The sequence below is a fragment of the Photobacterium sp. CCB-ST2H9 genome (assembly GCF_023151555.2).
GTDB lineage: Bacteria > Pseudomonadota > Gammaproteobacteria > Enterobacterales > Vibrionaceae > Photobacterium.
On record NZ_CP100425.1, the window covers coordinates 2,361,999 to 2,418,368 of the forward strand.

Sequence of the window (56,370 nt, forward strand, 5' to 3'; positions counted from 1 at the left end):
GCACGCGGTTCCACATCCGGACGCGCCATCCCCAGTGCATCAAAATCGGTGTACATTTCACCAATCAGACGCTCTGTCAGAGAGTCACAGCTTTCACCGTTCTCAGCAGCGCGTTTGATGATTTTGTCGTCAATATCTGTGATGTTACGGACAAAAGTCAGGTCATAACCGCTGTAACGCAGATAGCGCGACACCACGTCGAATGCGACAAAAGTTCGACCGTGGCCGATGTGACACAAATCGTAAATGGTAACCCCGCAGACGTACATGCCGACTTTGCCTGGCACGATGGGTTTAAATTCCTCTTTTTGTCTTGTCAGTGAGTTATAGATCTTTAACATGTCTGATAATTACTCATTTTTGGGGTTACGATTTAAAGGGCTAATTACACCTTTAATGACCTTTGAAGGCAAGGGAAATTGCGGTATCAGCCTGATATTCGCGACCGATTTTACCTCTCCGAACCCTCTTCTATAGTTAAAGGATTACGCCTGTCCATTCCGGGCAGATTGATAGCAAACTTGTATTGACGCTTAGCCTTAGTTCGTTAGAATTCAGGGTTTAAAAGCAATACACTCCAGTAAAGGATAAGCTCATGGTAACGCTTCACACCACATTTGGTGATATTAAAATTCAGCTAGACACAGAAAAAGCACCAGAGACCAGTGCGAACTTCCTGCAGTACTGCCGTGACGGTTTCTATCAAGGCACGCTGTTTCACCGTGTGATTGACGGCTTCATGATCCAGGGCGGCGGCATGGCTTCCGGCATGGTAGAAAAAGAAACCCGTGCGCCAATCAAGAATGAAGCGAATAACGGCCTGAGCAACAAAACTGGCACGATTGCAATGGCACGTACCATGGAACCACACTCTGCCAGCTCTCAGTTTTTCATCAACGTTAACGACAACAACTTCCTGGACTTCAAATCTGAAACGCCAGACGGTTGGGGTTACTGCGTATTCGGTGAAGTGGTTGAAGGTATGGACGTCGTCAACAAGATTAAATCTGTGGCGACAGGCAACTGGGGTTACGTACACCAGGATGTTCCTGTAGAAGAAGTTGTGATCAACTCTGTCACCATCGAAGAATAATCATCTGTCAGTGGCCGGATTCCTCCGGCCACTTTCTCCGGACGCTATGACCACTTGCTTTATTGCAGATTTGCACCTGAGTGCGGATCGACCTGACATCACCGATTGTTTCCTGCGCTTTATGTCTGAAGAAGCCACCCAATGCGAGGCGCTGTATGTGCTGGGTGATTTGTTCGAGATGTGGATTGGCGATGATGACGACAATACGTTTCACCGACAGATTAAAGGGGCGTTCAAAGCGCTGACCGAATCTGGCGTTCCCTGCTATTTTATTCATGGCAACCGGGACTTTCTGATCGGTTCACAATTCAGCCGGGAAACCGGAGTCACTTTGCTGCCTGAACACACCGTGATTGATCTCTACGGCACGCCGACCCTCATACTGCATGGCGATACCCTGTGTACGCTGGATGAAAATTATCAGCGCTATCGCAAAAAGGTTCATAACCCTTTCATTCAGTGGCTGTTCTTGCGGTTACCCCTATCCTGGCGACAGTCCATTGGCCGTAAAATGCGTTCTAACAGCAGTCAGACCAATCAGATGAAAGCGAATTCAATCATGGATGTCACACCTCAAGCCGTGATTGACCTGATGAAAGAGAAAAAAGTCACCCGTATGATTCACGGGCATACCCACCGCCCGGCGGTTCATCAGATAAACACGGATAATCTGCAAGCCACAAGAACCGTTTTGGGAGACTGGTATGATCAAGGCTCTGTACTGCGTTGTTCGCCAAAGAGTTGCCAGCTCGAAACCCGCCAATTCCCGGATGCCTGAAAGGGATAAAAAATCTTCAAAAAGTATTCATCAGGGTTATCTCTCGTCGTTTTCACTTTCGCTCACGACCAGATTTGAGTATTATTTTTACTTATCCACATTTTCTTTTGGGCTAAAGATCACAAGCCGCGTAATTTCTCCGCCAAAGGTCACAACCGGTAGAAAATTCTACTGCTAATGTTACGCAACGGTGATAATTATAAGTAATCGAATGGACTAACTCAGTCATGCGGACTATTCACCAACGAGAAACTCAGGCTATGCAAGCCCTCGCCGACAGAACGATAACCATCAACAGTACTGATATCATGTATTCATATCTAGCGAGACAGCCCGTATTAGACCGAGATAAAACGACCATCGGCTATGAATTACTGTTCAGGGACGGGCCGAGAAACTGTTTTCCCAATGTTCCTCCGGAAGAAGCAACTAACCGCCTCTTGCTGGATAACTTTTTCTCAAACGGTTCGAACGATGTATGCAGCGGCAAACTCGCTTTTGTAAACTTCCCTGAAAAAAGCCTGTTACAAGGTACACCACTGCTCTTCCCGTCCCACAGCTTCGTCATTGAAGTCCTGGAAGACTGCACGCCTTCAGAGCAACTCCTGGAAAAGGTCAAGGACCTGTTTCAGAGAGGTTATCTGATTGCCTTGGATGATTTTAATCCGAGCGTGGAATGGAACCGATTTCTGCCGTATGTACATATTGTCAAATTCGACCTGCAACTGACACCGATCGAAAAAGCACGCTTTTTTATCCGCCGTCATAAAGACAAACCCATTCAGTTCCTGGCTGAAAAAGTCGAAACCTACGCAGAATTCAAAGAAGCGAAAGCAGCGGGTTTTCATCTGTTTCAGGGCTACTTTTTCAGTAAACCTGAGATGATGCAGCAAAAAACCCTGAGTCCGTCAGCACTGACAACGCTGCGCCTTTATCAGCAGATTTGCCAGGATGATGTCGACTTTGACGCCGCTGAAGAAGTCATCGCAACCGACTTGTCTCTCTCTTACAAACTGCTTCGGCATGTGAATGCGATCACTTCAAATCGTGCAGTCCCGATATCATCTTTCAAACAGGCACTGATTTATCTGGGACAGGAAAGGCTGCGCCGTTTCATCAGTTTTGTAGCGACATCTCATGTCACCAAAGACAAGCCGCCATCACTGTATTGCCTCTCTCTGCAGCGGGCACACCTGTGTGAACTGCTGGCAGCCGACGTTTCTCCGCAGCTGAACTGCAACCGGGCTTTCCTCACGGGATTGTTTTCAATGCTGGATTCTCTTTTGGATCAGCCAATGGATGTCCTGATTCCAATGCTACCATTAGATATCACAATCCAGGATGCACTGATCAGCCGAAACGGTGATCTGGGCCATCTGCTCTCGCTGGTTTGTGCCTACGACTATGCCGACTGGGAGCAGGTGGATGCAATGTGCCGCAGACTGGGACTGAATACCGAAAGCGTTGCGAAGCGCTATCTGGAGTCCGTTGAATGGGTCACCCAAATTGAAGAACTGCAATAACCAATGAAAGAGACAACACTTTGCCCTTGCGGCAGCCATCGTCCACTCACAGACTGCTGTGCGCCTGTCCATCAGAATCCTTCAGCCGCACATCATCCGGAACAGCTGATGCGCGCCCGTTACAGTGCACATGTGCTCGGGCTGGTCGATTTCGTCGTCGCCACTTACCACCCCAGCTGTAAAGCTGAACAGTACCGTGATGCAATTGCTGAATCGGTTCACAGTGAGTGGCTGAGACTTGAAGTCTGCGACAGTCAAATCGCCAGTGAGACTGAGGGTTATGTTGAGTTCAAGGCCTTCTATCAGGAACAGGGCGAAAAGCACTGTCTGCACGAAAAATCCCGTTTTTTACGTGAAATGGTCGGTAACAGTCAACAATGGTTCTATATTGACGGCGAATATCCGGAAAATGCAGCCCCGGTCAAAGTGGGGCGTAATGATCCCTGCCCGTGCGGAAGCGGTAAGAAATTTAAGAAATGCTGTATGTAAACTGATGACTACCGGAAAACCAGCTATCAATAAATTTTGAAAATGTACTAATTAACTGTTGCAAATTCCCAATACCTTGGTTAGTGTGAAGACAAGCCCGCAATTAATAATGATTTAAATAGAGTACATAGTTATGCGTATCCCAATGGTTAATCTACACCATCATCACCATCATCCTGACTAGTCTTTCAGGAGGATACGCCTCATCTGGAAGACGACAAGTTCGCCTCTTCCAGCGGTCGCTACGACAAAGCAGCATTCAGACCCCCGGAAGAGAAATCTTCCGGGGGTTTTTCGTTTAAGCACCGAATTTTAAAGATAAATCAAATCTACAGGGAATATCATGATGCAAACACAACGACTACGTATCGCCATTCAGAAAAAAGGACGCCTGAGCACAGAATGTAAAGAACTGCTGAAACGCTGCGGTGTAAAATTCAATCTGATTGGTGAGCGTCTGGTAGTTCACAGTGAAAACATGCCAATCGACCTGCTGCTAGTACGTGATGATGATATTCCCGGACTGATTATGGACGGTGTTGTTGATCTGGGTTTCATTGGGGAGAATGAGCTGGAAGAAGTCAGCCTTGAACGCGCCGCGCAGGGAGAGCCCAGCCACTACGTGAAATTACGCCGGCTGGATTTTGGCGGATGCCGTCTTTCCATCGCCATTGATAAAGACGAAGTGTACAACGGACCTCAGGATCTTCAGGGTAAACGCATTGCAACCACCTATCCTCAACTGGTGAAACGCTACATGACTGAACAAGGCGTATCGTTCAGCACCTGTATGCTCAATGGCTCTGTAGAAGTGGCACCGCGTGCCGGTCTCGCCGATGCTATCTGTGACCTGGTGTCTACCGGTGCTACGCTGGAAGCAAACGGCCTGAAAGAGGTAGAGGTCATTTTGCAGTCCAAAGCGGTCCTGATCCAACGCAGCGGCGATTTCAGTGCAGACAAACAAGCGCTGATTGACCGTCTGCTGACCCGGATGCAAGGGGTCATTCAGGCCAAAGAATCCAAATACATTATGCTGCACGCACCGACAGAATGTCTGGAGCAAATCACTGCGCTGTTACCGGGTGCAGAAGACCCGACAGTCATGCCTCTGTCACACGATAAAAGCCGGGTTGCTGTTCACCTGGTCAGCTCAGAAAACCTGTTCTGGGAAACCATGGAACAGCTGAAAACACTGGGCGCCAGCTCAATTCTCGTCCTGCCCATTGAGAAGATGATGGAGTAATCCCATGAAGACGGTTGTATGGCAATCTCTGAGTGAAACTCAACGTGAATCGTTATTGCAACGCCCGGCCATCACGGCAGGCGAAAATATTTCAACCATTGTTGCCGGTGTCATCTCAGATGTGCGCAAACGCGGTGATGATGCGCTGCTGGAACTGACAGAGAAGTTCGATAAAGTCCGTCCCGATTCAATCAAAGTGAGCGGAGATGAGATCCAGGCTGCAGCAGATCGTTTAACCGATGACATGAAACAAGCGCTTCAGCAGGCCTATGCCAATATTGCCTGTTTCCACAAAGCGCAAAAAACCAAGCCGCTGCAGGTTGAAACCCAGCCGGGTGTGATCTGCGAGCAGGTGACACGTCCGATTCATGCGGTGGGTCTGTATATTCCGGGTGGCAGTGCGCCACTGCCATCGACTGTACTGATGCTGGGCGTGCCAGCCCAAATAGCCGGTTGCCGTCGTGTGGTTCTGTGTTCTCCCCCACCGATTGCCGATGAGATTCTCTACGTCGCACAACTGTGCGGGATAACAGATGTATATAATGTTGGCGGCGCACAAGCGATTGCGGCCATGGCATTCGGAACAGAAACCGTCTCTAAGGTCGACAAGATTTTCGGGCCCGGGAATGCCTTTGTGACCGAAGCGAAACGCCAGGTCAGTAATGACTTTTATGGTGCCGCCATTGATATGCCTGCCGGTCCGTCTGAAGTCATGGTGATCGCTGACAGCACAGCAGACCCGGATTTCATCGCTGCTGATCTGCTGAGTCAGGCCGAGCACGGGCCGGATTCTCAGGTGGTGCTCGTCACGCCGGATCCAAGCATTGCCGACCGGGTCGCAGATGCCATCGGTCAGCAGCTGCAAAGTCTGTCCCGGGCTGATATTGCCCGTCAGGCCTTAGGGTCAAGTCTGACTATCATTGCAGACAGCATGACGCAATGCGTGTCGATATCGAATCATTACGGCCCTGAACACCTGATCGTGCAGACCCGGAATCCACGCGATCTGGTTACACTGCTCGATAATGCCGGTTCAATTTTCCTGGGCCACTGGTCACCGGAATCGGTCGGCGACTATGCCTCCGGTACCAACCATGTCCTGCCGACTTACGGCTACACCAAAACTTACTCCAGCCTAGGGCTGGCCGATTTTACCAAACGGATGACCGTGCAGGAACTCAGTGCCGATGGCCTGTTAGGACTGGCACCGACCGTTGAGACCATGGCAACCGCGGAAGGTCTGGATGCGCACCGCCGCGCAGTCAGTATCCGGGTAGAAAAACTGAAACTATCTTCCACCAGCGCTTCGACGCTGAAAGAGGCTTAATATGAACCCTGAATTACTGGCTCGTAAAACCGTCCGCGATCTCACCCCCTATCAGTCTGCCCGTCGTCTGGGAGGCAATGGTGATATCTGGCTCAATGCCAACGAGTCTCCATTCGTCAATGAATACAGCATTCAGTGTGATCGCCTGAACCGCTACAGTACCTGTCAGCCGGATGCGCTGATTCAGGCCTACGCCGATTATGCCGGTGTCGATAAATCTCAGGTGCTGACCTCCCGTGGCGCCGATGAAGGCATTGAACTGCTGGTCCGGACCTTCTGTGAGCCAAAGCAGGACAGCATTCTGTATTGCCCGCCGACTTACGGGATGTACAGCATCAGTGCTGAAACCTTTGATGTCGGTGTCAGACAGGTGCCTCTGACCAGCGACTGGCAGCTTGATCTGACAGGAATTCGGGAGAACCTGGATAACGTCAAACTGGTCTTTGTCTGCAGTCCGAACAATCCGACCGGCAACCTGATCCGCCGTGAAGACATCATCGAGCTGCTGAGCATGACTCAGGACAAAGCCCTGGTCGTGATGGACGAAGCCTATATCGATTTCTGTCCGGAAGCCTCCACGGTCGATCTGCTGGCACAATTTCCGAATCTGGTCATCCTGCGCACGCTATCAAAAGCATTTGCGCTGGCAGGTCTGCGCTGCGGTTTTACGCTGGCAAATCCCGCTGTCATTGACATGCTGCTGAAAGTGATCGCTCCCTACCCTGTACCTGTACCCGTTGCTGAAATCGCCATACAGGCGCTGTCTCCGGCCGGTCTGGCCAAGACCAAGTTTCAGGTTCTGGATCTGAGCGCCAACCGCGCTTATCTGCAAGCGGGTCTGAGTATGCTGCCGGGGGTCACAGTTTACGACGGTTACGGCAATTATCTGCTGGTGCGTTTCCCTGACGGCAATGCTCTGTTTCAGGCCCTGTGGGATAACGGCATTATTCTGCGACGCTCCCCGATTGAAAATTGTATCCGGATCAGCATCGGCAACCGTGATGAGTGTGAGAAAACCCTCGCCTTTATCCGTACCCAGCTGGGCAAGAATTTATAAATTGGAAGGATCCCATTGTGAGCAAGGAAAAAATTCTTTTTATTGACCGTGACGGCACACTGATTGTTGAGCCGCCGGAAGATTTCCAGGTCGACCGTCTGGACAAACTGGAACTGGAACCTTTCGTCATCCCTGCCCTGTTAAAGCTGCAGGATGCAGGCTACAAACTGGTGATGGTCACCAATCAGGACGGTCTGGGAACCGACAGTTACCCGCAGGCCGACTTTGACGCACCGCATCAAATGATGATGGCGATCTTCGAATCTCAGGGCGTCCGCTTTGATGACGTGCTGATCTGCCCACACTTTGAACATGACAATTGCAGCTGCCGCAAACCAAAACTGGGGCTGGTGAAAGACTACCTGCAGCAAGGCAGAGTCGAGTTTGCAACCTCCGCCGTCATCGGAGACCGGCAGACCGATCTGCAACTGGCCGAAAACATGGCCATCCGCGGCATTCAGTACAAGCGCGGTGAAATGGACTGGCAACAGATAGTGACCGATCTGACCACCCGGCCACGGATTGCTGAAGTTACCCGGAAGACGAAAGAAACTGACATCAAGGTAAAAGTGAACCTGGATCAGACTGGCGGAAATGTAATTCAGACCGGCATGGGTTTCTTCGACCACATGCTGGATCAGATCGCCACTCACGGCGGTTTTCAGCTGCAGTTGACGGTTGACGGCGACCTGCACATTGACGATCACCACAGTGTGGAAGACACCGCACTGGCCTTGGGTCAGGCGCTGAAGGAAGCGCTGGGTGACAAACGCGGCATTGGCCGGTTTGGTTTCAGTCTGCCGATGGACGAATGTCTGGCGCAATGTGCACTGGATTTGTCTGGCCGTCCTTATCTGAAATTTGATGCCAAATTCAGCCGTGAGCAAGTCGGTGACCTGTCGACAGAAATGGTCTCGCACTTCTTCCGTTCGCTGACCGATACTCTGGCCTGCACGCTGCACCTGTCTTCGACCGGTGATAACGATCACCACATTGTCGAAAGCCTGTTTAAGGCCTTTGGCCGCACCCTGCGTCAGGCAATCAAAGTTGAAGGAAACGAGCTGCCAAGCAGTAAAGGGGTCTTGTAATGACACAGTCCACACAGAAAGTCGTCATCATCGATACAGGCTGTGCCAATGTTTCTTCTGTCCGGTTTGCCATTGAACGTCTCGGTTATGCCGTGACTGTCAGTCGGGATCCTGAAACCGTTCTGGCAGCCGACAAACTCTTCCTGCCGGGTGTCGGCACGGCCAGTGAAGCAATGAAAAACCTGGCGGAGCGCGATTTAATCTCTCTGGTCAGCAAAGTCGACAAACCACTGCTGGGGATTTGTCTTGGCATGCAACTTCTCGGCGAATACTCGGAAGAGCAAGGCCAGAATGGAACTGAAAAAGTGCCTTGTCTGAATTTATGCCCGGCCCCGGTCGTCAAAATGCAGACCGGTGACTTACCGCTGCCACATATGGGCTGGAATACCATCACGCCGGAGGAAGGCCACCCGCTGTTCAAAAACATTCCGGCCGGGACTTATTTTTATTTCGTGCACAGCTACGCCATGCCGGATTTTCATACCGAACAGGGCCGCACCATTGCCGGTTGTGAATACGGACAGCCATTTACCGCCGCTGTTCAGAGCGGCAATTATTACGGGGTGCAGTTCCACCCTGAGCGTTCCGGGAAAGCCGGTGCACAATTAATTCAGAATTTTCTCGAAATGTAGGACGACAAGGACTGGTTATGATTATTCCCGCACTCGATTTAATAGATGGTCAGGTCGTCCGCCTGTTTCAGGGCGATTATGGTCAGGTGACCGAATATAAAGTCAATCCTGCTGAGCAATTTGCACTGTACCACCAAGCCGGTGCTGACTGGTTGCATTTGGTTGATCTGACAGGCGCCAAAGATACCTCTGCCCGCCAGCTCGGTTTAATCCGGACACTGCTGGCCGGCACCCCGGCTAAGATTCAGATTGGCGGCGGTGTGCGTACCGAACAGGACGTGGCCGATTTACTCGATGCCGGCGCGCAACGTGTGGTTGTGGGTTCCACCGCTGTCAAAACGCCCGAGACAGTAAAAAGCTGGATGGAAACCTACGGTCCGGAACGCATCGTACTGGCACTGGATATCAACATTGATGACAACGGCCAGCGGAAAGTTGCGGTTTCCGGCTGGCAGGAAGACTCCGGGGTGACCATTGAAGCCCTGATCGAAGATTTTCGCACCGTCGGACTGAAACACGTCCTCTGTACCGATATTTCACGCGACGGTACCCTCGCAGGCTCAAATGTCGACCTGTACCGTGATTTATGCGCGCAATACCCGGACGTACAATTCCAGTCTTCGGGCGGTATCGGTTCTCTGGATGATATTGCTGCACTGAAAGGCACCGGCGTAGCAGGTGTGATTGTCGGTCGCGCCCTGCTGGACGGCAAATTTACTGCAGAACAGGCTTTTGCCTGCTGGAACGATTAAGGAGCCCGACATGTTAGCGAAACGCATTATTCCCTGCCTGGATGTTCGTGATGGTCAGGTGGTCAAAGGGGTTCAGTTCCGCAACCACGAGATTATCGGAGACATCGTCCCGCTGGCGAAACGCTATGCTGAAGAAGGAGCTGATGAACTGGTCTTCTACGATATCACCGCTTCCAGCGATGGCCGTGTCGTTGATAAAAGCTGGGTGGAACGTGTCGCCGAAGTCATTGATATTCCGTTCTGTGTCGCTGGCGGTATCAAATCTGCCGATGATGCCCGTCAGATCCTGCAGTTTGGCGCGGATAAAATTTCAATTAACTCACCGGCGCTGGCCAATCCGGTACTCATTACTGAGCTGGCAGATAAGTTTGGTGTGCAGTGTATTGTCGTTGGGATCGATTCTTACTTTGATGCGGACACCGGCAAATACCAGGTTTATCAGTTCACGGGAGATGAGTCCCGGACTCAGGTCACCCAGTGGGAAACCGCAGACTGGATTCAGGAAGTCCAGCAACGCGGGGCCGGTGAAATTGTGCTGAATATGATGAACCAGGATGGTGTTCGTCAGGGCTATGACCTGACACAGCTGAATCTGGTCCGCGATATCTGTCATGTACCGCTGATTGCTTCCGGTGGTGCGGGTACCATGGAACACTTTGCCGATGCCTTCAATATTGCCGGAGTCGACGGTGCACTGGCTGCATCTGTATTCCACAAACAAATCATCAATATCGGCGAACTGAAGCAATACCTTCAACAACAACAGGTGGAGATCCGACTATGAGCCTGAGCAGTGAAATTAATTGGGAAAAGGTCGATGGTCTGGTGCCCGCCGTGGTTCAGGACTGTCGCAGTGGTCAGGTACTGATGCTTGGCTTTATGAATGATGAAGCTTTAAATAAAACGCTGGACACCCGCCAGGTAACTTTCTGGTCCCGCAGTAAGCAACGTCTTTGGACCAAAGGTGAAACCTCAGGAAATGTGCTGCAACTCAAGCAAATTCAGCTCGACTGCGATAAAGACACCCTGCTGGTCAGTGCCGAGCCGATTGGCCCCACCTGCCACCTGGGCACAACAACCTGCTTCGATCAGGGCAGTACTGACGACGGTGAAAATGCCAGTATGCCCGATCTGGTGTTTCTTCACCGACTGGAGCAAGTGCTGGCAGCCCGTAAAGGCGCCGATCCCGAGTCTTCCTACACCGCCAGCCTCTATGCCCGTGGCACCAAGCGGATTTCGCAGAAGGTGGGTGAAGAAGGCGTTGAAGTCGCGCTTGCGGCAACGTCGGGTGACAAGGCGGAAGTGATTTCTGAGTCTGCTGATCTCTTGTATCACCTGATTGTCCTGTTGCAGGATCAGGGATTGAGTCTGGCAGACGTTGTCGCCAAATTGCAGGAAAGACACAAGGGCTGAATCCGCCCCCGATACGGAAAAAGGAAGCCTGAGCTTCCTTTTTTATTTTTATACGGTTTCAGTGGCCTCTCGGGCTTCTTCAATCGCTTCTTTATAGTGTTTCCGGCAAACCGAAACATAGCGATCGTTCCCGCCGATTTCAACCTGATCACCATCGGCAATGGCTTTGCCTGAGGCATCGTGGCGAATCACCATATTCGCTTTGCGGCCACAATGGCAGACAGTTTTCAGTTCCACCAGTTTGTCAGACCATGCCAGCAGATACTGACTGCCTTCAAACAGTTCGCCCCGGAAATCAGTGCGCAGCCCATAGCAAAGCACAGGGATATCAAGCTTATCGACAACTTCAGTCAGCTGTAAAACCTGAGTTTTGGTCAGAAACTGGCACTCATCGATCAACACGCAGTCTACACGAGACGCGTGATTCATCAGAGAAAGCTTATCCCACAGATTATCTTCCGGACCGTACAATTCTGCATCTTCCGACAAACCGATACGGGAACTGACTTTCCCCTTCCCAAACCGGTCATCAATTGCCGCTGTAAAGATGACAGGCGACATCCCCCGCTCACGGTAGTTAAATGACGACTGCAATAATGTCGTCGATTTCCCGGCATTCATGGCCGAGTAATAAAAATACATTTGCGCCATCAGGCTTTCCGCTCAACTCTGAATAACGGCTGATGCTACCGAAGAAGATTCTCAATTGGAAGCAAATCGGTGCCATTCATGTCTTTCCCCGTCAATACGTTCATGAATCAAGCATGACAGTCGACTCAGGCTGACCGGACACAAAAAAAACCGGTCAAGTGCAGCACTTGACCGGCTTGAAGCGCATACAGGCAGATCAGCTTACCTGGCCAGCTCCTGAGTGCCTTTTAAAGGACGCTTGGCAATCCAGCCAAGGCATACACAAACCAGCAGGAAGCTGACGGTCGCAGCCATGAAGGACACCCCCAGTGAGTCTGTCAGACCTAAGACGGTAAAGCCCACGGCTGTCACCAGAGCGACGGACAAAGCATAAGGCAATTGCGTCGACACATGATCCATGTGATTACAACGTGCACCTGTTGACGACAAAATCGTGGTGTCAGAAATTGGCGAGCAGTGGTCACCGAAAACAGAACCCGCCAGCACCGCACTCAGCATTGGCAGAATCAGACTGATTTCTGTCGCAGCGGCCAGATCACCCGCGATTGGCAGCATAATTCCGAAAGTGCCCCAAGACGTTCCGGTAGAAAACGCCATCAGACCTGACAGTAAAAACAGAATAACCGGCAACCACACCGGAGCAATATTTCCCTGAACCATCGTCGACAGGAATTTACCCGTGGCCATATCACTGATCACACTGCCAATCGTCCAGGCAAAGAACAGAATCAGAATTGCGCCGAACATTGATTTCGCGCCAATCCATAAAGCATGAACAATTTGCTTAACCGGAATTGCCTGACGCCCGACAGCAATCAAGGCAGAAAGTAATCCCAGCAAACCACCGTAACAAAGTGATGCACCAACATCTGTTGATTCAAACGCACCCAGAACAGAGAAAGGTTTTCCGTCTGCCTGTAAACTCTGGTTACCGGTAAAAATCATGAAGAATAAGGTTGCTGCAACCAGCACAAGAATAGGAACAATGAGATCACTTACTTTCCCATTTTCACTTTCTTCAATTTCTAATTCATCATTCAGATCTTTGGCTTCGGCATGAATTTCATCATGATCAAACCCAAGCGCATGACTGGCTTGCACTTCATGTTTTTTCATCAGGCCAACATCCAATTGGAACCAGGCCACAACGAATACCATTAACAGTGCAAATACTGCGTAAAAGTTCATAGGCGCCAGTTGAATAAACGCACTCAGTGCAGAATATTCTGTAACACCATGTGAAACCAAAATACCACCAACAACTGTAATGATATATGCCCCCCAACTTGAGGCTGGCATCAGTACGCACATAGGTGCGGCAGTCGAGTCCAGAATATAAGCCAGCTTAGAACGGGAAACATAAAAACGATCCGTTACCGGTCTGGAAATTGACCCGACAGCAAGACTGTTAAAATAATCATCGACAAAAATAAACACGCCAAGAAAAGCGGCTAAAAGTTTTGCACCGCGTTTACTTTTGATTTTTGTTTGAGCCCAATGTGCAAATGCACGCGTACCACCAGACAATGTCAGCAGCGCAGTGGTCATTCCTAATAAAAGCAGAAAAGCAACAATACTCATATTCCAGGTATTGATACCGCCATCTTCAATAAAGAGGCCTTTTACTTTACCGCCAACATAAGACAAGGTATTCGCGGCACTAAAGTCTGTCAGTAATAGCGCACCCATCAGGATACCAATGCCTAAAGACAACAGAACGCGCCGGGTCAGAATTGCCAGACTCAATGCCACAAGGGGCGGTAAGACTGAAATGGAAGATTGGGAAAAATCTACAAGGTTCATGATCTCTACTACAACCGATCTTGGTTGGAGATCTACTGCTGAACACGGCTTTACCGTGATGGGAAGCAAAATAGGAAGGCGGGTTTCACCTCTCCGGACCCCACAGTAGCGCTCCATAGTTAAATGTAAATTACTATGGCAGTGTTGTCCCTATTTGGCGACAACCCCAGCAAGGTGCTTTGACAGTTCAACCTTACTTCGGCACTGGCTCCTTTCACTGACGTTCTTCGGGGTCACCTCCCGCCAGTTACTAATAGACAATGCACCTCTACCCTTAGTCAAGGAACCGCGTATTCTACTTTTTGTTATCTGATTTGCAACCTATAAAGTACAAGATTAACTCATACTGATGAATAAGCGCTTACTAATTTACTGTATTTACTTACATTTACAGCGAGGATTACGATGTTGAATATGAAATTACTCACATTCAAACGCATTAAGAAAATTAGAACTATCTCAATTTATTAACAAGCAAAAATTTGATTTCTTCGCATCAGATGACGATTAATCATTATGACACGGATAAAAAACCATCGAATTAACTCAGTAAAACTGAGATTTTATTTGGCAGACAGGTTTAAAAAGTATTACTATTGCTGATATAAACTTTCTCACTAATTATTAGTATAACGACAATAGGAAATTTAAAATGTCTGATGCAATGAAAGCGCTATTAAACCTTCGTAGTCTTCGTGCACTTGCTCGTGAATATTCACTGGAGCAACTGAAAGAAGCTCTGGAGAAACTTCAGACCGTTGTCACCGAACGTGAAGAGTCTGATGCAGAAGAAATCGCGAAAGAAAAAGAGCGCGAAGACAAACTGAACCAATACCGTGAAATGCTGCTGGCTGACGGTATTGACCCAGAAGAACTGATGGCAAGCTTGGGTAAAACTAAAACCAAGCGTGCTGCTCGTCCGCCAAAATACAAATTCATCGATGAAAACGGCGAAGAGAAAACCTGGACTGGCCAAGGCCGTACTCCTTCAGCACTGAAAAAGGCGCTGGATGAAGGTAAATCTCTGGACGACTTTAAGATCTAATCTGATTCGATTTGATCAAAAAGCCCGGCAACTTTAGCCGGGCTTTTTCTTTTTCCAACATCAATTTAGAGCAATCACTTAAATAATGGCTATGCCATTAGTGAATACTGTCTGCTAGTGTACTCACAGCCAGCGCAAAGTAATGCGAGCGATTCCATTTCAGTAATGTCTGATAATTGCCATAAATCAAATAAGCACGACCATGATTATCATCCGGTTGAACTAACCAGGCATCTACATCAACTTTAGGCAATGCTGAGCCATTTAAACGACGCACACCCAATGCCTGCCATTCAGACAACGTTTTCCGCTTCTGAGGTTCCACCCCTTTCAGATCATCGCTCAGGCCATCAGGAACCTTCACCTGACGTCCCCAGGTATATTTATCATCCCAGCCAGATTTACTGAGATAATTTGCAGCCGAAGCGAAGACATCCGCTTCCGTTTTCCAGATATCTGCCTTACCGTCTCCATTTCCATCCACGGCAAAAGTCAGATAAGAAGTCGGCATAAACTGTGGTTGTCCCATCGCCCCTGCCCAGGAACCTTTCATTTCACTCACAGTAATATGTCCGTCCTGAAGAATGCTCAGTGCAGCCATAATCTGCTCACGGAAAAAAGCTTCCCGCCGGCCTTCATATGCCAGGGTAGTTAAAGCTTCAATCACGCTGTAACTTCCGGTCAGCTTGCCAAAATTACTCTCCACTCCCCACAAAGCAACAATGAACCGAGGCTGTACGCCATACTGACGCCCAACACGCTCCAGTGCCTTCCTGTGCTGGTGGTAATACTTATTTGCCTGGGCAATTTTCCATTGCGGAACCGCTTTCGGCAAATACTCATCCAGAGTGAGTTTTTTCTCCGGCTGGTTTTTATCGGCTGTAACCGCACGCTCAATAAATGTCACATTGGCAAATGCAGATTCCAGAATCGATTCATCAATTCCCTTCGCTCGCGCTTCCTGCTTTAACCCGGTTACATAATTGTCAAAACTTTCATCCGCCGCAGCCATAGGCGATGAAAGGCCAAGTCCTAAGGCCACCAGGGCCGCTAACCATTGCTTCCGCATATCCATTTTTTCACCGTCAGGTATTATTCAGTGCTTTTTTTGCTTTGTATTCTTCAAGAAGATTAGTCACTGGTGGTGGTATTTGCAGGTAATAACCCTGCGTTGACAGCGACTCCCTCACCTTCCTGATATCAGCCAGGGCCAGTTTTCTGTCTTCACTCAGTTTGAGTACCATCACGAACTGAGGCGTGCCAAAGGTGCTCAGTAACGCTTCCGGGACTTCTGAAAAATCATCTTTCTTGTTGATGTATAGATAAGTGTTGTCTTTTTTAGGACTTTTATAGATTGCACAAAACATAAGCAGACCTGCTGGTTACCCTTCACCACTATCTGACCACGACAAACGGAAATCATTCCTGAACGGAGGACATTCTGCCCAGTGCTGTCACCATCATGGTCATCATTTAAACTTTATACCGAACTCTGACAAGGAGAACTTGCTGAGACCTGCCGGGGAATATAACATGCTATAACCTATGTGATAACGTACCTGAGCGCGAAATTCTCCGCGCAAGAAGAATAAGCCATGGCAAAAACGGCAGAATTGAAAGGGGGCAGCTATACGCTCTCATCACTACACTTGGCTGACAGCGGTTTAGATCAGGCGATCAGTTTTCTTAAGGATAAAGTAGAGCAGGCTCCGGCATTCTTTGCTCACGCCCCGCTGGTGATTGATATCAGCAAAACCAGTCAGGAGCTTGACTTCGGGCAGTTGCGACAAGGCATTCTGGATGCAGGGATGATCCCGGTAGGCATCAGTGGTTGCAAGCCGTCACATTTACAGGCTCAGGCAAAATCCGCAGGTTTTGCCATCATGAATGCCGCCAGACAGGCAAAAGCCAGCAGCCCTGTCATGGAACCCACAAAAGTGATTCGCTCCCCGGTTCGTTCAGGGCAGCAAATTTATGCTAAAAATTGCGATCTGGTCGTATTGAATCATGTCAGCGCTGGTGCTGAAATTATTGCTGACGGCTGCATCCATATTTACGGGTGCTTGCGTGGCCGGGCAATTGCCGGAGCCAGTGGGGAGACGAACGCTCAGATTTTCTGCCATAATCTACAGTCGGAATTAATATCCATTGCAGGCAATTACTGGCTGAGCGATAAGATTCAAGAATCTCACTGGGGATCGAGTGTCGTTATCTCTTTGATAGACAACAATTTAAATATAGCGCATCTGGCTGTATAACTTTAAAAAGGAATAAAACAGATGGCACGAATTATCGTGGTGACCTCAGGTAAAGGCGGGGTCGGAAAAACGACCTCCAGTGCGGCCATTGCGTCCGGCCTTGCTCTGAAAGGCAAAAAAACAGCCGTCATCGATTTTGATATTGGTCTGCGAAATCTTGATCTGATTATGGGCTGTGAACGTCGGGTCGTGTTTGATTTTGTAAATGTTATCAATGGCGAAGCAAAACTGAATCAGGCGCTGATCAAAGATAAGCGCGTGGACAACTTGTACGTGCTTCCGGCATCGCAAACCCGTGACAAAGATGCATTAAGTAAAGAAGGCGTCGAAAAAGTTCTGAATGAAATGGATGAAATGGGTTTTGAATTCATTATCTGCGATTCTCCTGCAGGTATTGAAACCGGTGCATTAATGGCGCTGTACTTTGCAGATGAAGCCATTGTTACCACAAACCCTGAAGTAGCTTCCGTCCGGGATTCAGACCGTATTCTGGGAATTCTGGACTCCAAATCGCGTCGCGCTGAAAATAACGAAACACCAGTGAAACAACACCTGCTGCTGACCCGTTATAACCCATCCCGGGTAACTCAGGGTGATATGCTCAGTGTTGCTGACGTCGAAGAGATCCTGCACATTCCTTTGCTGGGTGTCGTACCGGAAAGCCAGTCTGTTCTGAATGCTTCAAACAAAGGCGAACCGGTCATTTTTGATGTTGATTCTGATGCGGGTCAGGCTTATCAGGATACAATTGAACGTTTGCTGGGCAAAGAACGCCCGTTCCGGTTCATTGAGGAAGAGAAAAAAGGCTTCCTGAAACGAATATTTGGAGGCTAACCACACTATGGCTTTGCTAGAGTTCTTCCGCCCCAAAAAACAATCAACCGCGAGTGTGGCGAAAGAAAGGCTGCAGATCATTGTTGCTGAACGTCGCTCCGCCTCTATGGGCAGCCCGAGTTACCTGCCACAGCTTAAGCAGGATATTCTGGACGTCATCCGCCGTTATGTTGATGTCACGCCGGAACATGTCACGGTCCACCTCGATCAGAAAGAGGAAGACCTGTCCGTTCTGGAATTGAATGTGACTTTGCCAGACGAGAAATAAAAAAATCCCCGGTTTCAACGCCGGGGATTTTTTCATGAAACTTTTCAGTTTTCAGCCTGTTTTGCTGGTGACCAAAGGTAAAACACGAGGGGCAAAGTGTTCCCGGCGCCAGGTGGATAACATTTCAGGCAATGCATCTTCCGGACATCCTTTCTTCCAGGCCCAGCTCAGCAACTGATTGATTTGTTTCTTCGATGCAAGAAACTCCTGCGCCAATCCTGTTTGTTCAGAGACCGCAACCACTTCATCTTTAATGCGTTTTACCATCTGTTTATAGCCCGGCAGATCAACCAAACGCGTTAAACGTTCCGGATAATCAAGCTCACTCATCTGCTCCACTTCCCTCACCAGAGCAATCAGCCGGTTTCCGTGTCGCTGAATTTCACGCTCGTCAAAGCCCTCTCTGGACATCACCGCTTTAGACGTGATTTCAAAACGCGCCACTTTCCACAGATTCAGTTCTTTGAGCACAAAGTTCAACGCAAGATCCCGCTTTCTGGCTTCCTGAAGCCGCCAGGCTGCCACTTTTTGCAAGATAGCCAATTGCTTCGGAGACAGCTGCCAGGCATTCTTGATGTCTTTATACACCTGATCCGGCGATACAGTACGGCTTCGTTTCACCAGCATGGTATCGCATTCTTGCTGAAGTGCTTCCATCCAGCCTTTCTCTTCCACTCCCGCCAAGAGCTTCTGATAAAGCGGCAGCAGGTAGTACACATCTGCCGCCGCATAATCGAGCTGCTTATCTGTCAGAGGACGCGCCAGCCAATTGGTTCTGGCTTCCCCTTTCTCCAGTTCAATCCCCAGATATTCCTGGACCAGCGCGCCAAAACCGGTCGACAGTCCATGTCCGAGAAACGCAGCCATAATCTGCGTATCCAGCATCGGAGTCGGCATACAACCCGCAGCAGACTGAAACACTTCCAGATCCTCACCGCAGGCATGGAGTACTTTAATCACCCCGGGGTTCTTCAGCAGCGCCCAAAGTGGCGACAGGTCTGTCAGAGCCAGCGGATCGATCAGGGATAACTGCTCGCCATCATACAGCTGAATCAGCCCCAGCTGGGCAAACAGGGTTCGGGTGCGAACAAACTCAGTATCCAGCATCACAGCAGGATACTGACTTGCCTGCTGGCAGACTTCTGCCAGTCTGTCGTTCGTTGTTATGATTTCAAATTTCAAAGCTCACCTTTTTACAGAGACTAAGCTCACATTGCCCAGTCTTGCATATCAATGCACAGAGCGGAAAAACAAAGTGCCGGCTAAACAGCCGGCACTAACGCAAAATCAGTGTATCTTAAAATCGGCGTTTATGCTTGTGCCGCCTCTTTCTGGGCTTGATCCGACTCTTCGCGCAACGCACGTCGTAAAATCTTACCCACATTGGTTTTCGGCAGCTCATCGCGGAATTCAACCACTTTGGGTACCTTATAACCAGTCAGATACTGGCGGCAGTGTGCCAGCAGCTCATCCTTCGTCAAGCTCGGATCGCGCTTCACGACACAGATCTTCACAACTTCACCGGCAGCACCATTCGGTTGGCCAATCGCGGCAACTTCCAGCACTTTCCCATGAAGCGCAACGACATCCTCGATTTCATTCGGGTAAACATTGAAACCCGAAACCAGAATCATATCTTTCTTCCGGTCTACGATATGCAGGAAACCATCTTCATCAAAGCGGACCACATCACCCGTCGACAACCAGCCATCCTCAGACAGGACTTCACGAGTTGCTTCCGGACGCTGCCAGTAACCTTTCATAACCTGCGGACCTTTCACCTGCAGTTCGCCGGTCTGATCCATGCCCAGCACGTTACCTTCTTCATCCACAATACGGATATCAGTCGACGACACCGGTAAACCAATCGATCCGTTATATTCGGTCAGATCATGCGGGTAAGCAGCCACCAGAGGAGAGCATTCCGTCAGGCCATAGCCTTCCAGCAAATAGTTTTTGGTGGTTGCCAGCCATTTTTCTGCAACGGCTCGCTGAACAGCCATACCGCCACCCACCGACAGACGCAATCGGCTGAAGTCCAGTTCGTGGAAATCTTCATTACCAAGTAACGCATTAAACAGGGTGTTTACCCCGGTCATCGCTGTAAATGGGTAACGTTTCAGCTCTTTGACAAAAGTTGGAATATCTCTCGGATTGGTGATCAGCAGGTTCTGACCGCCCATCTCGATAAACAGCAGACAGTTCACCGTCAGCGCAAACACGTGATACAGCGGCAGCGCCGTAACCACAAACTCACGACCTTCATGCAGAATCGGTCCGTATGCAGCTTTGGCCTGGAAGACGTTAGCCATCATGTTTCGGTGGGTCAGTATTGCCCCTTTCGCGACACCGGTTGTCCCTCCCGTATACTGAAGGAACGCCATGTCATTGCCTTCAATGAACGGCTTCACATACTGCATACGGCGTCCCTTTTTCAGGGCATGATTGAGTGACGTTGCATGTGGCAGATGATACTTCGGCACCATCTTTTTGATGTATTTCACCACAAAGTTCACCAGGGTACGCTTCGGATGCGACAGCTGATCACCTAAGCTGGTCAGAATGACATGCTCAACGCCCGTATTCCCGACGATTTTTTCCAGCGTGTGTGCAAAATTGGACACAATGACAATGGCTTTCGCACCAGAATCGTTCAGCTGATGCTCCAGCTCACGAGGGGTGTACAGCGGATTGACGTTCACCACCACACAGCCGGCCCGAAGAATACCGAACAGCGCAATCGGGTACTGAAGCAGGTTGGGCATCATGACTGCCACACGATCACCTTTTTTCAGTTTCAGATCGTTTTGCAGATATGCCGCAAAAGCCCGGCTGCGTTCTTCCAGTTTCCTGAAAGTCATCACCTGGCCCATGTTGATAAAGGCCGTTTGGTCGGAATATTTCTGGACAGACTGTTCAAAAAGTTCAACCAATGAAGTGTAAGCATCTGGGTTGATTTCAGCCGGTACATCATCCGGATAGCGGTTAAGCCAAACCTTATCCACCATGCACTCTCCTTATATTTTTCTGGGCTTTAAACGCCATAATATTGCTGTAGCGAAAATTCAAACACTTGTTCTATACAAGCATTACAGCACAATTAACATTGAATTAACACAACTGATTAGACCAGCTTTTTGATTTTTGAAGTAAACAGCAAAATCTGTTCACAGACTTGCCGGGGGCTTTCCAGATGGCAGTGATGGCCACCGGGAACTGTTATCTGAGCGGCCTGTGGAACCCAGGAAAGCCCTGCATCAGGCTCTTTCAGATAAGTGAACCCACGCTCACCAAGTACGGACAAGACCGGGCACGCAATACCGGACATCAGTGTTTTCGCTTGCGTTTCTGTCATCCTGATCAGTGAGTCACAACGTAACTTGTCGTCATGCCGCCAGTACCAGTGATCCCCATCCCGATAAGTTGCACGCTGAACCAATGGTCGCAGTTGCTCTGCATCCAATCCATTAATCCGGCAACGAACAGTCAATGCGGCCTGAAATGAGTCGAGCTTAAGTCTTTTCGAGACTCTTTGCCTGCGTTTCATCCGGCTTTCAATTCCCTGACGTAACCTGTCAGCAGCTAATTCAGCGTTTTCACAAAGCGGAGCGAGCCCTTCAATTAACACTAAACCAGCCAGAGTTTCAGGAAATGCTCCTGCGTAGGCCGCCGCCACCAGTGCTCCCAGCGAGTGCCCGACTAAAATCACAGATTGTCCGGCTAATGCCTGTCTGATCTGTGCCAGATCGTCAACATAATCCATGAAATAGTAGTAATTGTCCGTCCCCCTGTGCTCAGACAAGCCATGTCCCGGCCAGTCAACCGAGACCAGATGGAAAGCTTCGCTCAAGGGTTTGAATAAGGGTGTAAAACTGGCCGCGTTGTCATGCCAGCCATGCAGAAAGACCAAAGTCGGTCGCTGATCTGACAATTCAGCAGCGGAGACAACCTTCCCCTGTGCCAGTGCTTCTCGGCAAGGAGGAAAAGATGTCAGGATCGCCAGCTCGGATTCTGCCAGCGGCAATCGGCACTCATACATCATATGAAGATTCAATCATCAGGTACGATAGAAAACAGATTTGTTCAGGGGCTGACCCGATACCGGATATCAGCACTGTCCGGCCTCAGACCGTAGTGAATATACTGACAACGAATGCCCAGACACCGGTAGTAGGTGTTCACATCGTCAATGCGAACCTGCTCTTCGATACGCCAGACTTGCTGCCCTTTGGCAAAGACAACAGGATAGGTGTAATCATACTGGCCGATTTTCCCCATTTCGCTGCCACGAAGCTGACCGGCGACAGTCACCAGCTTTCCTTCCGCGTACTCAATCGGATCGGCAAATCCGTCAATATATGCAATAAAACGGCCTTGAGGTTTTGCCGTCAGATCCGGGCGGCCGGAGGTGTCAATTGGTAAACTGGCCACTTCCAGACGGGTGCGTTTCGCCTCATTTACAACAGAAGCAATCACACCGCCCAGACGCACTTCACGCCCCTGCACCCCCTGAGGGTCTTCAATCACCATCGTCAGATCGGTAATCGGTTTAGCTGTTGTTGTTTGTAAACTGTCGGGCAACTGACTGCAACCACTCAGAGCCAGTAAGGCAAACGCCAGGATTGTCTTTTTCACCACGGATCCTTTTCAAAAAGAAAAACAGGGAACTGCTTTGCGATTGCGACTGATCAAATAAAAAGATCGACGCCCAGCAACCGGGAGAACTCTTCCCGTTTAGACTGATGCAATACATCCAGATAAGCAGAAAGGGCCTGCTTATTTCTCCCTTGCGGGCTGTCATACTGAACCTGACTGTGGGCTTCCTCAATCAGAGCAGGATCTTTGATCGTTTCCGCCACGGCTCTGGCCACCACAGTCGGCTGAGCAACCGGCGCAGCGGACTGTTCAGCTTTCTGCCGTTTGTCGGTTCTTCTGGCCCGTTGCGGGGCCTGTGTCGATGCCGGTAAACGAGGTATGGTGACCATAAAGACAATGAATCCTGATCAGAGGCCGTTATTCGCGGCCCGGTAGTTTTTTCCAGGTCACTTCATCCCGCAGGTAGACAGGGCTGGCATGTTCAGCGTCGACCACTTCACCACGCTGCAAAGCAAATTGTGCCAGCCAGGCCATATCCTGAGCTTCCGGATAAAGGACTGTGCTGGCTTGTTTTTCGACAGCCAATCCATTTAATTGTTCCTGATAGGTTTGCCACCCGGTTCCAGCGGTAAACCAGTTCACTTCTGGCAGAGTAACCAAGCGTTCAGCAGCCATTTCTGGCGGAAAAACCGCTTCTTCACCCAGCACAGACCAGTCGCCGTTTTGCTGACGCTGATACTGACCCCAGTAAATTTCGCCCATTCGTGCATCAATCGCAGCCAGAACATGATCTGCCTGATGCAGGCGATAAGCTCCCTGAGACATTGCAGCCAGCGTTGAAATACCAATCATAGGCAGCTCAGCGCCAAACGCGAGTCCCTGCGCAATACCAATTCCGATGCGCACACCGGTGAAACTGCCGGGACCACGGCCAAACGCCAGCGCATCCAACTGATTGAGTCGCAGGCCGGCTTCGGCCAGTACTTCATCAACCATAGGCAAAATTTTGGTTGTATGCTCACGCGGTGCAAACTCACAGCGTGCAATCACATCGCTCCCTGTCAAAAGAGCTACGGAACAATTTTCGGTCGCGGTATCAACAGCTAAGATCTTAGTGCTCATTCAAGCCTCTGAATGCTGGCTGTCTGAAACATCCTGCGCGTTGTGCAGGCCAGACAGGAACTGCCCGACGCCTTCAACATCCCGGGTTCGCGGAATCGGCGGCAGACTTCGTAAAAACACAGCGCCATACGGGCGCGTCACCAATCGGTTATCACAGATCACCAGCACACCTTTGTCCTGCTGGTCCCGGATCAAACGGCCAACCCCCTGTTTCAGGGTGATCACCGCATCCGGGATCTGAACCTGTGCGAAAGGATCGCCACCGCGCAGGCGGCAATCCTCAATCCGTGCCTTCAGTAATGGATCATCCGGCGCGGTAAACGGTAATTTGTCGATAATAACACAGCTCAGCGCCTGCCCTCTAACATCAATGCCTTCCCAGAAAGCACCTGTTGCAATAAGCAGCGCATTTCCCAATTCCAGATATTCTGCCAGCAGTTTTTGCTTACTCGTTTCCCCCTGAACCAGTACAGGCAAGTCCAGAGACTCCCGAAAACCTTCGGCCAGTTCCCGGACCATCTGATGCGACGTACACAGGAAAAAACACCGCCCCCGATTGGCTTCAATCACCGGAGACATCAGCTGCACCAGCTTCGCGGCCATGCCATGACTATTCGGTTCAGGAAGAAACCGCGGCACACACAAGAGTGCCTGCTGCTGGTAATCAAACGGACTGGGTAAAGACATCTGCGCGGCTGGCTGCAAACCGAGACGGTGACTGAAATGGCCGAAGTCGTCATCAACTGCCAGCGTGGCTGAGGTAAAAATCCAGGCGCCTTTTTGCTGTTCTATCTGCTCATGAAACTTTTCTGCGACCGACAGCGGCGTAATATGCAAACTAAAATGACGCGGCGTACATTCATACCAATAGGAATAACCGGTGATAGATGTGTCACAAAGCCGCACTAAACGGGCCTTAAACAACGTCGTACGCTCAAAAGCTGCATCCAGTAATTCGCTTCGCCCCAAAGCCAGTTTGAGCACGTCATGCGCCAATTCCAGCGCATCGTTTAAACGGGTCAGTTCACGCTGAATGGCCGGGCTGTTCACCGCATCACGCCAGTTGCCGCGATAGCCGGGCTCACCGAGCACCAAACGTAAATCTGAAGCAGCCTGACTGAGCCGGTCAGCGGTTTTTTCCAGCTGGCGCATGTCCCGCGCCTCGGTCCGGTAACCAATGGTAATATCTTTCGACAAATCCTGGATTTGCCGGCTGGACAGACTCTGCCCGAAATACTGGCTGGCGATATCCGGGATTTGGTGCGCCTCGTCAAAAATGAAGACATCAGCTTCGGGGATCAGCTCGCCAAATCCGGTTTCTTTGATGGCCAGATCCGCCAGAAACAAGTGATGGTTCACCACCACCACATCAGCATCCATGGCTTTCCGGCGTGCTTTCACCACAAAACAGTCTTCATAGGAAGGACATTCCCGCCCCAGGCAGTTGTCATTGGTTGATGTGATGGTCGGAATAACCGGACTGTCTTCAGGAATGGAATCACATTCACTGATATCGCCGGTTTTCGTGGCGGACGACCAGCTTCGAATCGTCACGAGCTGACTGAGCATTCCCGGATCAACATGACCACCGTGACTTTCCGTAATCTGGCGGCTGAGCCGGTCCAGACATAGGTAGTTTGAACGTCCTTTCAGCAGAGCAACTTTACCGGTAAAACCCAGTGCCTGCGTCATCAGGGGTAAATCACGATGAAACAACTGTTCCTGAAGGTTTTTGGAACCGGTGCTGATAATGGTTTTATGCCCTTTGACCAGCGCAGGCACCAGATAGGCGAATGTTTTTCCCGTTCCCGTGCCCGCTTCGACCACCAGCTGCTGCTGATGCCTGATTGCTTTTTCAACCGCTTCTGCCATATCAATCTGCGGCTGTCGTGCCTGAAATCCCGGAATGGCCTTTTCCAGTGCACCACCCGGTTGAAAAAATTTCGCAATCATAGAAGTCAGTCTATTGGTTATTTATCCAGTATCTTTCCGCCGATTATGCCAAGAAAGCGGGGGGACAGCCAGCGGCAGTCATCCTCAAAAATTGTTGAGTGAGATCACAAAAGTTTTGACGCCGAAATCAATCCCATGTAAACAATAGGGTCTGTCAGCCTTTCCATACCCGGAACGCTGACACAAAAACCTAAAACAACATTCATTGATATGCTCGCAACATTAAGGACACCATGGAAAAGAAAATCCTGCTGACCGATTGCCCGGATGCCATGGGATTGATTTCTAAAATCACCAACATCTGTTACAAACATCAACTCAACATCGTTCATAACAAAGAATTTGTGGATCACAGCCACCGCCAGTTCTTTATGCGAACTGAACTGGAAGGGATCTTTAACGATGAAACCTTTCTGCTTGATTTAGACCGTGCACTGCCTGAAGGCAGCCACCGTCGTCTGGTCAGTTCAGCGCGTAAGAAAATCGTGATTATGGTGACCAAAGAAGCCCACTGTCTGGGTGATATTCTGGTCAAAGCCTATGATGGCACGCTGGATGTCGAGATTGCGGCTGTGGTCGGGAACTACGACAAACTGGGCGAACTGGTCGAAAAGTTCGGCATTCCGTTCCATCACGTTTGCCATGAAGGTCTGAGCCGTGAAGAGCATGAAGCGAAACTGCTGGACTGCATCGGCCAGTATGCCCCGGACTACGTTGTGCTGGCAAAGTACATGCGGATTCTGACGGCAAACTTCGTAGCTCAATATCCGCACCGGATCATCAATATTCACCACAGTTTCCTTCCGGCATTTATCGGGGCTCAGCCGTATAAGCAAGCCTACGAGCGCGGCGTGAAGATCATTGGGGCTACTGCACACTTCGTCACGAACGATTTAGACGAAGGACCTATCATCACCCAGAATGTCATTCCGGTTGATCACAACTACAGCGCGGAAGACATGGCCCGTTCCGGCCGTGATGTTGAAAAATCTGTTCTGAGCAAGGCACTGAGCCTCGTTCTGGAAGACAAAGTGTTCGTTTACGGCAACCGGACTGTCGTCCTTTAATACCGAGCAGATATCCAACAAAAAAGGGCAAACCAGTGAATGGTCTGCCCTTTTTTATATCTTCTTTTTTATCTCAACTTTCGCTGGCAATCACTGCCTTGAGCGAACACGGATGCAGCTTAATACACACCCCGTCTTTCTTGAATGCAATCGTCGGATTCGCCAGGCGCTCTTTCTCGCCGGCCGGAGAGCTGGCTTTCACTTTAATACCAGCAGCCTCAATCTTTTGCCAGTCCAGCGCAGGAAAACGTGTCTCCAGAACTGATTTCAGTTCATCTGTTGTCGTTGCCTGACAAGGCACCACAAACTCCACATGCTCCCAACCCTGTACCGGATACACTTTGTCACCCGGGTATGGCAATTCCAAAGCTTCAATCTTCCAGTGACCTGCCACTAATGGCTGGGTAAAGCCAATCACAACAATGGGACGGCCATTGATCACATTCGTCGACCATTCTTCACCGTAGGCCAGCCAGGCCTGATGTAATTGAGAAGCCAGCGACGCATCATTCACCCGCAGTGCAACGTGATCTGCCTGACAAGCAGATAAGTCGAGTCCTAACTGTTCCGAAAGTGCGGTGATTTTCGCCATAAATTCAGGCAGCTGTGCCAGCATTTGTTCCGGATGTAGGTTTGCCTGCTTTAAATCCTGCATGTGATTTCTCCTCGCAATTTATAGGCGCTCATTATCCACAGAATCTTTTTCAGCAAAAGCCTTCCGCATCCAGCCGCCTGTGCGGCACCCAGCGAAGAAAAAAAACAGTCCTGAACGCTTTTCACCTTGCCAAACGCCCCGCATTTATTGGTATTATTACAGCTAACTGATTTTCGTATCCATACAGCCGTTTTTACAGCCAGCAAGCTCCCGTCAGCGCTACCCGGATTACCTTTTATTCAGACATCAGACGCAGTAAACGCTTTCATCTGGTGCCGTTGCTGACCACGCGATAAACGAGTCATGCCGCTGGGCTGTAGTCCGTACGATATTGAATACCCAAGAGTTTTGCCCGTCTGGCAGGCTCCAGACCGATTGAAAGGATAGACGTGTGAACATTCAAGCACTCATTAACGATAAAGTTTCCCAGGCGCTGGAAGCAGCGGGCGCGCCAGCAGGCAGTCCTGCGGCCGTTCGTCAATCAGCCAAAGTACAGTTCGGTGATTACCAGGCCAATGGTGTGATGGGTGTTGCCAAAAAACTGGGAACCAACCCGCGCGAGTTTGCACAAAAAGTTATCGATAACCTCGATCTGGGCGACATGGCTGAGAAAGTAGAAATCGCCGGTCCGGGTTTCATCAACATCTTCCTGAACAAAACCTGGCTTGCCGAGCGTGCTGAAGCCGCACTTGCGGACGAGCGTCTGGGCGTTGCAAAACAAGCGGCCCAGAATATCGTGGTGGACTACTCTGCTCCGAACGTCGCCAAGGAAATGCACGTAGGTCACCTGCGCTCAACCATCATCGGTGATGCCGTGGTCCGTACACTGTCATTTCTGGGTCACAATGTCATTCGCGCCAACCACATCGGTGACTGGGGAACCCAGTTCGGTATGCTGATCGCCAACCTGGAGCGTGTTCAGCAGGAAGCCGGTGAAATTTCGATGGAGCTGTCCGACTTGGAAGCCTTCTATCGTGAATCGAAAAAGCTGTACGACGAAGACGAAGCCTTTGCTGAGCGTGCACGGAACTACGTAGTGAAACTGCAAAGCGGTGATCAGTACTGTGCTGAAATGTGGAAAAAGCTGGTGGACATCACCATGGAACAAAACCAGCACAACTATGACCGTCTGAATGTCTCGCTGACCCGTGCCGATGTCATGGGTGAATCCATGTATAACCCGATGCTGCCGGGTATCGTTGCGGATCTGAAAGCAAAAGGTCTGGCGGTTGAGGACGACGGCGCTCAGGTTGTTTTCCTGGACGAGTTCAAAAACAAAGACGGCGAGCCAATGGGTGTGATCATCCAGAAACGCGACGGCGGTTTCCTGTATACCACAACGGACATCGCATGCGCTAAATACCGTCACGAGCAATTCAATGCCGACCGTGTTCTGTATTTCATTGACTCCCGCCAGCACCAGCACCTGATGCAGGCCTGGACGATTGTCCGCAAAGCGGGCTACATCCCGGAAACGATGTCACTGGAACACCATGCTTTCGGAATGATGCTGGGTAAAGATGGCCGTCCATTCAAGACCCGCGCTGGCGGTACTGTGCGTCTGACCGATCTGCTGGATGAAGCCGAATCACGCGCGAATGCACTGATTGAAGAGAAAAACCCGGAACTGGATGCCGCAGAAAAAGCGAAGATTGCCTCAACCGTTGCGATGGCGGCAGTGAAATATGCAGATTTGTCCAAGCACCGTACCACAGACTATGTATTTGACTGGGACAACATGCTGGCCTTCGAAGGCAACACTGCGCCGTACATGCAATATGCCTACACTCGCGTCATGTCTGTATTCAAACGTGCGGGCCTGAGCGAAAACGAGCTGACTCATCCGGTTGTGATCAACGACGAAAAAGAGCAGGTCCTGCTGTCGAAACTGCTGCAGTTTGAAGAAGCCGTGGAAACCGTTGCCCGTGAAGGTCACCCGCATGTCATGTGCAGCTACCTGTTTGAACTGGCCGGTAACTTCTCCAGCTTCTATGAAGCCTGCCCTATCCTGAATGCTGATGAGCCTGTAAAGCAAAGCCGTCTGAAACTGGCACTGCTGACAGCCAAGACCATCAAGCAAGGTCTGGATCTGCTGGGTATCGAAACACTGGAACGCATGTAATCTGACTGAATATCACATTTATCTAATACAGCAGAACTAAACTTGAAAAGCCTTCTAGGGTATTCTTAGAAGGCTTTTTAGTGCCATTAGAGGTTGAAGACCTTTTACTTAAACATGGAATGTTTATGAGCCTTGAAGACTCAAAAGATACCGGCATCAGTCTTACTGACGACTTTCTGTCGTCGACTCAAACCTTGCGTAAAACCATTCCTTTGATGATAAAGCATAAAGTTCCGACCACACCGGTCAATTATGCTTTATGGTACAGCTATACAACGAATCAGATGCCGCTGCTCAATCAGGCACTCGATCAAAGTCTGGCTCAGTATGGTCATTGCCCGCCCAGCCTGTCTGACTCTCTGTACCGTACTCACCTGAGCCAGGGGCCGGACAGTGAGCAGGGGCAGATCAGTCACAGCCTGCAAGCCATTATGGATGAGCTTTGCCACACCATGGACGGCTCTAAAAATGAGACCCAGGCTTTTCATCAATCTCTGTCGAAAACCTATCAGCGGCTCAGTCAAAAAGTGGCACAGGGGGTTAATGTGCATGAAGCCAACGGGCTGGTGCAGGAGCTGCTTGATGAGTCGAAAAGTATGCATCAATCCAGCGCCCTGCTGAATCAGCAGCTGGAAAGCGCTCATCAGGAAATTGAAAACCTGAAAAAAGCACTGAAAGACAGCCTGAAACATGCCAATGAAGACCCGCTGACCGGCTTGCTCAACCGCAGGGCTTTTCAGCAGGATCTGAACAGCTGTATCCAGCACCGCACTCCTTTCAGTCTGGTGCTGCTGGACATTGATAACTTTAAAACCTTCAACGATGACTTTGGCCACCTGATGGGAGACAAAGTCCTGTGTTCCGTCGCCCGGCATCTCCAGGCCTGGTGCGAATGGGGCATGCAGACATATCGCTACGGCGGAGAAGAATTCGTGGTGATTTTACCCGGCGCGACGCTCCAGCAAAGCTGGCAAAAGGCTGAGAAGCTGCGTCAGGTCATTTCCGGGATTGCCGTTCAGGACAAACAGTCCGGTAAAACCGTCAGCTCCATCACGGTTTCTATGGGTATTGCGGAGCAGACAGGAAAAGAAAACGGCCTGGCTGTTCTGGCCAGAGCCGATAAGTACCTGCTTCAGGCCAAAAGCCTGGGCCGGAACCGTGTCTTACCTCTGATTTGAGGGTGCGGTTACTGGCCAAAACGATGTGCGGTCTGCAGGTAAGAGATCTCATCCCGGGTCGATAATCTGCCGCATGCTGCATTGCGGTGCGGGAAACGCCCGAAATCTTTGATGACCTGATAATGGCTCACCGCATACTGATAGAAGTCATCGAACACCGCTTTATGTTCAGCAGGAACTGACTGACGCAACTGATCAAACCGGAAGACACTTTCTTCCTGATCTTCCAGCGCCTCAGAATGCTCCAGCGGCATATAAAAGAAAGCCTGTTCGATGGGGGTCAGCGAACGGTCGAAGTTTTTGGCCAGCCCTCGCTTACACAATGCCTGAGCCAGCGAATCATAACGAAAAGCAGCTGCCAGGCCACGATAGATATTCCGGCTGAACTGATCCAGCAGAATCAGGAGCGCCAGTGTACCTCTGGGCGTTTCCGTCCAGGCATTTAATTCTCCCCGGCCAGCCTGACTGACCAGATCCCGGAAACGTTCCGTGATTTCACGGTCAATCTCCTCACTGCCTTTGAACCAGAGACTCCGTTTGTTCTCCGCTGTCACGTCACCTTGCAGATGACCAAACCAATAGGCCAGAACGTCTTCAATATCTGCCATCGTTTTCCCCTCTCAAACCGTAACCTCTCACAAGGTTACTGTAATTTCGGCGCTTTCGCAGCCGCACTCTGTAGTTTATCCTAGGGTGAGCTGAACTGGTGTGAATGCAATTTGTATCGACCCGATAGCTGACTTGTGAAGCACTTAATAGAAAGAAGGAATACAACAATGAGTTTCACCCTTCATCCGAGACTGAGCGCGGATACTCAGGTCATTGGCGATTTACCACTGTGTCGGGTTCTGTTATCGAAAGAAGCCATTGGTCCCTGGCTCATTCTGGTTCCGCGCTATGAATCATTAAGAGAAATCCATCACATGACCGCGGCCGATCAACAGCAGCTGATGATTGAATCTTCTGCCACGGCACAACTTCTGGAAACATATTTCAGCCCGGACAAAATCAATATCGGTGCATTAGGCAATCTGGTTCCGCAACTGCATATCCATCATATTGCCAGATTTACAACGGATATTGCCTGGCCCGGACCGATATGGGGAAATACAGACGGCAGCCAGCGCACCGAAAGCGACGAAAAAATCCTGGCAAAGCGTCTGAAGTCCTTATTCAGTCAATTGCCCGGCTTTTTACCGGTATAACGGCACCAAATTATCAGGGAGAGCAATGCTCCCCCTGATATTTACTCACAAATGACCGTCACCGGTAACTCATTCGCTTTGAGCACCCGGTACCAGACCTCACCCTGTGGTTTACAGCACCCGGCCGAACCACAACCATCACGTTCCTGTCCGATCAGGCCTTTTTTCACCCACAGCGCCATCATGGCATCCACCCCGTCTTCACTCAGACCAAACCGATGCGCCAGCTGACGGCGGCTGATCCGGCCAGATTGTTCAACCTGTTCCCGTAACTGCTGCAAAATCATAAAAGTACCCGTTTCAAACCTTGGTCTGTCTGACGACGGCTGTATCGCTTCAGCGCAAAGACAACGAGCAGATTAAGACTCAGGATAAGCGCAATCCAGCCCATACTGCCTGATGTACCCAATTCAGCAATCTGAAAACACAAGGTTGAGATACTGAACGCCAGCCACATAGTCCACGCGGCAATCGACACCGCAAAGCGACGGCCGAACTCCCGTGCATAAGCGCCCATTGCAGCAACACACGGCGTATAAAGCAGAATGAAGATTAAATATGACAGTGCAGCGGCCTCACTGCTGAATCCCGATCTCAAACTGTCGTATACCGATACACTGACCCCCTGCTCAGATGCAGCTAAAGAGGAGTCTTCCACATCCCCAACACTGATACCAAGCGGATCACTGTAATTCAGTGCAGCCAGGTTTGCCGGTACAGATGCTACAGCCTCAGCAAGACCGCCCCACAAATCGTAATCGCTGTCAGCCTCCTCACTGGTGGCGTACAGGCTGTTCAGTGTCCCCACAACAGCTTCTTTGGCAAATAAACCAGTGATAATCCCAACGGTCGCTGGCCAGTTATCTTCCTGGACACCCAGTGGCGACAACAGCGGTGTCGCAAGTTGAGCCGATTTTGCCAGCACTGAATCCGGGCTGTCCTCATGACCAAAAGTACCATCGGTGCCAATCGAGTTCAGGAAACTCAGCAAAGTCACCACCAGGACGATGGTTTTACCGGCCCCAAATACAAAGCGTTTGAGTTTATGCCAGGTATTAATCATCACAGCACTGGCTTTCGGCCATTCATAGCGCGGTATCTCCATGATCAGCGCTTCACTGGTTCCGGGCAAAATCGTATGGCGCAGGAGCAAGCCAGTCAGAACTGCCGCAACAATTCCGGCAAGATACAGGGCAAAGACCAGATGCTGCCCCTGATGCGGAAAAAAAGCCGCCGCAAAAAGCGCATAAACTGGCAGACGGGCACCACAGGACATAAAAGGTGCCATAGCAGCAGCCAGCTGTCTTTCGCGCTCCTGTTCCAGAGTCCGGGTAGCCATAATCGCAGGAACGTTACAGCCAAATCCCAGTACCAGCGGCACAAAAGCTTTGCCGGGCAAGCCGATTTTCTGCATCAGACGATCAAGCACGAACGCTGCTCTCGCCATATAGCCTGAGCTTTCCAGCAATGTCATCGACAGATAGAGAAACGCGATGACAGGAATAAATGTCGCGACCGTCTGGATGCCGCCTCCCAGCCCGTCACACAGGATGGTGACCAGCCAGGCTGGCAGACGTCCATCCAGCAGATGATGTCCGCCGTCGACCAACACTGTCCCGACACTGATATCAAAGAAATCAATAAATGCGCTGCCGAGATTAATCGACACCATGAACATCAGATACATGGCTAACATCAGAATCGGTAAGCCCAGCCACGGATGCAGTACCCAGCGGTCAATTGCATCGCTGGCCGCGAGACTGCACTGCCCCTGTTGACGTCTGACCTGAGTGCACAACTGGTGCAGAAAGCTGTAACGACTCTCGGCAAAACTGATCTCCGGATCCAGCTGAGTGGCAATGCGTGCACAGCCCTGCACAACGGCTTGCTGAACATCAGTTGCCTGATGTTCCAGCAACAGTGCATCTCCCTCCAGCATTCTGAGCGCAATGCCCCGCTCCGCCAAAGGCTTCAAACCGTCAGACACAGCATGAGCTCTGAGGCCCTTTTGCAGCAGCAAAGCAACTTCACGCTCAATGCAGTCATCAAAGCAGATCTCCGGTTGCCCGGCACTGATTTTTCGGCCCGGACTCGCAGCAATCACCTGAGCCAGTTCTTCCTTAAACCGGGTCACTGATTCTGACTGATTCGCAGCAACAGTAAGCACAGGGCATCCCAGCTGTGCCGCCAGCTTTTCCGTATTAATATGCTGCCGGTTGGACTGAATGACATCCATTTTGTTCAGCGCCACCACCACAGGCAGCCCCAGTTCCAGCAGTTGTAATGTCAGATACAGTCCCCGTTCCATACAGCTGGCATCCACAACATTCAAAATAACATCTGCGTTTTCAGCCATCACAACCTGAGAGGCAATCGCCTCATCCAGACCGGCGCCGGAGGCATCACTATCCAGCTGATACAGACCGGGCAGATCGGTCATCACGTACTGTTCATCAAGATAGGTATAGCGACCTGTTTTTTTGTCTACGGTAACGCCGGGCCAGTTACCGACTTTTTGCCGGGCGCCGGTCAGGCCATTAAATAAGGTGGTTTTCCCGCTGTTTGGGTTGCCTATCGTCAGCATCACGTGTGATTTCATTTCAGCGTTACCTCAATACTGCTTGCGATCTTTTTCTGAATGGCCAGATCACATCCCCGCAGACGAATTTGCAGTGGATCTCCGAGTGGGGCGCGACGAATCAGCTGAACGGGGGTGTTCGGCAATAATCCCAACGCGACAAGACGCTTTCGCTGTTCCATTGGCAGGCTGGCAATATCGGTGATCACCGCACAATCACCAATGGAAAGTTCTGATAAACGCATATTAACACTCAACAATAATCATTCTTATTTTCAAATGTTAATGATGCGCGTGATGAAAGGATTGATCGTTATCAAATAACTTGATTAAAACTGTGAAGACTATGTTTTCAAAAACAGAGGTTTTCAAAAACAGAACCAAGCGCGCCGCAGTCGGCAGTGATTCAGGCTTCACCATCAAAAAACGCATCCTATGGATGCGTTTTTAAGGTTATCCCGGCATCACTGCCAGCAGATTTTGCCGTTCCCGGTTCGCCAGTTTGCGATACTCGGTTCTGGTCTTATTGGGCACTGGGTCTGCCTGCGGAAGCGGTACCTTCATGGCATTCACAGCACGGCCATACTTGAGCAGTTCATAATGCAGGTGTGGCCCTGTTGAACGGCCGGTATTTCCACTCAGGCCAATTTTTTCACCCATTCGGACTTTTTGTCCGACTTTCACCAAAATTTTACTCAGGTGAAGATAACGGGTGGAATACTCACGACCATGTTTGATCATGATGAAATTCCCTGCCAGTGAGTGCTTTTGCGCTTTCACAACCACGCCATCACCCGTCGCGACCACTGGGGTTCCGATCGGAGCCGCAAAATCTGTTCCGTTATGTGGTGACACTCTGTGCGTAACCGGGTGCTTGCGGTGCGGATCGAACGAAGAACTGATCCGGAAACGCTTCTGGGTCGGATAACGGTTCAGCGCGCGGTTCAGGCTGCGGCCATCTTCATCATAGAATTCACCATCGTCGTATCGCATGGCAAACAGCTCATGATTGCCACTCATGTAATACAGCGCTTTCACTTCTCCTTCACCGACGGCTTTCCCGTCGATAAATTCACGTTCAAGCGTGATCGCAAAACGGTCCCCTTTCCGGGCTTCCTTTCCTAAATCAAAACGCCATTGCAGGGCTTTCACCAGAGTTTGGATCTGAGCCGGCGTCATACCCGACGCCCGGGCTGACTGGTAGAAACTGCCCGATACACGTCCGGTCAGGCGAACAGGTTTGAACTCACCGGCACGTTCTACCTTCTGATGCTTATACCCGTTCGGCGTCAATTGATAGGTGTCGGTATATTTCGCACTTCTCTCAATTGACAGCTCGCTGATTTTCCCCTCATCATCGAGCGACCATTCAATACGCTGCCCGACCCGAAGAAACTGGATCGATTTGTCGGCATCTATCAAACGGTACATATCTGAAAGCGGCAACGCGTACTGGGTGAAAATTTCTCCCAGAGTTTCGCCAGAAGCAACCTTATGGGCATGAGCAATATCTGTCGCTTTATCCAGCTGCTGCTCTAATTCATCTTTCGGGATCTGAAAATCCGGGTCTTCCGGGTCAAGTACCACCCCAAGTGGCTCACTGTTCTGTTCTGACAGTGAAACCATCTCTTCCGGCGTGATCGGTACTTCCCGCCTTGATTCCGACTCAGTACGAGAACCGTGAGAAGGCGAATGAACGTTAGCAGGCTGCCACATCAGAGCAGCCGCAATTAATAGTGATGTTGAAGCAAGCGCAATTCGGTGTTGACGGGGGAGCTGAGAAAACCGTCTGGCTGCAACCGTTAATATTTTCATTGTTATTTAAGACATTCGGTGAAACTGTATCCGAGTTCTTGCAGGAACCGGACATATCCTCCCTGTTCCGCTGCAATGTCCGTTGCCATTGGATCCAGGGTGCCAATTTTAATATCACTGCCATTTACGACGCTTTGAATGACCGCAGGTGAGAACTGCGGTTCCCTGAAAATGCACTTAACCTGAGATTTTTTTAAGGTATTCCGGATGGTAATCAAGGTTTTTGCGCCAGGCCGGCGATCAGGGGAAACCGTGAAGTGTCCCAGATTATTCAAACCGAACGTATCTTCAAAATAGCCATAAGCATCATGAAAAACGTAGTACCCTTCGTTTTGCACAGGTTGAAGCTGTTTTTTCAGGTTTTGTACTGTTTCAGTCACGCTGGCAGTAAACCGGGACAGGTTAGCCTCATATCGGGTGCGATTCAATGGATCCCGTTCAATCAATGCAGTGCTGATCACTTTTGCCGCTTCAATTGCTTGATCCGGACCCAGCCACAGATGCGGATCGACGCCATGATGATCATGCCCGTGTTCATCATGATGCGTTTCATGTTCACTGCCATACTCCCGCAAAGCCATTCCGGACTGTGCCGTCAGTGCCAGTGTATTCGTCTGGTGCGACAGAATTTTGGTCAGAAAGGATTCCAGCTCAGGTCCAACCCATACCACTAAATCTGCTGTTTTGAGTTTTTCCACATCCGAAGGCCGCAAAGCGTAATCGTGAGGCGAGCTCCCTGCCGGTAACAAGGTTTCACTTGAGCCCACGCCCTCAACCAGTTCCTGTACAATCAGATTCATCGGATGTACGGTCGTCACAACCTGCAAAGACTTTGCTGAAGCAGCAAAAGACAGAAACAATGTGATGGCACACCACAAGGCACCGAAACGCGACATGGGACTCCCCTTAAAATATTCCATGAAAAGAAGTCGAGGATGTTATAATATAACACCTCAAGATAGCAACGAGATTCACACCCTTTTATGGCCAGCTCAATGTCCGCCAATCCTTTGGTAGAACTTCAAAATGTTACCGTTCGCGCATCCGGCCGCCACATTCTTGATCAGGTGTCACTTCGTCTGGAACGTGGCCAGATCACCACACTTATCGGTCCGAATGGCGCAGGTAAATCGACCTTAGTGAAGGTTGTTACCGGTTTACGTAAACCAACCTCCGGCAAAGTCCGTCTGGCAAAAGGTTTACGTATTGGTTATGTTCCGCAAAAACTCCAGCTTAACAACAGCCTGCCTCTGACTGTTGACCGCTTTATGGCACTCGTAGGCAGATACAGCTTCCAGCAACGGCTGGATGCACTGGCCCTGGCTGGCAGTGCGCATCTGGCCCACAGTGACATGCACAGCCTGTCCGGCGGTGAAATGCAGCGCGTCCTGCTGGCTCGGGCATTGCTGCAAAATCCTGATTTACTGGTTCTGGATGAGCCCGTACAAGGGGTCGACGTGAGTGGCCAATTAGAGCTTTACAGTCTGATTCAGTCTCTGCGGGACAAACTCAACTGCGCAATCATGATGGTGTCGCATGACCTGCATCTGGTGATGGCTAAAACCGATCATGTCATCTGTCTGCAGCATCACGTCTGTTGTTCCGGCGAACCTGAATCCATCACCAGTCACCCGTCTTACGTGGCCTTGTTTGGACGACAGCAGAGCGAACAGCTGGCGCTGTATCATCACCATCATAATCACGAACATGATCTGGGCGGCAGCCCGCTTGGTCCTTGTCAACACGGAAATCACAATGCTTGAATTCATGTTACCTGCCCTTGCAGCAGGTATTGGCATCTCCATGCTTGCCGGGCCATTAGGCTCTTTTGTTGTCTGGCGTAAAATGGCGTATTTCGGGGACACCCTGTCACACGCTTCCCTGCTGGGAATCGCGCTGGGCTTTTTGTTCAACATCAACTTGAATCTGGCGCTGGTCATCTGCTGTCTGACACTGGCTGTCATTCTAGTCAGCCTTCAAAAGCAACGCTACATCGCCACAGACACACTACTGGGTATTCTGGCGCACAGTGCCCTGTCACTTGGTCTGGTTGCCATCAGCTTCATGGATCACGTCCGCATTGATCTGATGGCCTATCTGTTCGGTGACCTGCTGGCCGTCACAACTGACGATCTGATTTGGATTTACGGCGGCGGTGCGATCGTCATGGGCTTACTGATCACTCTGTGGCGGCCGTTGCTGTCGATGACAATCAACGAAGATCTGGCACAGGTTGAAGGCGTAAATGTCGATCTGATGCGACTTTTGCTGATGCTGATGGTCGGCATGGTGATTGCCGTTGCGATGAAGTTTGTCGGCGCGCTGATCATCACTTCACTGCTAATCATTCCGGCCGCTACGGCCCGGCGTTTTGCTCAGAGTCCGGAGCGCATGGCCATCATGGCTTCTGTATTGGGATGCATTGCTGTTTTACTGGGGCTTTGGATGTCCTGGCACTACGATACGCCAGCCGGACCATCCGTCGTTGTATCTGCCGCATTACTCTTTCTGTTCAGCCAGTTCAAACGCTCCGAAGCCTAACGCAGAAAAGAGCGATACCTGTCCTGACAGGCTTGCTTGATACTGAGCGTTGCCTCCAGCCTGCTTGATTTCGACATAAAATCAAGCAGGCACTGGTAATAGTCCTTATCTTTCTCTGTCAGTAAAATATTATCGAGATAAAGTTCCCGGCAGGCATTCAGTAACCACGTAATGGCTGCGGGCTCCTCTGCGGCAGACACGTACTGCAGAACACAATTGTTATATTGTTCACGCTGCTCAGAAAAACTGGCGGCAGCTGCATTACTCTGGCACAGCCAGTATGCCAGCCATCCAATCATCACCAGAGTCTTCATAGGCCATACCAGACCAAACAACGCTTCATCTAAGCATAGCCTAGGCCAAGCACCCCGGATTCAACCATAACCCGTTTGTCTTACCATCCCCGTATCAGATCGATGCCGAAAAAAGCTGCAAACCAGACTGGCTGATCACATGCAGGATGTCCCTGGCAAAACGCTGATGTTCTTTCACATTGGGGTGCCAGTGACAACCCTCACCGAACTGGTAAATAGAATACGGATAATGAAGAATCTGTTTTTTCCCTTCACTCTCCAGCTGTTGGATCACTTGTTGGGCGTAGGAGGCAAAGAGCTCATTGGACATGACCAGCAAGGGGACATCACCATATCGTCTGTACAACGCCGTGAGAAAAGCTACTCCGAATAGAAAGCTACTCAATCAAATTCTTTCTCTATCATGAAAGGCATTCGCTCACAGAAGTGAAGTGGTTCTCATAAGTGATTGCAAAATATAAATATCCAAAATAAAAGCAAATGACACATCACGATATATATGAATCACAGAATCTTTATCTCCCGGGTTATATCGCCATGAATGACTGCACGACTATGCAAGTTCACTCTGGAAAGTTATTCCAGAAGAAATTGAGGGAGAATGGAAGAAAATCTGAGCGGACAATCTGCAGACAATAAAAAACGGAGGTAGTTGATACCCCCGTTTTTTATTGGTTCACTTCATAGAGTCTGACAACTTTTAGTGTCAGTTGAATACGTCAGCAGCATGTTTTTCCGATTCAGTCTGATACGGATAAAACTGCTTTCGTTGTTCCAGTTGCAGCAGCAGCTCATCTTTCAGGGATGGATTCAGCAATGTCCAGTGACAGCCTTCGACAGCACCGGCAAACATCCACAACAGTTTTTGATCAACACTTTTTCCCTGAGACTGCTTGACCAGCAGATAAGCATCAACTGCGCCCATGTCATAAAAAGCATCAACATCTTCGATGCCTGCTTTTTTCATCATCCGCTCCAGCGTCAGACGCAGGTTCGGCAAATCTCGCAACCTTCTGTTGCGTGCCGTGCCTTTCATGACTTTTTCTTTCAGCGCAATTGCAATAGAGCTTTGAACCAGCTCAGTGCAAAGTGCAGGCTGAGAATCATAAATATCTGAGATATCATAGTAATTTACGATGGCCACTGTACTTCGTTTAACATGCTTAAACTTGTGGCATCCCAATTCCAGCAGCTGATGATCTAACTTCTCACCGCCACGGATGTAGAGCTTTTCGTCAGACAACAGAGCATACATTGCTCCCTGAACGAAGATACCTGTACCACCAAACATCGATCGCTGTTCATTCGGCACAAAGGTATCTAGGTAATCAATGAATGTTTCTTTCGTGAGTGACACAGCATTATTCCTAATATTATTCTTCGTTATCGATTTAAAACCAACGCCAACTATCATATGCAACCATGACACACAGAAATTATAAATTCCACATATGAAACAATACACAAATCAAAGTGAGACATTGCGCATGTTATAGAGCGAAATAAAATGAAATTTCAGCTTCTTAGAGTCTGTATCAATAACTGAGATTCGTGTCATTCAGGACATTTTCCTTCGCTTCGGATCGTTTTAACGGCTCACAGAGACTAAGGTTATTAGAGAACAGAGGGAGAAATATGCCTGAGATTGCCCTATTTCCTTCGGCGAGCCATGTCTTACCTGAAGGTAAACTGGAAATCACCATTGCCGAACAACGCTATCAACGCATGCTGAAAGAATCCGTTGAAGGACAGCGTGATTTTGCGATGTGCATGCGAAGTGAAGAAGAAGATAATGAGGATGAATCCATTACACGAATTCCGGCCATTGCGACCAAAGTGAACGTGGTTGATTTCAATGCACTGGAAAACGGTTTACTCAGTATTGTGGTTGAAGGCAAAACAAAGATCCGTATCCTTTCAGTCAAGCACGAAAGTGATCACTTACTGATTGCTGAATATCTGCCTTTTAAAGCCTGGCCTCCTGTGCCCGTGTCCGGAAAACATGAGTGTCTGATTGAAAAATTAAAGCTGTTTTTTGCGACCATGCCTGAAATCGGCGCACTCTATCAAAATGGCGAATATGATAATTTAAGCTGGGTTTGCCAGCGCTGGATCGAGTGCCTGCCGCTAGAAGTACATTATAAGCAATTACTTATCGCACAGGATTCACCAGCATTGACTGCACGCTTCTTGCTCAAACTTTTCGATAATCCACAGTTATTTGATGATGATATCAACTAACTCTTACTTTGTTCTCAAAAATCGCCCGCCTTGGTGTACTCCACTCATCTGACCAAGATAAAATAAATACAAATATCTTAGGTTATTAATCTTTCATGTCGCATCTATCTTTTTTCTGGTTAAAACCCGAAAGCGACAAAATTTTGACAGGCCTTCAATCGGAATTTCACGGACTCGTGAAAGACGCGATTAAAGAAAACCGCCTGACACTTCCGCCGATCCCCGATGTTCTGGCCGAACTCCAAGCACTGTGTAACAGGGATGATTCCACGGTGCGTGACGCAGCCACCGTTTTACTCAATGATCCCGGCATGACTGCCACAGTCGTTAAAACATCAAACACGATGATGTTTAACCGACGTAATATCGTTTGCCATGACATCCAGACTGCGGTCAGCCGACTGGGCATCATTCGGGTCAGAGACATCATCACAGCAAAAACGGTTCTTGATATTAAACTGAACAGCAGCTTTGATTATGAATGTAAGCTCCTGTTATCCGGCAGTGCCGCCCGCTCGCGTCAATTAGCCGGCAGTATGGCATTGGTCACACAAAACCTGCTCATACACCGCCCTGAGCTGAAACTGGAGCCAGAAAAAGCATTGCTCGCCGGTCTGTTTGCAGATATTGGCCTGTTCAGCCTGATCTATGAATATCAAAACTACCTCGACAGCGGCAATTTCCTGGACATCCAATATGCAAAGTATGTCTTCGAACATTGCTGCAACAAGGCCAGCCTGGATATTCTGAAGCACTGGGGGTTTGACCAGGATTATCTGGAAGTTGCCAGTAATAAGCGGGTCTTCCCTGCCTATAAAAAAGATGAGGACATTACCTACCTTGATGTCGCGCGCATGGCCAATCACCTGCTGTTGTTCAAAGAAGACGACGACGACATTGATGACCATGAAGTAGAGCTTGATCTGGCAGGTGCAGAAGTGATGTATACCCTGACCAACCTGCCTGATGACGAGTTTGATCGCCAGATCAACCACGTGCTGCTCAGCAGCGGCTTTTAAGCTGCCGAAAGACTATCTGGTTCATTCATCTGCCTGCTTGCGCTGTTGAAAAACAGCGCTCTATTGACCCTTTGTTAAACAGCCTGATAAGCTTCTGAATTCATTAACAGCACGTTTACACCTGCGCGGCTCAATGACGTAATGAAACCCTGGATTTCACTGGCTGCCAGCGATGTCATAGCCAGACAACCTCTGTAAGGATACTCATGTTCTCAGGAATGCTTTTTATTTTCCTGCCACTTATCATCGGCTATTTCATCCCGGTCAGAAATGCATCGGTCCTTGATTTTATTCATGCTCAGACATCCCGGCTGGTCCTGGTTATTCTGACTCTGATGGGGCTCAGCCTGGCGGGATTAGACAACCTGGGGGAAAACCTCAGCCAAATCCTGCTATATACCTTCACGTTCTTTGTCTGTATCAGTGCCTGTAATGCCCTGGCTCTGCCGCTTCTCGACAAATACTATCCGCTGGAAACACAGCATGGGCATCAGCAGCTGCCAAAAGCCAAAATGCTGATGGAGTCCGTCAAACTGATTCTGGTTGTGGCTGCCGGGCTGGGTCTCGGATTAATCATCAATATGGATCTCAGTTGGGTTGACCAGGCCAGTGAAATTATCCTGTTGCTGCTTTTGTTTTTGATTGGAATTCAGCTGCGCAACAGCGGCATGACCCTCAGACAGATTCTGCTCAATAAACAAGGAATTATGATTGCGCTGACAATCATTGCAACGTCTCTACCCGGTGGTCTGATTGCTGCCTGGATGCTGGATATTCCGATGACTCACGGACTAGCCATGGCTTCAGGTTTCGGTTGGTATTCTCTGGCCGGTATTTTGATCGGAGACGGACTGGGACCGGTATTTGGCGGGGCTTCTTTCCTGAATGAGCTGCTTCGGGAATTGATTGCGCTTACTTTGATTCCTGTTGTCATCGCCCGTTATCCAAACACAGCGATTGGCTATGCAGGGGCAACTGCGATGGATTTCACCCTGCCTGTGATCCAGAACTGCGGAGGTATTCGCTGCGTGCCGATTGCGATTGTCAGCGGTTTTATCCTCAGCCTGCTGGTTCCTGTGTTCATCCTGTTTTTCCTGTCGCTTTAAAGCGTTTCCTCCATGCGTCTGACAGGCTGGTAAATTTGCACTTATACCGGGCTTACTCAAATGCGTATCGTCACACGATACGCATTTGGTGGCGTTCAGCGATGACTCTGACCCAGTGACCCCGTCAATGAGACGGATGAATCCGGCACACATACTTGTTCGCCAAACGATCAAAGACCCAGTACAAGATTTTCTGAATATAAAGAGAGAAACGGGACGTCTGCATCCAGACCAAATGTAATGCGTGGTGAGCTCATCATGAGCTGACAATTTTCATCAATCAGGCATTCAGGTGTATCGCTCAGACTGATCACACATTTCTGGGTTTGATCATAGGTCGTCACATATCTTGAAATCGTTCCGCGGCTTCGAAACAGCAAATCCGGATTGGAGTAGTACACAATCTCAGTGTACTGAATATCGCGCAGCGCCGCTTTTCGGGTCACGATATAACAAACCTCCTGCTCATATTTCAGGACGTGCTGCTCACATTCCAGGACTTCATGCGCAAAAAAAATTGATTGCTGCTCATCCGTCAAAAAGGCGATGCCCTTCTTGCCGGTATAGATATCAAACAGTGAATCCGATTCTGATTCGGGTGCCGCAATGATCTGAAACCGATCTGACTCTTCCCTTGCATTGAGGAAGTTCTTTGCAACGCTGTCAGCGATCTGGCTTGCCGACAAAATCGTGAACAAGGTATCACTGAAATGTTGTCTCAAAAAAGAAAGGGTTCGCAACCCGTAACCTCGAAAATCGGGATGTGTCACGGCACAGGTCAGATTAATCGTATTCACAACTTTTCCTGAACGGCTGACACGCTTTTGGGGAATAATACCTATCGCTCCAACCAGTTTCCCGGAGGCCCGGATACCCACACCGGTCACAGCATTTTTGTCAGCCCGATTAAAAATACGCTCAAGCCGCGCCTCCTCAACATCCCCCAATTGTTTCGGTCGGAGTAATGTCAGTAATGCAGGATAATCATTAGATTTAAGTTCATTGATCACCACCCTTTTCGTTTCACTGCAGGCTCGGTCCATCGACATCATACAATTTCACTCCATGTGAATTTAAAAGCCACAACAGCGCGCATAATGCCACCAGAAACCTTAATACTCAATAAGTTGCAATATGTTCACTATCATTACATCTCATTGCATTGATCGAAAATCTCTCCTGGATGATGAGTCCTTCGTGTGATGACAGTTGCAGGGGAATATCAGGCAACTGCGTTTTCAGATGGATAGGATCGTCAGATGTCTCACGACAGAAACAACAGAAACAAAAAAGCCTGGCTGCAGGAGCCAGGCTTTTGAACATTGAGAATCTTCAGAAATTACGCGTTATTGCGAATCCATTCATCCATTTCAGTACGCAGGTTGTCAGACTTCGTTCCGAAGATGGCCTGAACACCACCGGAAACCACCACAACACCCGCAGCACCCAGACGTTTCAGTTTGTCCTGATCAACAATCGCTGTATCTGCCACACTCACACGCAGACGTGTGATACATGCATCCAGGTTCGTGATGTTTGCTTTACCGCCGAAAGCTTCAACCAGCTCACCCGCCAGCTCAGTACCCGCAGCTGTTTCAGTCTCAGCCGTTTCATCTTCACGGCCAGGTGTTTTCAGGTCCAGTGCACGAATCACGAAGGTAAATACCACGTAGTACAGTACAGCGTAACCCAGACCCAGCACAACCAGCGTCCATACGTTTTCAGCACGTGGCATCTGAACGATGAAGTCAATGAAACCATTCGAGAAGGTATGGCCGTGAACAACACCCAGGGCGTTCGTCAGAACATAAGCCAGACCAGCCAGTACCGCGTGAATCGCATACAGAACCGGTGCGATAAACAGGAATGAGAACTCAATTGGCTCAGTGATACCGGTCAGGAATGAAGTCAGTGCAGCAGATGCCATGATACCAACAACTTTGGCACGGTTTTCTGGCTTCGCACAGTGAGCAATCGCGAAAGCCGCTGCTGGCAGACCAAACATTTTGAACAGGTAGCCACCCGCCAGCTGACCGAAACCATTACCCGCGGCACGGGATGCATCATCAGCAGTCAGGAAACAAGTCATGATACCGTGAACCGTTTCACCGGCACCGTTCACACAAGTACCCGCTTCATAGAAGAAAGGAACGTTCCAGATATGGTGCAGACCAAATGGGATCAGAGAACGCTCAACCACACCGTAAATACCGAACGCCAGTACAGGGTTTTGGTTCGCAGCCCAGTCAGAGAATGCAGCAATGCCGGCACCAATCGGTGGCCAAATCACAGACAGAACGACACCCAGTGCGATAGAAAGGAAACCCGTGATAATTGGAACCGCACGCTTACCAGCAAAGAAGCCAAGATATTCCGGCAGCTGAATTTTGAAGAAACGGTTAAATGCCCAGGCAGCAACACCACCCGCCAGGATACCACCCAGCACACCCGTTTCGATGCTTTCAACACCCATGACTTGCGCCATCACTTTCAGTGTGGCAACCATAATGCCGTAGCCGACAATTGCAGACAGACCAGCAACACCGTCATTCTTGGTAAAGCCCAGTGCAACACCAACGGCAAACAGCAGTGGCATCTGGCCGAATACGGAACCACCAGCCTGTTCCATCAGGTGAGAAACAACTGCTGGCAACCAGCTAAAATTAGCCGCCCCTACACCTAACAGAATACCTGCTACCGGCAGAACCGATACTGGCAGCATCAGCGCCTTACCGACTTTCTGCAGGTTCGCAAAAAAGTTCTTAAACATATTGTGCTCCTGAGTGAGATATTTACTACGTATCCAGCGGTTACCAGCGACCTACCCCCGTAGTCATAATGCTAGCACCACCCGTTTTTATTGTTCGGCATAAGTATAAAATGCGGCGCCAAATATAACGTGACAGTAATCAAGAATACCAACGGATCGTGAAAGTAAATTTCAGTTTGACACATAGATCACAAATGAACTCAGTGCACAAAAACGTCAAAAAACACAAAAAATCAATACAAACCAACAGTTTAATCTAAAATCACACCTATCATTAAATTGTAATTATATTTCACCCCTGTAACCCATGTTTCTTCATGTAACGAAACAACATTACAATTCAGATCGGAAAAAAAACGAAGATTCGTGCAGGAATGAACAAAAGAGCTAATAATTTTTTGAAGTAATCAATTAAATATACAAAAAAAGGAGCTTTCGCTCCTTTTTTGACACTTTTATCGTTTGGCCTGCGAAAAAAGCCGGAAGAAGTTTTCGGTCGAAATTCTGGCAACCTCTTCCCCTGACACACCTTTCAGCAAACCGATATAATTTGCAACTTCCTTCACGTAAGCAGGCTGATTCTCTTTGCCGCGGTACGGAATCGGAGCCAGATAAGGAGAATCCGTTTCCACCAACAACCGTTCAAGCGGCAAACGACTCACCACATCTTTCAGTTCAGCGGCTTTATTAAAAGTGACGATCCCTGAAATCGAGATATAAAACCCCAACTCCATCGCAGCTTCTGCCATTTCCAGGCTTTCAGTGAAACAGTGCAGGACACCACCGCAACGTTCCGCACCCTCTTCTTTTAAAATACGGATCGTATCTTCACGCGCCATTCGGGTGTGAATAATCAATGGCTTATTCAGTTCAACAGCCAGGCGGATGTGCTGACGAAAGATTTCCTGCTGCTGCTCTGCCAATTCAGGCTGGTAATGATAATCCAGACCCGTTTCGCCAATCGCAACGACTTTGTCGTCACTGGCATAAGCCTTCAGTTTGTCGTAATCAAAACCGGCTTCTATATCCAGCGGGTGAACACCACAGGATGCAAAAACGTGGTCAAAAGGCGCAATCATTTCCATCATTGCAGGAAAACTTTTCAGCGTTACCCCCACTGAAAGAAAGTACTCGACGCCTTTCGCCTGTGCTTTTGCCAGGACATCGGCCACATCGGTATGCAGTTCGTCATAATTCAGTTTATCGAGGTGGCAATGTGAATCTACTAACACCTGAATATCCTCTTGAGTTCGGTGTGTTTACTGAGAAGAGATAAAACCTGATAACCAATCCGTTATCAGGAGCTCATCGTTCAGGCCCGGATGTGCTTCCAGTTCGCGGATTAATGCATTCAAGGCTTTTATTTGCCCAAGCAACAGCGACTGCTGTAACTGAGCCGCGACCTGCCCTGCCAGAGCCGATGACTCCGCATGGACAAGATAGCCGACCACGCCCTGTTGTATTTTCAGGCAATCCACCAAAAAATAGCTCAGCCACTTCAGACTGAGCAGGCCATCTTTCATACAGTGCTCTGCCACGCTGAACAAGCCAGAATGAGGTGGGATCAGGAATTGATGAAAACTTTCCAGCAAGTTCTGATGCCGGATGTCCTGTCCCTGCTCAATAAAGTGTAAAGCAGCCAGTGGCGCATTGCCGTTCAATCGGATAGCTTCGACTTTCACTGCCTGCTTGAGCTGACTTTCAACCCAACGCTTCACATCCTGTTCTGCAGGCAATGGTAAACGCCATTTGTTACAGCGGCTGTTGATTGTGGGTAACAGGCGATCCAGCTCTGTCGTCGTTAAAATAAACTGACAATTAGCTGGGGGCTCCTCCAGCGTTTTCAGCAGCGCATTAGCTGCGGCCTCACCCATGCAGTCGGCCTGTTCAATTAAAACAACCCGCTTTCCGCCTAACTGCGACGTTTCCCACGCCCAGTGATTACACTGACGAATGGCATCAATACTGATCGCTTTTCCGTCCTGGGGCCGGATCGTGTGGCAGTCAGGATGCGTTTCAGCGGCAAACAACTGACAGCTGTGGCAGATACCACACGGCTCCGTCATCCCGTTCTGGCACAGCACAGTTCTGGCCAGCTGCCGGATCAACGTTTCACTGCCACAACCGGAAGGTGCAATCAGCAACATCGCATGATGCAACCGATCCTGCGACAACAGCTGCTGCCATTGCTGCCAGACTGTAGTCAGCCAGGGATAGCTCATGCGTGCTCCTGCTGCGACAGCCAGTGTGTCAGGTGCTGCCGGATATCAGCCGTCACATCATCCAGACTCTGAGAAGCATCAATGATGATGACTTTCGGATTATTCCGGGACAAGGCCAGAAAACGTTCCCGGGTCCGCTCAAAGAAAGACAGATCCATTTTCTCGATCCGATCCAGCGCACCGCGTCCGCGCGCACGTGCCAGGCCCAGTTCCGGATCGATATCCATGTAGATGGTTAAATCCGGTTCGAATGTTCCCAGCACCATGGTTTTAATATTGGTCATCAATTGGGTATCAAACCCGCGACCACCACCCTGATAAGCCTGGGAAGACATATCATGACGATCCCCGATGACCCATTTTCCAGCTTTTAAGGCTGGTTGAATCACATGCTCAACCAGTTGGCTGCGTGCCGCATACAGCAACAGCAGCTCAGCCATATCCGTCAGAGGTTCATCCGGATGGCCTTCTTTCACCAAAGTCCGCATTTTCTCGGCAAGGGGAGTACCACCCGGTTCACGGGTCGACTCAATCTCAGTGATTCCCTGTTCAGCCAGTACATGCTGCACAGTTGAGATCGCAGTGCTCTTCCCTGCCCCTTCCAGGCCTTCAATGACGATAAATTTTCCGTTCATTATTGTTTGAGTATCTTCAGATAATGGCGAACAGCTTGGTTATGTTCGCTGAGTGTTTTTGAAAACGTATGGCCGCCTTTGCCGTCAGCCACAAAATAGAAATAACTTGTCTGGGCCGGTTTCACGGCAGCCAGTACCGACGCAGCACTCGGCATGGCAATCGGGGTTGGCGGCAACCCAAAAATGGTATAGGTATTGTACGGTGTCGGGGTGCGCAAATCTTTCTTACGAATGTTGCCGTCAAACTTTTCACCCAGACCATAAATCACGGTTGGATCGGTCTGAAGCCGCATACCTTTGTGCAATCGGTTCATAAAAACCGAAGAAACTTTGGCACGCTCATGATCCACAGCCGTTTCTTTTTCAATGATGGAAGCCATGATCAGGACTTCATACGGATTTTTCAGCGGAATCGATGCATCGCGTTCTTTCCACGCCTCATCAAGCAGAGACATCATATGTGCATAAGCGCGTTTCAGTAAGGCCAGATCAGATGTGCCTGCGGTGTAATGATAAGTCTCAGGCAACAGATAGCCTTCCAGCTTCTTCACATCAGCTCCTATCGCTTCAGCGATATCGGACTCGCTCATCTGCGCCGTTTCATTTTTCAGCATCGGTGCATTTTCCAGTGCTTTCAGCCAATCTGAAAAACGATCACCTTCCAGCAACGTAATCGAAAACTGATACTCTTTACCGGAGGCAACAATGGCCAGCACATCTCTGAGCGTCCGGGCATTTTCAATCGAATAAGTCCCGGCCTTGATGCGCGCTAAGGTCGGCTCCAGTTTGCCAATCCAGCGGGTCCAGGGTGAATCCGCAAGTACACCCATCTGGTTGAGCTGATAGATTAAACCACGGAAAGTCGTGCCTTGTCTGACCGTCAGATAAGGCTCATCGACCTGTACAATTGGCTGTTCAATACTGGCCTTCACCTGTAAATATGCCCAGCCTGCACCGCCGGCCAGAATTGCTCCCAGCAGTACAAACACCAATGCCAACTTTTTTAGCACGTGTACAACCTCTTCATTATTGCTTCTGACGCACTGCGTTCATCGTACGTTTCAGATTGAATTTTTGTCACAGGCACCAAGGCCATGAGAGCATTAGTAATAAAGACTTCATCAGCGCAAAGCAAGGCGTCTAACGGGCTTTTAACAAACTCAAGACAATAGCCCAGCTCTTTCGCCAGTTCACAGACATGCGCACGCATAAGGCCATGAACACCGGCCTGACTCAGTTCAGGGGTATATAAAATCTGACCGTGACGCCAGAAAATATTGGAAGCGCAAGTTTCGGCAACATGGTCGTGGATATCCAGCACGACCGCATCCAGCCAGCCATTGACTTCAATTTCCTGTTTCAGCATCACCTGCTCAAGGCGGTTTAAATGCTTCAGTCCGGCTAACATAGGGACCAGCCCCAGACGTTGCTGACACACTCCCAGTTCAATCCCGTCCTGCTGCCATGTCTCGTAATGATCCGGCCAGGCAAAATCAGAAATCATCACCTGAGTCTGCTGACACCCTGCAGGACTGTACCCCCGGCCACCGGCACCACGGCTGATCAGTATTTTGATGACGCCTTTCTCAGGATACTTCTGAGCTAAAGACATCACCGTTCTGGAAATGGGCGACCAATCCGGTGCCGCAATGTTCAGTTTCAGCAGCGTGTTTTGCAGTCGCTTCAAATGTTGTGGCCAGAGCCTCGGCGAACCCTCTTCCACTAATACAGTTGTGAAACAGCCATCGCCATACTGAAAAGCCCGGTCCGATACGCTGACACTGTCTGATTCAACACCGTTGATCCACGCCATTGTATACCCCATAAAAAAACGGCCCGGTCATTGAACCGGGCCGCTTAGCATAACAGATATGACTTAGATTTTCTTGAACAGCAGTGAGCCGTTTGTGCCACCGAAGCCGAAGGAGTTACACAGGGCATACTCCAACTTCACCTGGCGTGCTTCACCTGGTACATAATCCAGGTCACAACCTTCGTCCGGATTCTCCAGGTTGATTGTTGGCGGAACCGCCTGATCAACCAGAGACATCACCGTAATGATTGACTCAACAGAGCCAGCCGCACCCAGCAGGTGACCGGTCATTGACTTGGTTGAAGACACCAGGACTTTATCAGCAGCCGCGCCCATGGCACGTTTGATACCCAGTGTTTCAGCAACGTCACCGGCAGGCGTCGACGTACCGTGAGCATTCACATAACCAATTTGATCCTGGCTGATACCGGCATCGCGGATAGCCGCTTCCATCGCCAGTGCACCACCTGAACCATCAGCACTTGGTGAAGTCATGTGATAAGCATCACCACTCATACCAAAGCCAACCAGTTCTGCATAGATTTTTGCACCGCGGGCTTTCGCGTGCTCATATTCTTCCAGAACCATCATACCGGCACCATCGCCCAGTACGAAACCATCACGCTCTTTGTCCCAAGGACGAGAAGCGCCCTGAGGATCATCATTGCGGGTAGACAGTGCTTTCGCTGCAGCGAAACCACCCATACCCAGCGGCGTAGATGCTTTTTCTGCACCACCAGCCAGCATCATGTCAGCATCGCCGTATGCGATCATACGGGCAGCGTGACCAATGTTATGCAAACCAGTCGTACAGGCAGTAGAAATTGCAATGTTCGGACCACGCAGGCCATACATAATCGACAGGTGACCTGCGATCATGTTGACAATTGTAGACGGTACAAAGAATGGGCTGATCTTACGCGGACCTTTTTCCAGCATTGCCTGATGGTTTTGCTCAATCAGACCAAGACCACCAATCCCTGAACCAATTGCCACACCAAAACGGCCGGCATTTTCTTCACTGACTTCAATACCAGAGTCTTTCAACGCCTGAGTACCAGCAGCCACGCCATACTGGATAAACAGGTCCATTTTACGGGCATCTTTTTTGGTCATGTATTCTTCGCAATTGAAGTCTTTGACCATGCCAGCAAAACGGGTTGCAAAATCACTCGCATCAAAGTGCTCAATATTGCTGATACCACTCTGGCCTGCCAATAAGGCTTTCCATGAAGATTCGACAGTATTGCCAACTGGTGAAAGCATACCCATACCAGTTACAACTACGCGACGCTTAGACACGATTTATTTCTCCGGGAATGAAGGATTAATTTGGGTTTACAAATGAAAATCAGGCGGTCATGGAGACCGCCTGGAAGTGTTCTTGAAATTACTCTGCGGAAGCGCTTACAACGTAGTCGATAGCAGCTTGAACCGTAGTAATTTTCTCAGCTTCTTCATCTGGGATCTCTGTGTCGAATTCTTCTTCCAGAGCCATTACCAGCTCAACAGTATCCAGAGAGTCAGCACCCAGGTCGTCAACGAAAGAAGCTTCATTTTTAACTTCAGACTCATCTACGCCCAGCTGCTCAACGATGATTTTTTTTACGCGTTCTTCGATGTTGCTCATACTAATCTATTTCCTTAAACAAGAGTTCGCTATTGCGATTTGCTGTAGTTTATTCATTACTGTAAAAGTTGCAAGACTAAGGGTGCTGGTCAAACCACGATTCAGCGTTAAATCCACCCGAGTTTGACCTGCATCCAAAAAGATTTCAACTTTTTTGGTTAAATCATGTACATGCCGCCGTTCACGTGCAGTGTCTCACCGGTGACATAACCTGCATCGTCAGAAGCCAGAAATGCAACAGCTGCTGCAATTTCGCGCGGCTCGCCCAAACGACCAGCAGGAACAGCAGACAGAGTAGATGCACGCTGATCATCATTTAGTGCTTTAGTCATATCGGTTTCGATAAAACCAGGCGCCACTGCGTTCACGGTAATACCACGAGAAGCAACTTCACGCGCCATTGATTTGGTGAAACCAATCAGACCTGCTTTCGCTGCTGAATAGTTTGTCTGGCCCGCGTTACCCATCGTACCAACCACAGAACCAATGCTGATAATACGGCCGTAACGTTTTTTCATCATAGAACGTAATACGGCTTTCGACAGGCGGAAAATAGAAGTCAGGTTGGTATCAATGATGTCCTGCCACTCGTCATCTTTCATACGCATCAACAGGTTGTCACGCGTGATACCCGCATTATTCACCAGAATATCGACGTCACCGTAGGCTTCTTTGATTTGTTTCAGAACATCATCAATCGACTCCTGAGACGTCACATTCAGTGCCAGGCCCTGACCTTTGTCACCCAGGTAAGCACTAATCGCTTCCGCACCGCTTTCTGATGTTGCAGTACCAATGACAGTTGCACCACGCTCTGCCAGAATTTCTGCAATCGCACGGCCAATGCCACGGCTCGCGCCTGTTACCAGCGCAACTTTACCTTGCAGGCTCATGTTTCTTCCTCTTTATATAGCCCGTCATTTTGAATACGGACAGACTGATGACTAATTTTGCCGTGATCCGGGCATTCCCGAGCCACGATCATGATTCAATTATTTTGCCGCTTCCAGGCTGGCCGGATCGTTCACGGCGGCAGCATTCAGCGACTTATCGATGCGTTTTGCCAAGCCGGTCAGAACTTTACCCGGACCAACTTCCAGCAACAATTCAACACCTTCGGCAGCCATACGCTCTACAGACTCAGTCCAGCGAACCGGGCCATACAGCTGCTTCACCAGTGCCTGCTTGATTGCAGCAGGATCAGTCTCAGTTGCCACATCAGCATTATTGATGACCGGAACTGCCGGTGCGCTGAATGCAACAGATTCCAGTGCCTGAGCCAGTTTTTCAGCAGCTGGCTTCATCAGTTCACAATGAGACGGGACAGAAACAGGCAGCGGCAGTGCTCGTTTGGCACCCGCGGCTTTACACAGCTCATTTGCTCGCTCAACTGCAGCTTTGTGGCCTGCAATAACAACCTGACCTGGTGAGTTAAAGTTCACAGGCGCGACCACTTCACCCTGTGCTGCTTCTTCACAGGCTTTGGCAATCGCGTCATTGTCCAGACCAATAATGGCAGACATTGCGCCCACACCAGCAGGAACCGCTTCCTGCATCAGTTGACCACGCAGTTCAACCAGCTTAATTGCTTCTTTGAAATTCAGCACGCCAGCACAAACCAGTGCTGAGTATTCACCCAGGCTGTGGCCTGCCAGAACGGCTGGCTGAGCTCCACCAACTTCCTGCCATACACGCCAGATAGCGACAGATGCCGCCAGCAGCGCAGGCTGAGTACGGTGAGTCTGGTTCAGCTCTTCAGCAGGTCCGTTCTGGACCAATGCCCACAGATCATAACCCAGTGCTTCAGACGCTTCGGCAAACGTTTGTTGTACACTTTCGTACTGCTCAGCCAGTTCAGCCAGCATGCCGACAGCCTGAGAACCCTGCCCAGGAAAAACAATCGCGAACTTAGACATTCGAGAATCCTTCTACAAAGAGAAATGGCATCAAAGATGCCATCGTTGATGCGGCTGACAGGCGGATATTGATTAACACGCCCGAACCGCATATTCAAAAAGTGTGCGCTTCTATCAAAATTTCACTAAAGCTGAACCCCAGGTGAAACCACCACCAAAGGCTTCCAACAACAGTGTCTGTCCCCGTTGAATCCGGCCATCACGAACAGCCTCATCAAGCGCAGCAGGAACAGTTGCAGCCGAAGTATTCCCCTGCTTATCCAGAGTCACCACGACCTGATCCATTGGCATCGACAACTTTTTCGCCGTCGCTGCAATGATTCGTAAATTGGCCTGATGCGGAACTAACCAGTCCAGCTCAGATTTATCCATGTTATTGGCAGCCAGTGTGTCTTTCACCAGATTCGACAACTGGGTCACAGCGACTTTGAAGACTTCATTGCCAGCCATATACAGCCACTTGTCGCTGTCAAAGTTCTCGCCATGCTCAGGCACAGCCAGACTCAGCAAGCCACCAAAGTGACCATCGGCATGCAGATGCGTCGAAATAATTCCGGCTTCCTCACTGGCCCCCAGAACCACTGCACCCGCGCCATCGCCGAACAGAATGATCGTCGAACGATCATCCGGATCGCACTTATGCGACAGGGCATCGGCACCAATCACCAGCACATTTTTTGCCATACCGGTTTTAATATGCTGATCCGCCACACTCAAGGCATAGACAAAGCCGGAGCAAGCCGCTGCAATATCAAATGCCGGACAGCCTTTCACGCCCAGCATGCCCTGTACCTGACAGGCTGCGGATGGAAACGCGTGGCTGGCTGATGTGGTGGCAACAATGATCAGGTCGATGTCATCGGTTTCAATCCCGGCCATATCGATAGCACGGGCTGCCGCCTGATAACCCATCACAGCAACCGTCTCTTCTTCAGAAGCAATACGGCGCTCACGAATACCAGTCCGGGCAACAATCCACTCGTCACTGGTATCGACCATTTTTTCCAGATCCGCATTGGTGCGGACCTGCTCTGGCAGGTAGCTGCCGGTACCTAAAATTCTGCTATACATGAAGACTAATAATGCCTCTCAAGTAGTACGTGTTCCAAACGGTCACTAATTCTTGTCGGTATCTTCCGCTTGATTTCATGTACCGCTTCACCAATCGCATTGGTGAAGGCAGCAATATCAGCACTTCCATGGCTCTTCACGACAATACCGCGCAATCCTAACAGACTTGCGCCATTGTACTGGTCGGGGTTCAGGCTTTGCAGTTCCCGGAACAGGTCACCAAACAGCCACTTAGCGATGAGTCGCTTGAGCGGATGCTGACTGACTGCCCTTTTGAAACTCTCTATAAAAAGATTAGCAACCCCTTCGCTTGTTTTCAGGCTGACATTTCCGACAAAACCATCGCACACAATCACATCCGCTTTTCCATCGTACAGCTCATTGCCTTCGACGTAGCCGATATAATGGACATCCTGCGAACGGCTCAGCATCGATGCGCAGCGCTTCACCAGATCATTGCCTTTGATTTCTTCCGCGCCAATATTCAGCAAGGCCACTCTGGGCGGACGGCCGGTCATAACCTGCTCGGCAAGTACCGAGCCCATCA

General features: G+C 49.7%; 60 protein-coding genes, 1 riboswitch and 1 other annotated feature (2 of these 62 running past the window's edge). Of the genes, 25 read left to right on the plus strand and 35 right to left on the minus strand.

The genetic code is table 11. The features are described from left to right. Positions 1-341, minus strand: the 5' end (the start) of a protein-coding gene (gene cysS, locus L4174_RS10965; protein WP_248140871.1) for a cysteine--tRNA ligase. 1,039 nt of this gene lie to the left of the window's left edge; 341 of the gene's 1,380 nt are visible here — the first part of the coding sequence; it begins with the start codon at positions 339-341; its stop codon lies beyond the left edge, outside the window. Between the two features lie 254 nt (positions 342-595). Between cysS and L4174_RS10970 the strand changes: the two genes are divergently transcribed. The 12 genes from L4174_RS10970 (at position 596) to hisIE (ending at position 11,395) form a co-directional block, all read left to right on the plus strand. Next, a complete protein-coding gene (locus L4174_RS10970; RefSeq protein WP_248140872.1) occupies positions 596-1,093 on the plus strand; it encodes a peptidylprolyl isomerase in 498 nt (165 codons plus the stop codon). Positions 1,094-1,139: 46 nt separating this feature from the next. Continuing rightward, a complete protein-coding gene (gene lpxH / locus L4174_RS10975) occupies positions 1,140-1,871 on the plus strand; it encodes a UDP-2,3-diacylglucosamine diphosphatase (protein ID WP_248140873.1) in 732 nt (243 codons plus the stop codon). A 308-nt stretch (positions 1,872-2,179) separates the two neighbouring features. After that, complete coding sequence (locus tag L4174_RS10980; RefSeq protein WP_248140874.1) at positions 2,180-3,394, plus strand: EAL and HDOD domain-containing protein; 1,215 nt, start codon at positions 2,180-2,182, stop codon at positions 3,392-3,394. A 3-nt stretch (positions 3,395-3,397) separates the two neighbouring features. Next, entirely contained in the window at positions 3,398-3,883 is a 486-nt protein-coding gene (locus tag L4174_RS10985; protein ID WP_248140875.1) for a YchJ family metal-binding protein, read from the plus strand. A gap of 159 nt (positions 3,884-4,042) precedes the next feature. Then, positions 4,043-4,182, plus strand: a sequence feature (His leader region). Between the two features lie 47 nt (positions 4,183-4,229). Beyond that, a complete protein-coding gene (gene hisG / locus L4174_RS10990) occupies positions 4,230-5,126 on the plus strand; it encodes an ATP phosphoribosyltransferase (RefSeq protein ID WP_248141689.1) in 897 nt (298 codons plus the stop codon). Between the two features lie 4 nt (positions 5,127-5,130). Beyond that, positions 5,131-6,453, plus strand: a complete 1,323-nt coding sequence (gene hisD / locus L4174_RS10995; protein WP_248140876.1) for a histidinol dehydrogenase — start codon at positions 5,131-5,133, stop codon at positions 6,451-6,453. Between the two features lies 1 nt (position 6,454). Next, entirely contained in the window at positions 6,455-7,510 is a 1,056-nt protein-coding gene (gene hisC / locus L4174_RS11000) for a histidinol-phosphate transaminase (RefSeq protein ID WP_248140877.1), read from the plus strand. A 17-nt stretch (positions 7,511-7,527) separates the two neighbouring features. Then, entirely contained in the window at positions 7,528-8,598 is a 1,071-nt protein-coding gene (hisB, locus tag L4174_RS11005; protein ID WP_371929337.1) for a bifunctional histidinol-phosphatase/imidazoleglycerol-phosphate dehydratase HisB, read from the plus strand. Then, entirely contained in the window at positions 8,598-9,230 is a 633-nt protein-coding gene (gene hisH / locus L4174_RS11010) for an imidazole glycerol phosphate synthase subunit HisH (RefSeq protein ID WP_248140878.1), read from the plus strand. Before hisB ends, hisH begins: the two co-directional genes overlap by 1 nt. A gap of 17 nt (positions 9,231-9,247) precedes the next feature. After that, positions 9,248-9,982: a 1-(5-phosphoribosyl)-5-[(5-phosphoribosylamino)methylideneamino]imidazole-4-carboxamide isomerase gene (hisA, locus tag L4174_RS11015; protein ID WP_248140879.1), complete on the plus strand. Its 735-nt coding sequence runs from the start codon at positions 9,248-9,250 to the stop codon at positions 9,980-9,982. 10 nt (positions 9,983-9,992) lie between these two features. Beyond that, entirely contained in the window at positions 9,993-10,766 is a 774-nt protein-coding gene (hisF, locus tag L4174_RS11020; RefSeq protein ID WP_248140880.1) for an imidazole glycerol phosphate synthase subunit HisF, read from the plus strand. After that, a complete protein-coding gene (gene hisIE / locus L4174_RS11025; RefSeq protein WP_248140881.1) occupies positions 10,763-11,395 on the plus strand; it encodes a bifunctional phosphoribosyl-AMP cyclohydrolase/phosphoribosyl-ATP diphosphatase HisIE in 633 nt (210 codons plus the stop codon). The genes hisF and hisIE overlap by 4 nt, the downstream gene beginning before the upstream one ends. 48 nt (positions 11,396-11,443) lie before the next feature. Here hisIE and L4174_RS11030 read toward each other — a convergent pair whose 3' ends face one another. Next, on the minus strand, positions 11,444-12,046 hold the full coding sequence (locus L4174_RS11030; RefSeq protein WP_248140882.1) for a thymidine kinase: 603 nt from the start codon (positions 12,044-12,046) through the stop codon (positions 11,444-11,446). A 201-nt stretch (positions 12,047-12,247) separates the two neighbouring features. Further along, positions 12,248-13,849, minus strand: coding sequence for a Na+/H+ antiporter NhaC family protein (locus tag L4174_RS11035; RefSeq protein ID WP_248140883.1), 1,602 nt, complete (start codon positions 13,847-13,849; stop codon positions 12,248-12,250). Positions 13,850-13,947: 98 nt separating this feature from the next. Then, positions 13,948-14,128: riboswitch (Lysine riboswitch) on the minus strand. Positions 14,129-14,501: 373 nt separating this feature from the next. Between L4174_RS11035 and L4174_RS11040 the strand changes: the two genes are divergently transcribed. Continuing rightward, positions 14,502-14,894, plus strand: coding sequence for an H-NS family nucleoid-associated regulatory protein (locus tag L4174_RS11040; protein WP_248140884.1), 393 nt, complete (start codon positions 14,502-14,504; stop codon positions 14,892-14,894). A 97-nt stretch (positions 14,895-14,991) separates the two neighbouring features. On the opposite strand, the gene L4174_RS11045 is transcribed toward L4174_RS11040, so the two are convergent. Together L4174_RS11045 and L4174_RS11050 are read right to left on the minus strand one after the other, a co-directional pair. Further along, a complete protein-coding gene (locus L4174_RS11045) occupies positions 14,992-15,963 on the minus strand; it encodes a lytic transglycosylase domain-containing protein (RefSeq protein WP_248141691.1) in 972 nt (323 codons plus the stop codon). Between the two features lie 16 nt (positions 15,964-15,979). After that, positions 15,980-16,261, minus strand: coding sequence for a YcgL domain-containing protein (locus L4174_RS11050; protein WP_248140885.1), 282 nt, complete (start codon positions 16,259-16,261; stop codon positions 15,980-15,982). 228 nt (positions 16,262-16,489) lie between these two features. Here L4174_RS11050 and minC point away from each other — a divergent pair, with 228 nt between their 5' ends. The 3 genes from minC to minE are packed head-to-tail and all read left to right on the plus strand — an operon-like array spanning position 16,490 to position 18,254. Continuing rightward, positions 16,490-17,152 carry a septum site-determining protein MinC gene (gene minC, locus L4174_RS11055; protein WP_248140886.1) on the plus strand — a complete coding sequence of 221 codons (663 nt, stop codon included), beginning with the start codon at positions 16,490-16,492 and terminating at the stop codon, positions 17,150-17,152. Between the two features lie 21 nt (positions 17,153-17,173). Continuing rightward, positions 17,174-17,986, plus strand: a complete 813-nt coding sequence (gene minD, locus L4174_RS11060; RefSeq protein ID WP_248140887.1) for a septum site-determining protein MinD — start codon at positions 17,174-17,176, stop codon at positions 17,984-17,986. Between the two features lie 7 nt (positions 17,987-17,993). Beyond that, positions 17,994-18,254, plus strand: coding sequence for a cell division topological specificity factor MinE (gene minE / locus L4174_RS11065; protein ID WP_248140888.1), 261 nt, complete (start codon positions 17,994-17,996; stop codon positions 18,252-18,254). 51 nt (positions 18,255-18,305) lie between these two features. Here the strand turns inward: minE and rnd are convergent, their stop codons facing one another. From rnd to L4174_RS11100, 7 genes are all read right to left on the minus strand, one after another. Next, positions 18,306-19,436, minus strand: a complete 1,131-nt coding sequence (gene rnd, locus L4174_RS11070) for a ribonuclease D (protein ID WP_248140889.1) — start codon at positions 19,434-19,436, stop codon at positions 18,306-18,308. Between the two features lie 128 nt (positions 19,437-19,564). After that, positions 19,565-21,259 (minus strand): long-chain-fatty-acid--CoA ligase FadD, encoded by a 1,695-nt coding sequence (gene fadD / locus L4174_RS11075; protein ID WP_305885159.1) that lies wholly within the window; start codon positions 21,257-21,259, stop codon positions 19,565-19,567. Positions 21,260-21,378: 119 nt separating this feature from the next. Continuing rightward, a complete protein-coding gene (locus L4174_RS11080) occupies positions 21,379-22,296 on the minus strand; it encodes an alpha/beta fold hydrolase (RefSeq protein ID WP_248140892.1) in 918 nt (305 codons plus the stop codon). 41 nt (positions 22,297-22,337) lie between these two features. Beyond that, complete coding sequence (locus tag L4174_RS11085; protein WP_248140894.1) at positions 22,338-22,889, minus strand: Slp family lipoprotein; 552 nt, start codon at positions 22,887-22,889, stop codon at positions 22,338-22,340. A 53-nt stretch (positions 22,890-22,942) separates the two neighbouring features. Beyond that, positions 22,943-23,239, minus strand: a complete 297-nt coding sequence (locus L4174_RS11090) for a hypothetical protein (protein ID WP_248140896.1) — start codon at positions 23,237-23,239, stop codon at positions 22,943-22,945. 28 nt (positions 23,240-23,267) lie between these two features. After that, complete coding sequence (gene tsaB, locus L4174_RS11095) at positions 23,268-23,972, minus strand: tRNA (adenosine(37)-N6)-threonylcarbamoyltransferase complex dimerization subunit type 1 TsaB (protein WP_248140897.1); 705 nt, start codon at positions 23,970-23,972, stop codon at positions 23,268-23,270. Continuing rightward, a complete protein-coding gene (locus tag L4174_RS11100) occupies positions 23,973-25,925 on the minus strand; it encodes an ATP-dependent DNA helicase (protein WP_248140898.1) in 1,953 nt (650 codons plus the stop codon). 233 nt (positions 25,926-26,158) lie between these two features. Between L4174_RS11100 and purU the strand changes: the two genes are divergently transcribed. Then, positions 26,159-26,992: a formyltetrahydrofolate deformylase gene (gene purU, locus L4174_RS11105; RefSeq protein WP_248140899.1), complete on the plus strand. Its 834-nt coding sequence runs from the start codon at positions 26,159-26,161 to the stop codon at positions 26,990-26,992. 73 nt (positions 26,993-27,065) lie between these two features. Here purU and L4174_RS11110 read toward each other — a convergent pair whose 3' ends face one another. Continuing rightward, positions 27,066-27,647, minus strand: a complete 582-nt coding sequence (locus L4174_RS11110) for a VOC family protein (RefSeq protein WP_248140900.1) — start codon at positions 27,645-27,647, stop codon at positions 27,066-27,068. A 391-nt stretch (positions 27,648-28,038) separates the two neighbouring features. Between L4174_RS11110 and argS the strand changes: the two genes are divergently transcribed. Together argS and L4174_RS11120 are read left to right on the plus strand one after the other, a co-directional pair. Continuing rightward, entirely contained in the window at positions 28,039-29,769 is a 1,731-nt protein-coding gene (gene argS, locus L4174_RS11115) for an arginine--tRNA ligase (RefSeq protein ID WP_248140901.1), read from the plus strand. Positions 29,770-29,894: 125 nt separating this feature from the next. Next, the gene (locus L4174_RS11120; protein WP_248140902.1) at positions 29,895-30,947 is read left to right on the plus strand and encodes a GGDEF domain-containing protein; all 1,053 of its coding nucleotides are present in this window, start codon (positions 29,895-29,897) and stop codon (positions 30,945-30,947) included. An 8-nt stretch (positions 30,948-30,955) separates the two neighbouring features. On the opposite strand, the gene L4174_RS11125 is transcribed toward L4174_RS11120, so the two are convergent. Next, entirely contained in the window at positions 30,956-31,555 is a 600-nt protein-coding gene (locus tag L4174_RS11125; RefSeq protein WP_248140903.1) for a DUF924 family protein, read from the minus strand. 168 nt (positions 31,556-31,723) lie between these two features. Here L4174_RS11125 and L4174_RS11130 point away from each other — a divergent pair, with 168 nt between their 5' ends. Then, a complete protein-coding gene (locus tag L4174_RS11130; RefSeq protein WP_248140904.1) occupies positions 31,724-32,152 on the plus strand; it encodes an HIT domain-containing protein in 429 nt (142 codons plus the stop codon). Positions 32,153-32,193: 41 nt separating this feature from the next. Here the strand turns inward: L4174_RS11130 and L4174_RS11135 are convergent, their stop codons facing one another. The 5 genes from L4174_RS11135 to znuA form a co-directional block, all read right to left on the minus strand. Beyond that, complete coding sequence (locus L4174_RS11135; RefSeq protein WP_248140905.1) at positions 32,194-32,439, minus strand: FeoC-like transcriptional regulator; 246 nt, start codon at positions 32,437-32,439, stop codon at positions 32,194-32,196. Then, complete coding sequence (gene feoB / locus L4174_RS11140; protein ID WP_248140907.1) at positions 32,436-34,751, minus strand: Fe(2+) transporter permease subunit FeoB; 2,316 nt, start codon at positions 34,749-34,751, stop codon at positions 32,436-32,438. The genes L4174_RS11135 and feoB overlap by 4 nt, the downstream gene beginning before the upstream one ends. Continuing rightward, positions 34,748-34,975: a FeoA family protein gene (locus L4174_RS11145; protein WP_248140908.1), complete on the minus strand. Its 228-nt coding sequence runs from the start codon at positions 34,973-34,975 to the stop codon at positions 34,748-34,750. Before L4174_RS11145 ends, feoB begins: the two co-directional genes overlap by 4 nt. A 208-nt stretch (positions 34,976-35,183) precedes the next feature. Next, positions 35,184-36,545 (minus strand): murein DD-endopeptidase MepM, encoded by a 1,362-nt coding sequence (gene mepM / locus L4174_RS11150; protein WP_248140910.1) that lies wholly within the window; start codon positions 36,543-36,545, stop codon positions 35,184-35,186. Between the two features lie 2 nt (positions 36,546-36,547). Next, on the minus strand, positions 36,548-37,441 hold the full coding sequence (gene znuA, locus L4174_RS11155) for a zinc ABC transporter substrate-binding protein ZnuA (protein WP_248140912.1): 894 nt from the start codon (positions 37,439-37,441) through the stop codon (positions 36,548-36,550). A gap of 99 nt (positions 37,442-37,540) precedes the next feature. On the opposite strand from znuA, the gene znuC reads away from it, so the two are divergent. Together znuC and znuB are read left to right on the plus strand one after the other, a co-directional pair. Then, on the plus strand, positions 37,541-38,308 hold the full coding sequence (znuC, locus tag L4174_RS11160; protein WP_248140913.1) for a zinc ABC transporter ATP-binding protein ZnuC: 768 nt from the start codon (positions 37,541-37,543) through the stop codon (positions 38,306-38,308). After that, positions 38,301-39,086: a zinc ABC transporter permease subunit ZnuB gene (znuB, locus tag L4174_RS11165; RefSeq protein ID WP_248140914.1), complete on the plus strand. Its 786-nt coding sequence runs from the start codon at positions 38,301-38,303 to the stop codon at positions 39,084-39,086. Before znuC ends, znuB begins: the two co-directional genes overlap by 8 nt. Here the strand turns inward: znuB and L4174_RS11170 are convergent. From L4174_RS11170 to L4174_RS11180, 3 genes are all read right to left on the minus strand, one after another. After that, on the minus strand, positions 39,083-39,400 hold the full coding sequence (locus L4174_RS11170) for a VF_A0006 family four-cysteine protein (RefSeq protein WP_248140915.1): 318 nt from the start codon (positions 39,398-39,400) through the stop codon (positions 39,083-39,085). The genes znuB and L4174_RS11170 overlap by 4 nt on opposite strands. A gap of 94 nt (positions 39,401-39,494) precedes the next feature. Beyond that, positions 39,495-39,785, minus strand: coding sequence for a hypothetical protein (locus tag L4174_RS11175; protein ID WP_248140916.1), 291 nt, complete (start codon positions 39,783-39,785; stop codon positions 39,495-39,497). 321 nt (positions 39,786-40,106) lie between these two features. Continuing rightward, entirely contained in the window at positions 40,107-40,757 is a 651-nt protein-coding gene (locus L4174_RS11180) for a TfoX/Sxy family DNA transformation protein (RefSeq protein ID WP_248140917.1), read from the minus strand. Positions 40,758-41,035: 278 nt separating this feature from the next. Between L4174_RS11180 and L4174_RS11185 the strand changes: the two genes are divergently transcribed. The 3 genes from L4174_RS11185 to L4174_RS11195 all read left to right on the plus strand — a co-directional run bounded on the left by L4174_RS11185 (position 41,036) and on the right by L4174_RS11195 (position 43,766). After that, complete coding sequence (locus tag L4174_RS11185; protein WP_248140919.1) at positions 41,036-41,641, plus strand: LON peptidase substrate-binding domain-containing protein; 606 nt, start codon at positions 41,036-41,038, stop codon at positions 41,639-41,641. Between the two features lie 95 nt (positions 41,642-41,736). Further along, a complete protein-coding gene (locus L4174_RS11190) occupies positions 41,737-42,660 on the plus strand; it encodes an HDOD domain-containing protein (protein WP_248140920.1) in 924 nt (307 codons plus the stop codon). A 206-nt stretch (positions 42,661-42,866) separates the two neighbouring features. Continuing rightward, positions 42,867-43,766: a lysine exporter LysO family protein gene (locus L4174_RS11195; protein ID WP_248140921.1), complete on the plus strand. Its 900-nt coding sequence runs from the start codon at positions 42,867-42,869 to the stop codon at positions 43,764-43,766. Positions 43,767-43,936: 170 nt separating this feature from the next. Here L4174_RS11195 and L4174_RS11200 read toward each other — a convergent pair whose 3' ends face one another. The 13 genes from L4174_RS11200 to plsX form a co-directional block, all read right to left on the minus strand. Beyond that, positions 43,937-44,818 (minus strand): hypothetical protein, encoded by an 882-nt coding sequence (locus L4174_RS11200; RefSeq protein WP_248140923.1) that lies wholly within the window; start codon positions 44,816-44,818, stop codon positions 43,937-43,939. Between the two features lie 287 nt (positions 44,819-45,105). Further along, positions 45,106-46,536: a PTS glucose transporter subunit IIBC gene (ptsG, locus tag L4174_RS11205; protein ID WP_248140925.1), complete on the minus strand. Its 1,431-nt coding sequence runs from the start codon at positions 46,534-46,536 to the stop codon at positions 45,106-45,108. 455 nt (positions 46,537-46,991) lie between these two features. Beyond that, complete coding sequence (locus L4174_RS11210) at positions 46,992-47,768, minus strand: TatD family hydrolase (RefSeq protein ID WP_248140927.1); 777 nt, start codon at positions 47,766-47,768, stop codon at positions 46,992-46,994. 27 nt (positions 47,769-47,795) lie between these two features. Continuing rightward, the gene (gene holB, locus L4174_RS11215; RefSeq protein WP_248140928.1) at positions 47,796-48,758 is read right to left on the minus strand and encodes a DNA polymerase III subunit delta'; all 963 of its coding nucleotides are present in this window, start codon (positions 48,756-48,758) and stop codon (positions 47,796-47,798) included. Next, positions 48,755-49,393, minus strand: coding sequence for a dTMP kinase (tmk, locus tag L4174_RS11220; RefSeq protein ID WP_248140930.1), 639 nt, complete (start codon positions 49,391-49,393; stop codon positions 48,755-48,757). The genes holB and tmk overlap by 4 nt, the downstream gene beginning before the upstream one ends. After that, a complete protein-coding gene (gene mltG / locus L4174_RS11225) occupies positions 49,393-50,403 on the minus strand; it encodes an endolytic transglycosylase MltG (RefSeq protein WP_248140932.1) in 1,011 nt (336 codons plus the stop codon). Before mltG ends, tmk begins: the two co-directional genes overlap by 1 nt. Continuing rightward, positions 50,397-51,206: an aminodeoxychorismate lyase gene (gene pabC / locus L4174_RS11230; protein WP_248140935.1), complete on the minus strand. Its 810-nt coding sequence runs from the start codon at positions 51,204-51,206 to the stop codon at positions 50,397-50,399. The genes mltG and pabC overlap by 7 nt, the downstream gene beginning before the upstream one ends. A gap of 63 nt (positions 51,207-51,269) precedes the next feature. Next, positions 51,270-52,508, minus strand: a complete 1,239-nt coding sequence (fabF, locus tag L4174_RS11235) for a beta-ketoacyl-ACP synthase II (RefSeq protein ID WP_248140937.1) — start codon at positions 52,506-52,508, stop codon at positions 51,270-51,272. A gap of 88 nt (positions 52,509-52,596) precedes the next feature. Then, a complete protein-coding gene (gene acpP, locus L4174_RS11240; protein WP_027253507.1) occupies positions 52,597-52,836 on the minus strand; it encodes an acyl carrier protein in 240 nt (79 codons plus the stop codon). 158 nt (positions 52,837-52,994) lie between these two features. Continuing rightward, positions 52,995-53,729: a 3-oxoacyl-ACP reductase FabG gene (fabG, locus tag L4174_RS11245; RefSeq protein WP_248140938.1), complete on the minus strand. Its 735-nt coding sequence runs from the start codon at positions 53,727-53,729 to the stop codon at positions 52,995-52,997. A gap of 99 nt (positions 53,730-53,828) precedes the next feature. Beyond that, positions 53,829-54,752 (minus strand): ACP S-malonyltransferase, encoded by a 924-nt coding sequence (gene fabD, locus L4174_RS11250; RefSeq protein ID WP_248140940.1) that lies wholly within the window; start codon positions 54,750-54,752, stop codon positions 53,829-53,831. Between the two features lie 114 nt (positions 54,753-54,866). Then, positions 54,867-55,823: a beta-ketoacyl-ACP synthase III gene (locus L4174_RS11255; protein WP_248140943.1), complete on the minus strand. Its 957-nt coding sequence runs from the start codon at positions 55,821-55,823 to the stop codon at positions 54,867-54,869. Between the two features lie 5 nt (positions 55,824-55,828). Beyond that, on the minus strand, positions 55,829-56,370 hold the 3' portion of the coding sequence (gene plsX / locus L4174_RS11260; RefSeq protein WP_248140944.1) for a phosphate acyltransferase PlsX. It continues 487 nt past the right edge of the window; the window shows 542 of its 1,029 coding nt (coding positions 488-1,029); the start codon falls outside the window, past its right edge — the gene reads right to left on this strand; it ends in the stop codon at positions 55,829-55,831.

What these genes read in the sequence shown, in the direction of transcription:
- L4174_RS10970 (WP_248140872.1), top strand. Translation starts at nt 596, where the DNA reads ATGGTAACGCTTCACACCACATTTGGTGATATTAAAATTCAGCTAGAC.
- lpxH (WP_248140873.1), top strand. Translation starts at nt 1,140, where the DNA reads ATGACCACTTGCTTTATTGCAGATTTGCACCTGAGTGCGGATCGACCT.
- L4174_RS10980 (WP_248140874.1), top strand. Translation starts at nt 2,180, where the DNA reads ATGTATTCATATCTAGCGAGACAGCCCGTATTAGACCGAGATAAAACG.
- L4174_RS10985 (WP_248140875.1), top strand. Translation starts at nt 3,398, where the DNA reads ATGAAAGAGACAACACTTTGCCCTTGCGGCAGCCATCGTCCACTCACA.
- hisG (WP_248141689.1), top strand. Translation starts at nt 4,230, where the DNA reads ATGCAAACACAACGACTACGTATCGCCATTCAGAAAAAAGGACGCCTG.
- hisD (WP_248140876.1), top strand. Translation starts at nt 5,131, where the DNA reads ATGAAGACGGTTGTATGGCAATCTCTGAGTGAAACTCAACGTGAATCG.
- hisC (WP_248140877.1), top strand. Translation starts at nt 6,455, where the DNA reads ATGAACCCTGAATTACTGGCTCGTAAAACCGTCCGCGATCTCACCCCC.
- hisH (WP_248140878.1), top strand. Translation starts at nt 8,598, where the DNA reads ATGACACAGTCCACACAGAAAGTCGTCATCATCGATACAGGCTGTGCC.
- hisA (WP_248140879.1), top strand. Translation starts at nt 9,248, where the DNA reads ATGATTATTCCCGCACTCGATTTAATAGATGGTCAGGTCGTCCGCCTG.
- hisF (WP_248140880.1), top strand. Translation starts at nt 9,993, where the DNA reads ATGTTAGCGAAACGCATTATTCCCTGCCTGGATGTTCGTGATGGTCAG.
- hisIE (WP_248140881.1), top strand. Translation starts at nt 10,763, where the DNA reads ATGAGCCTGAGCAGTGAAATTAATTGGGAAAAGGTCGATGGTCTGGTG.
- L4174_RS11030 (WP_248140882.1), bottom strand. Translation starts at nt 12,046, where the DNA reads ATGGCGCAAATGTATTTTTATTACTCGGCCATGAATGCCGGGAAATCG.
- L4174_RS11035 (WP_248140883.1), bottom strand. Translation starts at nt 13,849, where the DNA reads ATGAACCTTGTAGATTTTTCCCAATCTTCCATTTCAGTCTTACCGCCC.
- L4174_RS11040 (WP_248140884.1), top strand. Translation starts at nt 14,502, where the DNA reads ATGTCTGATGCAATGAAAGCGCTATTAAACCTTCGTAGTCTTCGTGCA.
- L4174_RS11045 (WP_248141691.1), bottom strand. Translation starts at nt 15,963, where the DNA reads ATGCGGAAGCAATGGTTAGCGGCCCTGGTGGCCTTAGGACTTGGCCTT.
- L4174_RS11050 (WP_248140885.1), bottom strand. Translation starts at nt 16,261, where the DNA reads ATGTTTTGTGCAATCTATAAAAGTCCTAAAAAAGACAACACTTATCTA.
- minC (WP_248140886.1), top strand. Translation starts at nt 16,490, where the DNA reads ATGGCAAAAACGGCAGAATTGAAAGGGGGCAGCTATACGCTCTCATCA.
- minD (WP_248140887.1), top strand. Translation starts at nt 17,174, where the DNA reads ATGGCACGAATTATCGTGGTGACCTCAGGTAAAGGCGGGGTCGGAAAA.
- minE (WP_248140888.1), top strand. Translation starts at nt 17,994, where the DNA reads ATGGCTTTGCTAGAGTTCTTCCGCCCCAAAAAACAATCAACCGCGAGT.
- L4174_RS11080 (WP_248140892.1), bottom strand. Translation starts at nt 22,296, where the DNA reads ATGATGTATGAGTGCCGATTGCCGCTGGCAGAATCCGAGCTGGCGATC.
- L4174_RS11090 (WP_248140896.1), bottom strand. Translation starts at nt 23,239, where the DNA reads ATGGTCACCATACCTCGTTTACCGGCATCGACACAGGCCCCGCAACGG.
- tsaB (WP_248140897.1), bottom strand. Translation starts at nt 23,972, where the DNA reads ATGAGCACTAAGATCTTAGCTGTTGATACCGCGACCGAAAATTGTTCC.
- L4174_RS11100 (WP_248140898.1), bottom strand. Translation starts at nt 25,925, where the DNA reads ATGATTGCGAAATTTTTTCAACCGGGTGGTGCACTGGAAAAGGCCATT.
- purU (WP_248140899.1), top strand. Translation starts at nt 26,159, where the DNA reads ATGGAAAAGAAAATCCTGCTGACCGATTGCCCGGATGCCATGGGATTG.
- L4174_RS11110 (WP_248140900.1), bottom strand. Translation starts at nt 27,647, where the DNA reads ATGCAGGATTTAAAGCAGGCAAACCTACATCCGGAACAAATGCTGGCA.
- L4174_RS11120 (WP_248140902.1), top strand. Translation starts at nt 29,895, where the DNA reads ATGAGCCTTGAAGACTCAAAAGATACCGGCATCAGTCTTACTGACGAC.
- L4174_RS11125 (WP_248140903.1), bottom strand. Translation starts at nt 31,555, where the DNA reads ATGGCAGATATTGAAGACGTTCTGGCCTATTGGTTTGGTCATCTGCAA.
- L4174_RS11130 (WP_248140904.1), top strand. Translation starts at nt 31,724, where the DNA reads ATGAGTTTCACCCTTCATCCGAGACTGAGCGCGGATACTCAGGTCATT.
- L4174_RS11135 (WP_248140905.1), bottom strand. Translation starts at nt 32,439, where the DNA reads ATGATTTTGCAGCAGTTACGGGAACAGGTTGAACAATCTGGCCGGATC.
- feoB (WP_248140907.1), bottom strand. Translation starts at nt 34,751, where the DNA reads ATGAAATCACACGTGATGCTGACGATAGGCAACCCAAACAGCGGGAAA.
- L4174_RS11145 (WP_248140908.1), bottom strand. Translation starts at nt 34,975, where the DNA reads ATGCGTTTATCAGAACTTTCCATTGGTGATTGTGCGGTGATCACCGAT.
- mepM (WP_248140910.1), bottom strand. Translation starts at nt 36,545, where the DNA reads ATGAAAATATTAACGGTTGCAGCCAGACGGTTTTCTCAGCTCCCCCGT.
- znuA (WP_248140912.1), bottom strand. Translation starts at nt 37,441, where the DNA reads ATGTCGCGTTTCGGTGCCTTGTGGTGTGCCATCACATTGTTTCTGTCT.
- znuC (WP_248140913.1), top strand. Translation starts at nt 37,541, where the DNA reads ATGTCCGCCAATCCTTTGGTAGAACTTCAAAATGTTACCGTTCGCGCA.
- znuB (WP_248140914.1), top strand. Translation starts at nt 38,301, where the DNA reads ATGCTTGAATTCATGTTACCTGCCCTTGCAGCAGGTATTGGCATCTCC.
- L4174_RS11170 (WP_248140915.1), bottom strand. Translation starts at nt 39,400, where the DNA reads ATGAAGACTCTGGTGATGATTGGATGGCTGGCATACTGGCTGTGCCAG.
- L4174_RS11185 (WP_248140919.1), top strand. Translation starts at nt 41,036, where the DNA reads ATGCCTGAGATTGCCCTATTTCCTTCGGCGAGCCATGTCTTACCTGAA.
- L4174_RS11190 (WP_248140920.1), top strand. Translation starts at nt 41,737, where the DNA reads ATGTCGCATCTATCTTTTTTCTGGTTAAAACCCGAAAGCGACAAAATT.
- L4174_RS11195 (WP_248140921.1), top strand. Translation starts at nt 42,867, where the DNA reads ATGTTCTCAGGAATGCTTTTTATTTTCCTGCCACTTATCATCGGCTAT.
- L4174_RS11200 (WP_248140923.1), bottom strand. Translation starts at nt 44,818, where the DNA reads ATGATGTCGATGGACCGAGCCTGCAGTGAAACGAAAAGGGTGGTGATC.
- ptsG (WP_248140925.1), bottom strand. Translation starts at nt 46,536, where the DNA reads ATGTTTAAGAACTTTTTTGCGAACCTGCAGAAAGTCGGTAAGGCGCTG.
- holB (WP_248140928.1), bottom strand. Translation starts at nt 48,758, where the DNA reads ATGAGCTATCCCTGGCTGACTACAGTCTGGCAGCAATGGCAGCAGCTG.
- tmk (WP_248140930.1), bottom strand. Translation starts at nt 49,393, where the DNA reads ATGAACGGAAAATTTATCGTCATTGAAGGCCTGGAAGGGGCAGGGAAG.
- pabC (WP_248140935.1), bottom strand. Translation starts at nt 51,206, where the DNA reads ATGGCGTGGATCAACGGTGTTGAATCAGACAGTGTCAGCGTATCGGAC.
- acpP (WP_027253507.1), bottom strand. Translation starts at nt 52,836, where the DNA reads ATGAGCAACATCGAAGAACGCGTAAAAAAAATCATCGTTGAGCAGCTG.
- fabG (WP_248140938.1), bottom strand. Translation starts at nt 53,729, where the DNA reads ATGAGCCTGCAAGGTAAAGTTGCGCTGGTAACAGGCGCGAGCCGTGGC.
- fabD (WP_248140940.1), bottom strand. Translation starts at nt 54,752, where the DNA reads ATGTCTAAGTTCGCGATTGTTTTTCCTGGGCAGGGTTCTCAGGCTGTC.
- L4174_RS11255 (WP_248140943.1), bottom strand. Translation starts at nt 55,823, where the DNA reads ATGTATAGCAGAATTTTAGGTACCGGCAGCTACCTGCCAGAGCAGGTC.